We start from the raw sequence: 55,208 nt of genomic DNA, 5'->3' as shown, positions 1-55,208 counted from the left end.
CGAGACCTCCACGTTCTCCACTCGCAGGTTGACCAACTCGTCGGATCGGAACCCCCGCCAAAATCCCAGCAGCAGCAGACTGCGGTTGCGGGTGTGGCGAAGCAGCGCCGATCGGTCATCGCAGCGTTCTGCATTGCCGATGGCCAACTCCAGCCATTGATCGATCTGCTGGACGACATCGATCTCAAGGGGTCGTGCGCGCTTTTCTGCAACGGAGTGGACGGAGCGGATGCCTTTGAGAACCTGACGAACCAAGATTGCCTTGGTCGGGTCTGCAAAACCATGATCGACGTGCCAGCGGGACAGGGCTGCGAGTCGCTGCCGAAGGGTGCTGATGGCCAGTGTGGACGCATGATCGGCCAAGTAACGAGAGGTCGCATCTGCGGTTGTTGGCAGCAGGCCTTTCCATTCCACTTCGAAATGGCGAATGGCGGCGGCGTAGCTGCGGCGGGTGTTGTCGCGTTCAGCGGCCTCAATGTAGTGGTCAACCCGGCTCATGACTCCATTGTGCAGGGATCACCGTGGCAGCCGAACCGGGTCAACTCCAACTACACGGCGGAGAATCGCAAGCGCTCGGTTCGGTTTTGGTTTCGGTCGCGGCCTTGCCCCGCGCCAGGAATCGCTGATAACACTCCAGTCCGCAGAAGTGCTCCACATACTCTGCCCCTTCAGGCGTGAAGGCGGCATCGAGAGGGATGTCCTTGCAGCACGCGCAGCAAGAGACAAGATCGTTGGATGGCTCGCTCATGACGGTACTCCTTGTAAAGGTGGTGATGCAGGGTGCATACAGTTCGAACGCAGGTTGCTGAATGTGGCAAGAGTTTCCCTGTATCCCACTTCGATCAGCGCGTCGGCATGATCGAAGTCGAGCAAGCCGACCGATTGTGAAAAATTCGGGCGTACAAGCTGTATCCGGATGTCGCGCGACCTGTGCTGTTGCAAGCTGCACTGGTACTTGGTATCCAGGGCAATCATGAAGCTTCGCAGCAGTATCTTCAGCGGTGAGGCCAGTGCAGTTGAACGCCATGGACAACAAGTGCAAGAGATCATCAGTAGCTCTCGCGCACCGCAATCCAGTGCCTTGTCGAACGGCACGTTGTCGGCGACACCACCGTCCACATGCTGGTGCCCGGCAATCCAGACGGGTGGGAAAGCGCCGGGCAGGCTCATGCTGGCAATCACTGGGTCGATCAGATCGCCTTGCCGCTCGTGATAACAAGACTGGCCAGTCTGCAAATTGGTGGTCGTGATGATCAGCGAATGCTTGAGTTCCTCGAAGCATCTGATGGGGAGTACCTCATGGAGAAGACGTCGCAGCGGGGTGAATGTATATAGCCCCCCTGTTTCGCCTCGCAAGGCTCGCCAGTTCCACGCGAGCACATCGGGTTTTTTCAGGCCTCGCCATAGTTTCGCCAGCTCAGTTGGTGGCATCTCGGCTGAGATCAGGGCGCCGTTCAAGGCTCCCACGGAACTTCCAATTACCAGATCGAACGACACCCCCAGTTCGACGATTGCTTGATAGAAGCCGACTTGCATCGCGCCTCGCGCGCCGCCTCCACACAAGACAAGTGCCGTGTGTGCCGCAGCCTCGGTTTTCACGATCGTTCCCTGAAGGCTCGTAGCAGCCGCATGACGGAAAGGACGAACAAGCCAGTCAGCGCAAGGGCTGCGATGCCCCAGTGCTCCCCGATGAACGCACCAGCCGTTGTGCCGGCCAGCACAATGGCAAGAATCGGTAAATGGCAGGGACAAGTGAGCACGGCCAGCGCGCCCCACAGATAGCCGGTGAACGGCTTGGGTGTTTCGGTGGGCAAGTGCTCGGGGTTGTTCATGACAGACTCTCCACGTGTTGTGCTGGCTCGGTCGGCAGGGAGGCCAACTGCACATCCAGATCGGCCAGCGCCTCGCGCCGGCGTTCAACGAACTGGCGCAGCACGGCAAGCTGCGCTGCGGCCTGGTCGCCGTGCGCCGTATCGAGTGCCCGGCACAACCGAACCAGCGCATCGAGGCCGATGCCCGCCTCGAACGCCGCCCGCACGAAGCACAGACGCTGCAAGGCTGCCTCGTCGAACAGGCCGTAGCCGCCTGGGGTGCAGGCCACCGGCCGCAGCAGTCCGCGCAGCAGGTAGTCGCGCACGATATGCACGCTCACCCCGGCATCAAGGGCCAGCCGGGACACCGTGTAGGCGTTCATCGAACACCTCCTTTTTCTCACCCGGCGCAGCAGGAAAGCTGCTTCACATCCTTGTTGAAGGTCTGCGCCGTGAGTTTCAGTCCTTCGACCATCGTAAGGTAGGGGAACAACTGGTCGGCCAGTTCCTGCACCGTCATGCGGTTGCGAATGGCCAGCGCCGCCGTCTGGATCAGTTCGCCCGCTTCCGGCGCAACCGCCTGCACGCCGATCAAGCGCCCGCTGCCCACTTCGGCTACCAGCTTGATGAAGCCGCGCGTATCGAAGTTGGCCAGCGCGCGCGGCACGTTGTCCAGCGTCAGCGTGCGGCTGTCGGTTTCGATGCCGTCGTGGTGCGCTTCCGCCTCGCAGTAGCCCACGGTGGCCACTTGCGGGTCGGTGAACACCACCGCCGGCATCGCCGTCAGGTTCAGGGCCGCGTCGCCGCCGGTCATGTTGATGGCCGCACGAGTGCCGGCCGCTGCCGCGACATAGACGAACTGCGGCTGGTCGGTGCAGTCGCCAGCGGCGTAGATGTGTTCCACGCTGGACCGCATGCCGGAGTCGATGACGATAGCGCCTTGCGGATTGAGCGTGATGCCCGCCGCTTCCAGATTCAGGCTGCGCGTGTTGGGCGCGCGACCGGTGGCGACCAGAAGCCGGTCGGCGCGCAACTCGCCGTGTGCCGTCGTGAGCACGAATTCGCCGCCTTCATGAGTGACCTGGCTGGCCTGCGTGTGATCCAGTACCTCGATGCCCTCCATGCGAAACGCGGCCGTGACGGCTTCGCCGATGGCCGGGTCTTCGCGGAAGAACAGCGTGCTGCGCGCCAGGATCGTCACTTTGCTGCCGAGTCGGGCGAAGGCTTGCGCCAGTTCCAGCGCCACCACCGATGAGCCGATCACGGCCAGGCGCTCGGGGAGCGTTTCGCTGACCAGGGCTTCGGTGGAAGTCCAGTAGGGCGTGTCTTTCAAGCCGGGAATTGGCGGCACGGCCGGACTCGCACCGGTGGCGATCAGGCAGCGGTCGAACGCCACCACGCGCTCGCCGCCGTCGTTGAGCTGCACGACCAGGCTGTGGCCGTCCTTGAAGCGGGCGGTGCCGTGCAGCACGGTGATGGCCGGGTTGCCCTCCAGGATGCCTTCGTATTTGGCGTGACGCAGTTCATCGACGCGGGCCTGCTGCTGGGCCAGCAGCCGATCGCGCAAGATCGTCGGCGGTGTGGGCGGCATGCCGCCATCGAACGGGCTTTCGCGGCGCAAGTGGGCGACGTGGGCGGCACGGATCATGATCTTGGACGGCACGCAGCCGACATTCACGCAGGTGCCGCCGATGGTGCCGCGCTCAATCAGTGTGACCTGCGCCCCTTGCTCGACGGCCTTCAGCGCTGCCGCCATGGCGGCTCCGCCGCTGCCAATGATGGCGATATGCAAACCGGCGCCTGCCAGTACGTCACGGATTTTTTCTTCATCTTTGAAGTCACCAACCCGGATCAAGCCTTGATAGCCCAATGCGGCGATGGTGGCCAGAATTTGGTCGTGACTCACGGCGGTGTCCGCCATCACCTGTGCTCGGCTTTCGGGATAAGACACCACGGCGGATTTCACGCCAGGTATCTTTTCCAAAGCATCTTGGACATGGGTAGCGCAGGTTGTGCAGGTCATGCCATTCACGGTGACTTCGGTCATTTTTTTACTCCGTTGAATTTCGGGGTGCAGCAGGCATCAGCTTGGCGTTTTCGCTGGATGGCGTAGATGGTCAAGCCGATGAAAATCGCCAACGCAGGCAGCAGCACATAGTCCAGATAGCCGGTCAGCGCGGACAAACCGACCACGCCGAGGAGAATGAAAAGCACCGGTGTGAAACAACACAGTGCCACGAGAGCCGTGCCAATGACGCCGACGCGCAGAAGTGTCTTGGGATCTTTCATGATCAGTTCTTCACCGAAGATGGGTAGCCCGCGTCCTCGGTAGCCTTGGTCAACTTCTGCACGCTGGTCTTGATGTCATCGAAGGTGACGACGGCCTCTCGTTTCTCAAAGGTCACGTCAACCTTGCTGACGCCTTCGACCTTGGAAATCGCTTTCTTGACGGTGATCGGGCATGCGGCGCAGGTCATACCCGGCACAGACAGCGTGACGGTCTGGGTAGCGGCCCACACGGGGGCAATGACGGCGGCGAGCGCGAGGGAGGCAAACAGCTTTTTCATGGTGAACTCCTGTGATCAATAGAAAAATGGCATGACGTAGGGAAATCCGAGTGCGACCAGAACCAGCGCGGCCACGACCCAGAAAATGAGCTTGTAAGTCGCTCGCACTTGGGGAATCGCGCAGACCTCACCCGGTTTGCAGGCTTGCGCCGGGCGGTAGATGCGCCGCCAAGCAAAGTACAGCGCGACCAGCGCTGCACCGATAAAGAAGGGGCGATAGGGTTCCAGCACCGCCAGGTTGCCGATCCATGCGCCGCTAAAACCCAGGCTGATCAACACCAGCGGGCCGAGGCAGCAGGTGGATGCGAGCAGAGCGGCCAGACCGCCGGCGAAGAGCGCGCCGCGCCCGTTTTGTGCTTCAGACATACGCTTGTTCTTTCAAATTTGGTTGGTATGGCTTAAGCTTACTTCCGTAGTTGTGTACGGAGTCAAGCGATATGCAAAACAATTTTGAGAATCTGACCATCGGCGTTTTTGCCAAGGCGGCCGGGGTCAATGTGGAGACCATCCGGTTCTATCAGCGCAAGGGCCTGCTACCGGAACCGGAGAAGCCCTACGGCAGCATTCGCCGCTATGGCGAGGCGGATGTAACGCGGGTGCGCTTCGTGAAATCGGCCCAGCGGTTGGGCTTCAGTCTGGATGAAATCGCCGAACTGCTGCGGCTCGACGATGGCACCCACTGTGAGGAAGCCAGCAGTCTGGCCGAACACAAGCTCCAAGACGTGCGCGAGAAGATGGCCGATTTGGCGCGCATGGAGGCCGTTTTATCTGACCTGGTGTGCGCCTGCCATTCGCGGCAGGGGAACGTTTCGTGCCCGCTGATTGCATCGTTGCAGGACGGAGCAGGTCTAGCAGAGACGGCCATGCCTTAGCGTGCTTTTTTTTCCGTTATCTGTGACGGCTCCATGAGGCCATCCCCCGCAGCACAGCCAACCCCTCGGGCGCATTTTTTCAGCGCCTGGGTTCTGGGGCATGAGCCTGTTGAATGCCCATGACCTGCCTAAAACCAGCCTCACATTGAATAATCCACCATTACCCAATGTGAGATATTGGAAAATTCTGAATTTATTGACCGCCATAATAGTATGTAATATCATGGTACATACTACAGTACGAAATAAAGAGGTGAGCCATGGCCAGGGCCGGGATCTACAAGTCGGAAGTGCTACGCGCCCGCGATAAATTGCTGGCCACGGGGCGCAATCCATCCATTGATGCGGTGCGTGAAGAGCTGGGCACCGGCTCCAAGAGCACGATCCATCGCTACCTGAAGGAGATTGAGGAAGAGGAAGGCGGGGCCACCGGCACCCGGGTGGCCGTCAGCGAGGCGATCCAGGATCTGGTGGGCCGCCTGGCCGCCCGGGTCAACGAGGAAGCGGAAGAGCGGGTCACCGCGATGCAATCCAGGCACGCCGAGCAGCTCGCCGCACATCAACAAGCCGCGTCGACCCTGAAAACCGAGGCGCAGGCCACGCGCCAGCAACTGGAACAAACCCAGCGGGCATTGGCTGATGAAAAATCCGCGCATGCAAAAACCAGCGAGACACTGCGCGGCAAGACCTTGGAGGGCACGCAGCTCTCGCAACAGGTGGTTGATCTGCAGGAGCGCATCGCGGCCGAAGAAGGCCATCGCCAGTCGCTGGAAGAAAAACACCAGCATGCCCGCCAGGCGCTGGAGCATTTCCGAGAATCGACGAAAGAGCAACGCGATCAGGATCAGCGCAAGCATGAGCAACAGGTGCAGTACCTGCAGGCTGAGTTGCGCACCGTGAACGAAGCCTTGGCAACCAAGCAGCAGCAAACCGTCCAGACCCTTCAAGAAAACGCGCGCTTGTTGGGCGATTTGTCGCGTGCCCAAGGCGATCTGCACCAGATCCAAGAAGAGGTGCGGAGCCTGCGGCCGCTCAAGGATGAACTTGGGTTTGCGCAACGGCGCACCGAGGAGTTGGGTCGGCGCTTGGTTGAGCAGGAGGCGGCCATCCACCAGCTCAACGCCTCGAATGATCAGTTGCAGGCCAGGCTCAACGAGCTGACTACAGCAAAGCAACAGCTGGAACTGGCGCTGGTAGCAGCCAAGTCATCCGTCACGGCGCAAGAGCAGGTCGTGGCCAGCATGCTGGAGCGTTTCAGCGCTACGGTGCCCAGTCCTGATGCGGCCGCAAAGGACCCATTGAAGGGGTCGAAAAATCGGTGAAGAGGAATGAGAAAAAACCAACTGTGACAGGGACTTAAGCCTGTTTCTGCGGTTTTTTACATGAATCCCTGCCGACCCTCATCATGCGCGGCACGCTCTCGGAAGCATTTGGCCCCGCCACGCTGGACACCGACCGACTCATGCGCAGCCTGGGCATCCACGCGGCCGCCCGCGCGCAGCTGGCCGGTCTGACCGACGAGGCCCGCCAGGCCCTGCAGGCCTACAGCGACGGGGTGAACGCGTTTTACGCGCAAGGCAAGCAGGCGCTTTCGCCGGAGTTCCAGATCCTGGGGGTCAACCCGCGCGACGAGGCGGCCGCCGGTCGCTACTGGGAGCCGGTGGACAGCGTGGCCTGGTCGATCATGATGGCGCTGGACCTGGGGGGCAACTGGGGCAACGAAATCGCTCGCCTGACTGCCTTGCAGGTGCTGGACACGCCCCAGCTGTGGGAACTGTTTCCACCCTATCCGGGCGAACCGCCGGCGGCGAGCGCCGACCTGGCCCGGCTCTACCGCGAACTCGGGGTCTACCGGCCCCAGCCACTGGCGACCTCCGGGGCACAACCCGACGTGACCACGTTCGCCGCCCGCATCGGGCAGGACCTGCGCGACTGGGCCCACGAACTCGGCAACATCGAAGGCAAGGGCTCCAACAACTGGGTGGTGGCTGGAACGCGCAGCGTCAGCGGGCAACCTCTGCTGGCCAACGATCCCCATCTCGGCCTGAGCGCACCGGCCATCTGGTATTTCGCGCGGCTGCAGGCGCCCGATGCGAACGGGCTCAAGGGCATGGACGTCATGGGCGCCACGCTGCCCGGCACACCCTTCGTGGTGCTGGGCCGCACGCGCGAGGTGGCCTGGGGTTTCACCAACACGGGGCCCGACGTGCAGGACCTGTACCTGGAACAGATCAACCCCGGAAACCCGGCGCAATACCGCGTGCCGGCGGAGCAGGGCAGTGCCTGGGCCGATTTTGAGACCCGTGTGGAGACCATCCGTGTCAAGGGTCAGGCCGACGTGTTGCACACCGTGCGCCGCACGCGCCACGGCCCAGTGATCAGCGATGTGCCCGGTCGTACCCAGGCGCTGATCGACACCGGGCGCTACGCCCTGGCGCTGCGCTGGACCGCGCTCGATGCCGACAACCTCAACGTGCAGGCCACACTGGCTTCGAACCGCGCGGGTTCCGTGGCCGACCTGCTGGAGGCCTACCGCGACTTTCACGCACCGATGCAGAACGTCGTGGTGGCCGATCGCAGCGGACGCATCGCCTTCAAGGCGGTGGGCAAGATTCCCCTGCGTCAGCCAGGCAACGATATCCGAGGCGTCGCACCCGCGCCGGGCTGGGAGGCTCGCTACGACTGGGCGGGCTGGCTGCCCTATGAGCAGACGCCACAGGACGATGGCGGCAAGGGCTGGATCGCGACCGCCAACCAGCGCATCCACGGCCCGGACTACCCGCACTTTCTCACCCAGGACTGGGCCGCGCCCTACCGCCAGGAACGCATCGAGACCTTGCTGGCGCAGACACCGAAGCACGACATGGCCAGTTTCCAGGCCATGCACGCCGACCAGCAATCGGCCGCCACCTTGCGGCTGCTGCCGTTCCTGCAGAAAACCGCTTCCACCCACCCGCTGGCCGCTGCGGCGCAGGATGCCCTGAAAGGTTTTGACGGAGGCATGCGCGCCGACAGGGCGGCGCCGCTGGTCTACACCGCGTGGATCGATGAATTCACGCGCGGGGTCATTGGTGGCCGGCTGGGCAAGGAGCGCTTCGAGGCGATTTACGGCAAACGGCTGTTTCGCAACGCGGTCGAAGATCTGCTGGAGCGCGACGATGCCGGCTGGTGCGGGGCGGCTGGCTGTGCAGCGGCCAGCAGCGCCGCCCTCGGTCGTGCGCTGGACCGGCTGTCGGCAATGCAGGGGCCGGATGTGGCGGCCTGGCGCTGGGGAGCCGCACACCCGGCGATCTCGATCCACCGGCCGTTCAGCAACGTGGGCGCCCTGGCGCCGCTGTTTGAGGTCCGCACGCCCACCGGGGGCGATCCGTTCACCCTCAACGTGGGCCAATACCACCTGGACAAGGCCGACGCACCCTTTGCCAACCGCCATGCGGCCAGCCTGCGCGCGGTCTACGACCTGGCCGATCTGGACAAGTCGGTGTTCGTCTACCAGACAGGGCAGAGCGGCAACGTGTTTTCAGGCCGTTACCGTGACATGAGTGAAACCTGGGGAGCGGTGCAATACCGCCCCTTGCAGATGGAGCCTGAGCGCTGGGTCAGCAGCCTGCAACTCGTGCCCTGACGGCTGTTGCAGGATCGGGCTGGGCCTGTGTTCCAACAAAAGGAGGTGGCTGGCCGGTAGCCGGTCAACAGCGGGGAAAGCCCCCCGCTGTTTTGTCGCTTGCCTGGCTTATTTGAGGTTGCCGGAGAGGAACTGCGCCAGCCGCTCGCTCTTGGGCCGGGCCAGCACTTCGGCCGGCACGCCCTGTTCCTCGATGCAGCCTTTGTGCAGAAAGATCAGGTGGTTCGACACCTCACGGGCAAAGCCCATCTCGTGTGTCACCACCAGCATGGTGCGGCCTTCTTCGGCCAGCAGCTTCATCACACGCAGCACTTCGCCGACCAGTTCGGGGTCGAGTGCGCTGGTGGGTTCGTCGAACAGCATCACCTCGGGCTCCACCGCCAGCGCCCGGGCAATCGCCACCCGCTGCTGCTGGCCGCCGGACATGTGCGCCGGGTACTTGTCTTCCACGCCGCGCAGCCCCACCTTTTCCAGGTACTTGCGGGCCGCGGTCACGGCTTCGTCCTTGCTCTGGCCGAGCACATGCATCGGCGCCTCAATGATGTTTTCGAGCACCGTCAGGTGCGACCAGAGGTTGAAATGCTGGAACACCATGGCGAGCCGGGACCTTGCGCGCTGCAGCTGTTTTTCGTCCGCTGCCTTGAGCATGCCGTCTTTGGCCGTCACCAGCTTGAGCTCTTCCCCGGCCACGATGATCCGGCCGTGCTGGGGGCGCTCCAGCAGGTTCATGCAGCGCAAGAAGGTCGATTTGCCCGACCCCGAGGAACCGATGATGCTGATCACGTCGCCCGCGTGGGCGGTGACCGAAACACCCTTGAGCACTTCGTTGCTGCCGTAGCTCTTGCGGATGTCGATGGCTTCGAGTTTGGTGGTCATGGGTTCACAGGAAAGATTCAAGGGCTGAGCAGGTTGCCGGAACGGATCGGGGTGGCTCCGGCGACACGGCAGATTTCCATGCCGCTGGTGGCCCAGCGCAGGTTGTGGCGGGCGTACACCACGCCGTCGATCGAACTCTGGATGGGTGTGGTGCGCGGCGTGAGCGGGTCGATCACATGGGCCAACGTCTGCCCGGCCTGGACCACGTCACCCACCTGGGCAACAAACGCGATCACACCCGGATGAGGCGCATGCAGCGACTCCGTGCCGGCCAGCGGCGTGGCGTCGCACAGGGCTGGTGGGAGCTCGGGTACGGTGCCACCCAGCACGCCGACATGTTGCAGGTAGTGAAAAATCGCCTGCGCGTCCTGGTGCGCCAGCAGCTCGGACACATCGGTCTGGCCGCGAAGCTCCACCGTGGTGCTGGCGCAGGCCAGAGGCACTGGAAACCGGTCGGCAAAGTGCTCGCGCAGACGCCACCAGGGCCCCGAAAGCGCCTCATCAAACGAGATCGATGGCCCGGAACCCCTGGCCCACAGAAGCGCCCGCGCCCCCAGGAAACGCGCCAGCGGTTCGATCTGGTCGAGCATGGGCTGCTCCGCGTAGAGGTGCAGCACCGCTTCGTAATCGCAGTGCAGGTCGAGCACGATGTCGGCGTCGTGGGACAACTGCATCAATGTCTGGCGCAGGCTTTGCAATTCCGTTTGTGGCTTCTGGGCGTCCAGGGCGCGGCGCATGGCATCGCGGATCAGGCGCTTGTTCTGCTCGTCGTTCGAACCCAGTTGGTCGCCCAGTTCGTCCCTCACCAGGGCGAAAAAGTCCGGGTAGTTGCGGTTGAAGTTCTCCATACTGGCCAGCTCGAAGCGCCCGAGCTGGTGGTGCATGGTGGTCTGGTCCAGGCCGATCGGGTTGGCGAACGGCACCAGCACGACTTCGCCCAGCAGCTGTCCGTCGCACTCAGCGGTCTCCAGCAGTCCGCGCAAATGGTGGGCGACCAGCATGCCTGGCAGTTCATCCGCGTGCAGGCTCGCCTGCACATAAACCTTGGGACCCAGGCCCGGCTGCCCGAAATGCCAGCTGCTCAGGTGGCGCTGGGTGCCCAGTGCGGGCGAGAGGAGGGGGTGGTTGATCTGTTGCATAGCGACGTTCCTGGAGCACCAACACGCGGGGGGCGGGCCTTGACCAGGCTATGCCCGACGACAGGTATGAGGCTACCCCAGGAACGGTGGTCGTGTCAGTGGGCAATGGGGCGCAGATAGGCAAGAAAGCGGCGCTCCAGCAGCCGGAACACATACACCAGCGCGAAGGTCAGCATGAAATACAGGACAGCGACGAAGATGAACGGCTGGAACGCCAGGTAATAGGTCTTGTAGATGGCGTAAGCCGCATTGGTCAGGTCGTACAACGCGGGCACCACGCTGGCCAGCGAAGTCGCGTGCAGCATCATGACCACTTCGTTGGAATAGCCGGGCAGGGTGCGGCGCATGGCGCTGGGCAGGATCAGGCGGAACATCATGTTCCATTTGCCGAAGCCCGCCGCCTGGGCCGCCTCGATTTCGCCCGCCGGGGTTTCCTTGATGGCTCCGGCCAGCATTTCTACGGTGTAGGCACAGGTGTTGAGCGTGAACGCCAGCACCGCGCAGAAGAAGGGGTCCTTGAACCAGGTGAAAGGCCAGTGGGTGTCCCACAGGCCTTGCACCCACTCCAGCTGCGCGATGCCGTAGTAGATGAAATAGACCTGGATCAGAAGCGGCGTGCCGCGCACCACGTAGGTGAACAGCCAGACCGGCCAAGACACCCAGCGGTTGCGCGACACGCGCATCAGCGTGAGCGGCAGCGTCAGCAGGGCGCCCGCGATCAGGCTGACCCCGAGCAACTCCATGGTGGCAATCAGGCCGGTCCAGTAGAGCTGCAGGTTTTGCGGCTGGAAGATGATGGCAAACTTGTCCATCAGAAATTTCCCCGCTTGACGCCGACCGAATAGCGTTTTTCTGCCCGGCGCAGCAGCAGCAGGCTGATGCTGGAAATCAACAGGTAGAGCAGGCCGGCAAAGGCCATGAAGATGATGGCGGCGCCCGGGATCTGGCCACGCGCCGCGGCGCCCGCCTGTTTGGCCAGGTTGGTGATGTCGGCCAGTCCAATCACCGAGACCAGCGCGGTGGCTTTCAACAGCACCAGCCAGTTGTTGGTGAAGCTGGGCAGGGCAAAGCGCACCATTTGCGGGAGCACCATGCGCCGAAACGTGTAGAACCGGCTCATGCCAAAAGCCCAACCGGCTTCCGACTGGCCCTTGGGCACACTCATGATCGCGCCACGGAAGGTTTCCGTCATGTAGGCGCCATACACAAAACCGATGGTCAGCACACCCGCCACAAACGGGTTGATCTGCGGACCGCTGCGAAAGCCCAGCGCTTCCGCGATGTCGTTGACCAGAATCTGTCCGCCGTAGTACAGCAAGAGCATCCACACCAGATCCGGGACACCCCGGATCACGGTGGAATAGATGTCGCCCACCCAGTTGAGCCCTTTGTGGTGCGACAGCTTGGCTGCCGCACCGGCCAGACCCAGCAGGGCGGCCACGATGAGCGCGCCCAAGGACACACCGAGGGTGACCAACAGTCCTTGAAGGATGTTGAGAAAGTAGGTCGTCATCGGATCAGGCCCTTCGGGCGCTCAGGTTCAGGAACCCCAGAGATCCACGCCAGGGACGTGCTTCTCGGCGATTTCTTTCCACTTGCCGTTGTCGCGAATGGCCTTGATGCCGGCGTCCAGCGCATCCCGCAGAGCCGTGTCTTCCTTGCGGAGTGCCACGCCGACACCCGCGCCGAAGTACTTCTCAAACTCGACCGGGACGCGCTCACCGGCACAGGCATAGTCCTTGCCGTCGGGTGTGGACAGGAAACCGCCGTTGACTTCAACCACATCGGCCACGGTGCCGTCCAGGCGACCCGACTTGATGTCCAGGTAGACTTGGTCCTGCGCGTCGTAAGGCACGATCGTGGCGCCCGCGGGCTGCAGCTCACCCATGGCGTATTTCTCTTGCGTGGACGCCTTGAGCACGCCGATCTTCTTGCCCTTGAAGTTGGCCGCTTCGGCGCCCAGGTTCAGCGCCGACTTCACCACCACGCACGAAGGCGTGTTGTAGTACTTGCCCGTGAAGTCCACCGCCTGCTTGCGCTCTTCGGTGATCGACATCGAGGAAATGATGGCGTCGTACTTCTTGGCCTGCAGGCCGGGGATCATGCCGTCCCAGGCCTGTTCGACGAAGACGCACTTGCTCTTGAGCTCGTCGCACAAGGCCTTGGCGATGTCCACGTCAAAACCGGCAGGTTCGCCGGCTTCGGTCTTGTAGGTGAATGGCTTGTAGGTCGCGTCGATGGCGACGCGCAACTCGGGCCATTGACTGGTGGGGGCGGGAGCCGCGGCCGCTGGATCGGCCGGTGCCGGCGCAGCAGGCGCTGGCGCTTCGGTCTTACCGCAGCCAACCAACGTGGCTGCGCCAATCAGGCTCAGGGAAAGAAGCAGGTTTTTCATGAAGGTCCTTGGTCATCAAGTGTGTGGATCGACAGGATTGGCCTCCTGACGGGCGCACCAATTGTAGGTCTGGGCAGTCCAATTTCGGGGCATCGCCGGCAGGTGTTTCCCCGCATTGGCGACACCGGAAGCTTGGTATGCAATATCTGGGCCGAAAAGATGGGGTCTTCTTCTGTGTATTTAATTTTACATAATACACATCGTGGAATGTCACACAGTTCTAAAAAAGCAGGCCCGAAGCCTGCAAGAACTTTTCCACGAATCTACCCAAAAGCCGTCAACCGATGCCGATCCCGCCTGATGCACGGTTTCAATGTAACCATACTGCCGCTAGCTGTCAAACTTTGTGCCGCTTTCCCTGTCAAGTCATGCAATCTGGAGAACCGGGTTGCTGGGGGGCACCGGCATCACCCAGCGCTCCGGCCGGATCAGGACGACGGCGCTGAGCTTTCCGACCGGCACGCCACCACGTCCGAGCACCTGGTACCTGAGGATGTTGGTCTTGCCTGGGCCCATGAGGTGCCAGCCCGCCTTGATGACTTCGCGTTGTACCTGAAGGGCTTGTCCTTCAGCCTCGGCGTCGTTCACCGACTCCTCATCAGCCACATAGGCCTTGAACACCAGCGGTGACACCAGAGCCATACCTTCGGCCGTGAAGTGGATCATGGCGCCAGTCTCGTTGTACTTCAGGGCACGGCTGGCCAGACCCTGCTGCAGCCAGGTCAAGAACGCCATGGCCATGGAAGTGGGTTCAACCTGTTTGCTCGCCGTTTCATGAGGGAGTTCGGGCAGAAACGGTGTGAGAACCACTGGTGCATGTTGCATGCGCGGTGTGTGTGCCGGTTCGCTCCTAGGCGCCATGGATGGATGTCTTGCTCGTACCAGCAGCGGCCGGCGTTCGGGTGTCTCGGGAATGGCGGGCAGTTCGACTCGCGCGCGATCCGCAGGCGCACTCGGTGCCGGAGATGGTTTTGTCGCAGTTTTGGGTGCCTTTGCCGCAACTGGCGCAGGTGTTTGAGCGGATGCATGGGTCTTGCTCGCGGGCTGGGCCACGGATCGTTGAACCGCCTTGGGAGGCGCCTCGAACAGCGCAGCGTCATCCTCGAAGTCCAGCCACTTGCCGAAGCCATCGGGTCCACCCACCTGCAAAGGTTCCACATCTGAGGCCGCAGGTTTTGATGAATGGGTTGGTGCAACCGTGGGCTTGTCCGGCGGATTCTTGTCACCGGTCACCTTGGCGGCCTTTACCGGCGTGGATGGTGCAGACCTGGGTCGACTGAAGTTGGGAGCCCGAAGTGCTGGGGCAGCTTTTTCCCGAAAGCTCTTGCTTGTGCCCGCGGTTGATGTGGGCGCTGCGGCAGCGCTGGGATCGCTGGGGAGAGGCTCCGCTGTGGGTTTGCTGTCATCGCTGTCGCGCGTGGACGGGGTGGCCGCAGCGGCGCCATCGTTCGTCTGCGCATGCTGATTTGCGCCAGCAGTCGGTTCGGCTGAGGTTGCGACACGCTTTTGCTGGACCTCGATCCGTCCGATCATGGAGGGTGGATACTGCGCCGGGTCGCCAAAGAGCTTGTCCAACGGAAACCGCAGCATGGTGAGCGTGTGGGAGTAGGTTGCCCCACCCTCTTCCAGCCTCTCCGGATCAGGCTGGTCGTGTTCCTGCAGAGGAACAGAAGCTGCGCCAGATGTGGACTCGCCTCCGTGCACCTGCACGTACCACACCGCCTGGCCGGTTTGCGGGTTGAGCTGGATACAGCCGTTTTCCTGCCAGGTGTCAAACAGGCGGTCGTTCTTGTTCTCACCGGGAATGGCCTCTTCAGGATGGTGTTGCTTGATGTGTTGCCGCACGCCATCGGCCAGTCGCTTGGCCACGAACCAGATGGCGCTGTCGAATACCCAGCCCGCTGCGCCGCTGCGGTTCAAAGGAAGCGCCGTGCCGCTTCTGAGCATGTCCTTGATGGACTGCATCAGCAAGTCGATCAATGGCACGCTGGTGGATGTGGCGAATCGTGCACGGCTTCCATTGGTCAGGGCCTGCTGGGTCGAGGTCTGATCCGCCTTGCGGATGATGGTGGCCAGGAGGCTGGACTTGTCCCCGCCGGACAGGTACTGCGCCAGCGATTCAAAAGCCTGAGGACGGCGTGCCAGGAAACTCAGGGCAGAAGGCGGTGCAATCTGCTGCAGCAGGATCATGGACAGCTTGGAGTGCGCCTGATAATCGCGCGCTGAATTTGGGGTGAACTCCACCAGATACTCACCGCCAGGCCGTTGCTGAGCCATCTCGGTCAGTGGACCCGACATGGGCACCCACCGCAGCGGTGTATCCATGTCAAAGCAGGACCAGGACACCCGCAGATCGGTCATGATCTTGCCAACGTCGTGCAGCAGGGCCGCGAAGAAGACCACATAGGTCCATTCGTCGCGCTGCGCGTCCATCTCCTCCACTGCAGCACCCTCGGGAAAGAAGTGACCGTTGCGCCACGTCATGGCCGCGAGCGTCATCTCCATTGTGTGGGCCAGCAGTCCGCCCACGTGGGCGTGGTGATGGCTTTCTGAGGCAGGCATGAGTTGTACGTATTCAGCGTAGCGATGCAATGCCGGCAGCAGATCTCGCCGCCAGACCAGTGAGGACAGGCGCGACTGACGCCACATCGCTTCCGTCGCCCTGGCGCTCTGCACCAGCTCCAACAGCTCTCCTGCGCGCAAGATGCGCAACCAGCCGTCGGCATGCCCACGAAAGTCGACAGGCTTCCTGCTGACTCCTTCCAGCGAGCCGATCGCATTCGCCACAGCCGCAGGACTTGTCGGCGCCGCTTGCGGGGCAGGCCGGGGCGATCTGGGATCCCATCGTTTGATCCATCGAATGCACTGGCGGAACATGGGTGTCTCAGCGCTCCATCAGGTATTCGATCAAGCTCTGCGCGGGGGCGCGGTATTCGCATGGCCCGGAGAGGTACAGGCGCGTGTAGTCCGGCAGTGACTCGCGCTGTGCAAGAAAGGCCAGCCAGGACTGCTCCAGCGGGTTCCACCAGATCGACTTCATCGGGTCTTCCAGATTGCGCTGGATTTTGAAGGCCGCGCCATAGCTGGCGACCGGTGCATTGGCCATGGACACCGCCAGTCGAAAGCGCAGAGCGCTGACGTCATCCTTGGGATTGCGCTGGACCTCTTTGAACAGCAGTTGCCGAACGAAATCAACGGCCTCGATGTCGCCAGGTTCGAGCCATGAGTCGATACCGTCATACATGCGCAGGTAGCCCATCACACGACAAGTCCAGTCGGCCAGCCCAAGCTGCTCCAAATAGGTGGCCACCAGGTACGGCCCGTGCTGCTGGTCCAGGATGTGCCTGCCATACGCCAGCTCCAGGCTTGATGGCAGGAGATCCCGTGGTGGATACGGATGTGACATGGGTCTCCCTGGTGTGTTGAGCCTCGCGACTCTAGGCAGGCGCACCCTTTCACACAACCGAAAACCGGTTTTCGATCAGGCAGGTTTCTGCTTGACGCCACTTTGCTCATTTGCTAGCGCCTTGCGGGCGCCTCAATGCCCCGACATTGAGGCGCCCGCCTCCTACCCGTATCTCCCGAATGGCCCGTTCCAGTAGGCCCTTTGCCCCCGGAACCTTGGAGGGGGCGCCCTTTGGATAAGGCCATTACCCAGTAGAAAGCCGTTTCCCCGTCGTTGCCCGGCCCCCCGGGCTACCCCTCCTCCGCCGCAGCAAGGAACTGAGTAGGAATGTTTCGGGCGGACCGTGCTTTTTTCTGCCGAGTACACCATTTCAGTTACACCGTCAAGCCGAAACCTGCCTGAGAAATGGCAGGTTTCGGGTGGAGTTCTGCAAGCCCGAATCTGACACTGCATGCACTGGCGGCGCATCGCTGGAGGCGTCACTTTTGCCCGAAACCTCGTCGGCCAAGACGAAGCCCAGGGCGTCTTTTATGCAAGGTGTCTCGATGAAACAGGGCTTCTTCTTCGGCTTGATCGCCGTGGTGCTGATGGTGCCGACAGCCTGGGCGCAGACACGCCTGGTGGCGGGAGGGGATCAGGTGCAGGTCGGTCGATACACCACCCAGTCGGCAAAGCCCGCCGCCGAACTGGCCGAGCCATTGTCCGTCTACGCGCAGCTCAATTTCCCACGGCAGACCGTTGCCACCGTCGGCCAGGCGCTGGACTACACGCTGATTCGCACGGGGTACCGAATGGTGGACCCCGAGGCCCTGAGCGACCAGGCGCGCAGCTTCCTCAACCTGCCGCTGCCGGAGTCCCAGCGACGCATGGGACCGTATTCGGTCAGGACCCTCCTGCAGGTGTTGTTGGGCAATGCATGGGCACTCAGGTTGGACCCGATCAGCCGACAGGTGTGGTTTGAGCTGGAAGGCAGGCAAACCGCGCCTGCAACGCCAGTGGCCGCCGTTCCCGAGCAGTCGGCCCAGCCTGCGCAGCCAGTGGCCCCTCAGCAATCCGCGGCGAACCGCGATGCGCAAGCCATGCCTGCGAACTGAGCCGGAGCACCGCGATGGATGACCTGCTGGAACACCAACGTCGCCAGGAAGAAGACGAGTTCTGGGACGAAAAGCAACGAGATGCCGCACGTCCGAAGAACGGACGTTCGCGCGACCTTTCCACCTTCTTCGACGAAGCATCCCCCGCCATGAAATCAACGCCAGTGCAAGAAGACCTCCGTGAGGAAACACGTGATCGCGTGGATGGTGCACCCGTTTTCCGGGACCCTGCGCTGCAACGGCCAGCGGACAAGAAGCGCAGCATGGGCCTACTGTGGGTCGTTGCATTGCTGGTGCTCGGTGCGCTGGGCTACCAGGGCTACCGGATGTGGCAGAAGCGCGAAGCGGCTGCGCAGACCACGGGCGCGATGGAGGTGGCATCGCAAGCCGCGCCTGCTCTGCCTGCGGTGCTCGGCTCGTCCCCGCTGCCGTTGCCTGCGGTGGCGCCCATCCAGTCCTTGGTGCCTGAGCCGCCTGCAGGACCCATCCCCGAGCAGATCGAGCTCAATGCTCGGCTGGATCACATGGAAACCCGGTTGAACCAGGTGATAGAAGGACTGCGCGCGCAGGGCTACATCATCGGGGAAGCCGGAGCGAATGGGGAGCCGTTGCTTCCCACGGCATTTGCACCGCACCAGGTCACGCCACCAGCACCCGCGCGACCTGCGCCCGTGCGCAGATCCGCGCCGAAGGCACCGGTGGTCAAGGCGCCCGCGGTCACGCGGCAACAACTGTTGTCGGTGGACATGTGGGATGGCCGCCCTTCGGTGGTGGTGGGCAATGGTGACCAGGAGAACCCGCAGGTCAAGGTTCTCCAGCAGGGCGACAGCTGCAACGGCATCACCCTGAACTCGGTGGATGTGGCTGGGCAGCGCGCGACCTTCACCGATGGTGCGCGTTCCATTTCTTTGGATGTTTCCAACTGAGCTGGCCATGTTCATCCAGAACCTTCGCATGTCCAGGGCCGTGGCGATCAGCCTGCTCAGCGTAGCGCTGAGCAGTGGCGTGCTCGCGCAGTCGCGCGTGATAAATCAGACGCGGGAGCAACAGACGCAGACGGGGGAATCGACACAGCAAGGTGTGGCCCGCATCCACTCCCAACTGGATGCCAACGATCTGTTGGTGGCGCAAATCTGGGGGCTGAGCAACGAGGAAATGGTTCGGGCCAAGGTGCTGCTCAAAGGGCCGCGGGCATCGTTTTCCGTCGAGAACCTTTCCCCTGTCGAGGCGCTGGGCATCCATGCGCGCGACGAGAAGGAGCGTGTGAAGTACGCGGAGATGTTCGCGCGCGCCCTGCAGGCCGATGTGGAACGCAGCCTGGCATGGAGCCGAACGTTTCAAGAGGTTCAGGCACGCCTGTTCCCGAACCAGGTGGTGGTGGACTACTCGGGGCAGCCACCCGTAGCAGTGCCGACCGCCACGGCCGACATGCTGGGGGTGCCGCGCACGCTGGTGCAGGACCCCGCATCGTCCGCCCGCCGCGCAGCGAACGCCAAAAAGCGCTGATCGAGCCATGACGCGCCAGCCGCACGCTCAAGAAAACCGCCGGTCACAGCGCCTGCGGCTGTTGGCCTGCACGTTGGTCACGCTGTTCGCTGGCGCGGTTCATGCCCAGGAGGGTGGTTCTGCCTGGATCGATCCGGGCCAGCTCACCAAGACCATCCACCCCGCTGCGGCCGGCACGGCGCGTCACACCCCCACACCAGTGATAGCAGCGGTTTCCGAAGCGGATGCCGACACCAAGGTCATCTGGCCCAAGGTTCTAAGCGAGAGCGAAAAAGCGACGGTTGCCCGCAGCTTGCTGCCTCAGGCTTTCGAGGCATCGCCCGTGGCGAGGCGGGGGGCCGACTCCGGTCCGGCCAGGGCCACCCCATTGATGCTCAAGACCCTGGTTCAGGCGGCTGAGCGGTTCCAGGTCGATGCCTATCTGATCAAGGCGGTGATTCACGCTGAGTCAGCTTTCAACCCACGTGCCCGCAGTCCCAAGAACGCCATCGGCCTGATGCAGGTGTTGCCGGGTACGGCGCGCGATCTGGGCCTGTCAGCGCAACCCACGGCGTCCATCGAGCAGCTGCTGACCGATCCGCGCGTCAGCATCGTGGTGGGCACCAAATACCTGGCCGAGCAGCTGGTGCGTTTCGGCGGCAACGTCGAGCTGGCCATCGCCGCCTACAACGCGGGCCCGGGCGCCGTGATCAAGGCGGGCAACAAGGTGCCGCCGTACGCCGAGACGAGGGCCTACGTCCAGCGCGTGATGGCGCTGGCCCGCAGCTACCGGCATCGCCAGACCTTGCAGGAGTTGCGTTCATGAACCCCCTGCACTTGCTGTCGGCCATCACGCTGGCCGCCCTGCCCTTGGCCGCGCGGTGCGCCGATCTGGTCGTGATCCATGACGGCGTGGGCAGCGTGCCGCTGGGCACCTACTACGGCCACCTGGTCGCCGGGGTGGACCAGCCCGGCGTGTTGCCCGGCACGACATTTCCTCTTGTCTCCCGGCTAAAGCCAGGCCGTCTGATGGATTCCCACCTGGGTCAGGGTCTGTTTGACGCCCACTGGCTGGCGCATCCGATCTTTGTGCTGGGCACCGATCCTGGGAGCTTTCAGTGGCTGCAGTTGCACCGCCAGACGCTGACCGAGCTGGGAGCCTCCGGTCTGGTGATCGCGGCCAGCACAGAGTACGTCTTCAAGGACCTGCAGGCGTTTGCCGGTGGCTTGTCGCTGGCACCGGTGCGTGGGAACTGGCTGGAGCAAAAGCTCCTGTCCGCAGGCATCGTGAACTACCCGCTGGTCGTCATGCCCGACGGCCGCATCACCGAGTCCCCTGAGAGCCCTATCACGAAGGGGGAACGATGAAGAACGACAACGCCCTCGAAGCGCTCCTGCGCCCCCCGGTCGAGCTGTGGAGCACGGCCATGGCATGGGGTGTGGCTTTGGTGGCCATCGCCGCGCCCTGGGCCTTGATGATGCCGCCGATGCTCGGCTGGGCCATTGCTATCCTGGCTGGCTACTTCGGTTGGGTCCGTTGTCGGCAGGCCATCGAGATCCTGCGCTACCAGCACGGGATGAAGTATTACAAGGTCACCAAGGTGGCCCCCCACAAGATTCCCGTGGGTGCGGGCGAGTACTACCTGGGTCAGGGCTTCGAGTGGACCCAGCAGCACACGCAGCGCAAGCGCGATGCGACCCGCACGGATGCGGAACCTTATGTGAAGCCACAGCCGCGCGAGTTGGCCTTGCGCAAGATGGGGGTGAAGCTTCGAGAGTGGTCCAGCTCAGAACCTGGGCTTCCTTCGAAGCTGCGGTCGGTGAAGCAGGTTGCGGGCGTGATCGCGAACTACGACAGCTGGATCAATCCGTTCCAGGCCCACGCCGACCTGGGCGGCTCGCCCATCCTGCATGGCGTGGGCGCACTGGCCGAGAAACCCATCACCATGCGTCAGTCCTCGCGCAACGGACACATGATCGTGCTGGGCACCACGCGGGTGGGCAAGACGCGCATGCTGGAGATGCTGGCCACGCAGGACATCCACGCCGGGCATGTGACCATCGTCATCGACCCCAAGGGGGACGCCGACCTGATGCTGCGTCTGTACGCCGAGGCGCAGCGCGCCGGTCGAGGTGATCAGTTCTACCTGTTCCACCTGGGCTACCCGGACATCTCTGCGCGCTACAACGGCATCGGCAACTTCAGCCGGATCACCGAGGTGGCCGGCCGCGCCACCAACGCCCTGCCCTCGTCGGGCAACAGCGCCGCTTTCAAGGAGTTCTCCTGGCGCTTCACGAACATCGTGGCGCAGGCCCAGGTCGCGCTCGGCCGGGTGCCCACCTATGAGACGCTGCTGGCAGACGTGACGGGCATCGACCCCCTGTTCATGGACTACGCCATGATGGTTTTCAGGGCCAAGGCCGCGGAGGGCCAGTTCACCGACTTCCAGGACCGGCTGGAGCACCTCGCCGGCCTGATTGAGAAGAAAAAAGCGCCCGTCCCGCGCAGCCTGGCCGACCGCCCCGTCGAGCCGGTCGCCATGTTCCTGCTCATCAAGGAATCCCGGATCGTCGACAAGGTGTTGACGGGCCTGGCCGCAGCATTCAGCTATGAGCGCAGCTTCTACGAGAAGATCATCGCCAGCCTGGGCCCGTTCCTGGAGAAGCTGACCTCTGGCGCTGCGGGCAAGCTAATTTCGCCCGACTACTTCGATCCCAACGACAAGCGACCGATCTTCGACTGGATGACGGTTATCCGGCAAGGCGGCATTGTGCTCGCCGGACTCGATGCCCTGTCCGATGCGGTGGTGTCCTCTGCGGTGGGCAACAGCATGCTGGCCGACCTGGTGTCCGTGGGCGGCAAGCTCTACAAGTCCGGGCTCGATCCGCACCACCCAGAGGGCAAGGTCATCTTGCCGACGGTGTGCTGCCATTTCGACGAGGTGAACGAAATCTGCGGCCCCGAGTTCGTGCCCATGGTCAACAAGCTGGGCGGCTCCGGGTTTCGGATCACGGCCTACACCCAGTCGATGTTCGACATCGAGGCCAAAGTCGGCGACAAGGCCAAGGCTGGCCAGATTCTGGACAACTTCAACCACCTGGTGATGCTGCGGGTGCGCTCGGTTACCACCGCCAACCTGCTGGCCGAGCAGGTGCCCCAGGTGGACGTGGTGCACCTGACTCCCATGAGCGGCGTGAGCGACACCGCGGCAGAGGGGACTGGTGTGGACTTCACCAGCCGCAACAACGACATCGTGACCAGCAACGAGGCCCTGCGCAAGCAGGTTCAGGAGGTTCTCAAGCGCAACGAAGAGCTGGAGAAGGGGCGTACCGGTACCGGGCAGCAGCCCGCCCAGGTCGTTGCAGAACCCGGCACGGGAGGCTCCACGCTCGATGCCGCAGGGCGTGCCGCCGATACCTTGCTCAACGGCCTGCCGACCATCTCATCCCCCACCTCAAGGAACCTGCCGGGCTCCCAGGTCGGCAGGGTGGTCAACGCCGCGCCCATCGTGGGCGACATGGCACTTGATCCCAGCGAGGGCCTACCCGGCGCTGTCGCCTACCAGAAGAAGATCCCGTTGGGCTTCGCGGCCTTCGAGGACACCCGAAACCGCAGTCAGGGACCGGTTCAGACCCAATACGTTCGCACGACGGCCTCCGCGGTTGGCTCAGCGGGTGGCTCGGCTCAGACCGGGCCAGGCCGCTCGGCTGCGCAGAAGAGCGCCAGCGGCCCGGTGGACGAGGCGTACTTCACCATCCCCGAGAACGCCACCCTGGTGGGCGTCAAGGCCATGACCAGCATCATCGGACGGGTGCCCATTGATGGGCGCGTCACCGATCCGATGCAGTTCAAGGCCGTGATTGGCCGCGAGAACCTCGCCGCCAACGGCTGGGAACTGCCCGACGACCTGGCCGGCATGATCGTTACCGGCGTGGCCATCGGCGACATGGCGTTGTCCTGCTCGGAGGGCAAGGTCCGCTCGGCCACCTTTGTCTTCAACGACGGCACGATCCGCACCGTGTCCTCGCGTGCCAGAGCCGGCGCGGGTGGTGGTGCCGGTATCTCAGGGGACCTGGGCTTCATCAGCGACCCGCACGGCAACCCCTGCATCGCCGGCAAGTTCGTGACCAACGCCCCGGCCTACCTCTCCGACATCGTTGGCGCCAAGACCCTGGGCGTGGCCGCCTCCGCCTTTGCCGACGCGGCCAAGCTGGTCACGCAGAACAGCACCACGGGCTCCACCACCACCCAGATCACCGACACCAACAAATACGTCCTGGGCCAGGCCGTATCGGGCGCCAGCGACGAGTTCACGACCTGGCTGCTCAGCCGCCTGAAGAACAGCTTCGACGCCGTGGTCACGCCATCGGGCCACGAGCTGGTCGTGCACCTGGATCAGGAGCTGCGCCTTGACAAGCTGGCCAACGCCCGCAAATTGACCCACCGTCAGCAAGCCTCTCAAACGTCTACCCGTGGAGCACTCTATGGCCTTGAATAACCCGCACAACCGTCCCCGGCACCCGACCGTCCTGACCCGCAGTGCGCTGCTGGTCGCCTCGCTGGCGTTGCTCTCGGCGTGTTCGGTGAGCGGTCCGCGCGAGTCCCCGCTCAACGAGGTCACGGCAGGCAGTCCCACGGTGTCGGATGTCTTTCGCGGCACCGACGCCGCACGGACCGACAACAACCCGGCCAAGGAGCGGTTCAACACCAGCGGCCGCGCGCGTCCAGTGGGGCAACTCGATGCGCAGCAAAGCCCGTATTGGACCCCGCTGCAACCCATGCAGCAGCGCTTTGCCCGTGTCCCCAACCCGGACCTGGTGATGGTGGTCTACCCCCACCTTGCAAAGGGTAAGTACCCGGTGCCGGGCTATGCGACGGTGTTTCCCATGTACGAGCAAACCCAGTACGCCCTGCCCGGAGAGGTGGAGCAGGAAGACGGCGAAGCGCGCGAGCGCTACATGTCCGCACCGGCGGACAAGACGACCACACGCTGACCGTCCGCCCCCTCAACACCTCCAACGACGCAGAGCAAGAGATCACACCATGTGGATGAACAAACTGGGCTTGGGCTTTCTGAGCGAAAAGCTGGGTCTGGCGCCCGATGGCGCTGGCGGCCCGGCCAAATCGGGCAAGAAGGGTGGCCAGACCGTGGGCGAGCGCCAGCGCATGGCGCAGCGCCCGCCCTCGTTCACGGACATGCTGCCTTATGTGGCCTACGCGCCGGAGGACAAGGTGTTCGTGCTCAAGGACGGGAGCATGCTGGGCGCCCTGTTTGAACTCGGTCCCGTGCCCACCGAGGCACAGACGCCCGCCTACCTGGTCGAGCGGGCCAGCAAGGTGCAGGAGGCCCTGCAGGCGATCCCCGAATCCGAAGGTTCCCCTTGGATCGTGCAGTTCTTTCTGTCCGACGACCGGGACATCAGCAGCCTCAACGGCTACCTGGCGGACTACATCGCCAAACAACACGCGAAATACCCTGAGCGCCGGGACGCCATCCTGAATTCGCCCTACACCCAGGCGGTGCTCAAGCAGTTCGAGGAACACCTGGCCCTCGTGTCCCGCCCGGAAGGACTGTTCGTGGACACGCTGGTCAGCGGTCAGGAGTGGCGCGGCCAGCAGCGCCGCGTGCGCTGCGCCATCTACAAGCGATTCGCAGGACTGGCCGACAACTCGGCGCCCGCGCGCGACCAGATCGAGGCCGTGGCCATCACCCTCATGGCCACCTTCAACGAGGCAGGGGTCAGCGCCAAGCGCTGCACGTCGGTCGAGTTCTACGAGTGGATGCTGCCCTTCTTCAATCGCGCCGTGCCCTGGGCCAGCAAGCACTCGGGCGATCTGCTGGACCAGATGCCCTACCAGGGGGACACATCACCCCTGCGGGATGCCGATGGGCGCGACTGCGCGCCGCTGTTCGGCTGGGACATGTCGGACATGCTCAACGTGACGCCGCCCGTCTCCGACGTCGAGGCCGGCCTGTTCGAGTTCGACGGTGTGCCGGTCAAGGCGCTGACCCTGCAGAGCCTGCGCACCCAGCCCAACATCGGCCACTTCTCGGCCGAGCGCACCAGCGGCAAGGAATCGTTCGCCCGGTTCGACCGCCTGCCCGCGGGCTGCATGCTGTCCATCACCATGACGGTGGAGTCCCAGTACAAGCTGGAGAACCACATCACGCGCATCCGTGATGCTTCGCGGGCGCGCACGCCGGCAGCCCGCGAAACGTTCAACGAGTGCGACATGGTGCTCAAGCGCATGTTGAACAACGACAAGCTCTACCCGATGCTGATGACCTTGTATGTCACAGCGCCGAACCGGGAAGAGCTGAATGCGTCGATTTCCCAGGTCAATGCCCTGCTGGTCCCCTCGGGCCTGCGCTTCATCGATCCCCGTCAGGATCTGGTGCCCCTGGACGCGTTCATGCGTGGTCTGCCGTTCAACTTCGATCCGGCCTTTGACGCCAAGAGCCTGCGGCGCAGCCGCCTGACCTTCGCCTCCCAGATTGCCGCGCTGCTGCCCACTTACGGGCGCTCGCGTGGCACCCCCAACCCGGGCATGTGGTTCTGGAACCGAGGCGGCGAACCGATGTGGCTTGATCCGCTGAACAAGGACGACCGCAAGAAGAACGCCCACATGCTGGTGCTCGGCCCCACGGGAGCGGGCAAGAGCGCCACCCTGAACTATATCGCCCTCCTCTCGATGGCGGTGCACAAGCCGCGCCTGGTGATCGCCGATGCGGGGCGCTCGTTTGCGCTGTTGCTGGACTTCTTCAAGACCATGGGACTGAGCACGTACAGCGTGACGCTGACCGCCGAAGCCGACGTGTCGCTGCCTCCATTTTTTCATGCCCACCGGCTGCTGCAGGACGAGGACGTGATGTCCTCCTACCGTGCGGCGGAACGGCAGGCACGGCTGAATGCAGGCTTGCCCGAGGACAGCAGTCTAGACGCCTTGCTCGGTGGCGAGGCCGCCACTGACCGTGCCCGCCAGCCAGGAGCCGACGGCGCGCCGACAGATAGCGCGGAGTTGGACGATGAGGACAGCACCGACAAGCGCGATCTGCTGGGTGAAATGTTGATTGCGGCCGTCATGATGATCACGGGCGGTGAGGATCAGGAAGTGCAGCGCATGTCGCGCGCCGACCGCTACCTGGTCACCAACGCCATCATCCGCGCGGCCACCAAGTCCATGGCCGAGGGCCGCAAGCACCCGCTGACCCACGACGTGGCCATCGAGCTGATGGGCATGCACAGCGAAGGCACGCTCTCCCCTGCCCGCCAGGCACGGGCCGAAGAGATGGGGCAGTCGATGATGACTTTCTGCCAGGGCCTGCGCGGCAAGCTGTTCAACCGCGAGGGCGTGGACTGGCCCGATGCCGACGTGACCCTGGTGGAGATGGGCACGCTGACGCAGGATGGCTACGGCGATGCGCTGGCCGTCGCCTACACCAGCCTGATCGACTCGGTGCAGTCGCGCGGCGAACGCTTCCAGGCAGAGGACCGCCCGCTGATCATGCTGACCGATGAAGGCCACTTGATCACCACCAACGAACTGCTGGGCCCCAAGATTGCCAAGGGCACCAAGATGTGGCGCAAGCTCAACATCTGGTTCTGGCTGGCCACCCAGAACCTGAAGGACTTCCCGGACTCCATGAGCCGCGTGCTGTCCATGTGCGAATACTGGATGCTGCTGACCATGGACCGATCCGAGATCGAGGAGGTGGCGCGTTTTCGGAGTCTCACGCCCGAGCAGCGCGCCATGATGGAGTCGGCCCGCAAGTCCCCCGGCCAGTACACCGAGGGCGTGCTGATTTCCGCGTCCGACCAGATGCTGTTTCGCAACGTTCCGCCGGCGCTGCCCATTGCCCTGGCCATGACCGAGGGCCACGAGAAGGCCCACCGCCGTCGCTTGATGGACCAGCACGGCTGCACCGAAATGCAGGCCGCGCAGTTGGTGGCCAACGAGCTCAACGCCAGCCGCTCCAGGAAGAACGAGAAAAAGGAGTCGGCGCGATGAACGTCGAGCATGAGGGATTCCAGGAAAGCCGCTGGGGGGACATGTGCGTCTCCATGGCCGCTGAGGCGACCCGCCGCTGCGGCCAGTCATACGACTTTTACGTCCAGCTGTTCAGCGAACTCGTCGACTTGAAAGTCGGCGGGTTGCCGGCAGACATCCGTGCCCGGGCCATCGCACGGGCAGAACGGTGGGACTACCTCAGCGCCGAGGGGCGCGCCAAGGTGCAGCAGGAACTGGCCGACGGTGGGTATTGCTCGCATGGCCTGGACCGGGCTTGTTGCCCGGTGGGCTGCGGTGACCAGTAACAAGCGAATGGTGCTTCCCATGATCAATTCGTCATTTCACAGGCGTTGCCTGCTGCTGGGCCTGATCACCGTTGCGCTGCCGGCCCTGGCCCAGGATCTGTACCACGGCATCACCAAGGTGGAGGTGTTTGCGAACTCTGCCATGGTGATCACGCCGATCCAGGCCGACCGCTACCAGCTTGTGATCTACCGCCTGGACGCCCTCAAGAACGTCGAGACGGCCATCAACCAGAACATCCCCAAGACCGAGGCCGCGGCGCGCGCCTATTTCCTGAAGAACCAGGCCGACATCAAGAAGCAGATCACGCCGGCTGTGATCAATGGCGCCAACGGCATCGCGCTGGCGCGGCACTACAAGCTCGACCGCATTCCGGCCATCGTGGTCGACGGCGCCGCTGTGATCTACGGGGTGACCAACGTCGATCAGGCCATAGCAATGGTGCAGACGCACAGGGGCGCGCGGAAATGACCAGGGGAGCCCGCCGCCTGGCCAGGTTCTGTGCCGCTTTCGTGCTGACGGGGACCATGGGCCTGGCCAGCGCCCAGACCAACACCATGGGCGTGGTCTCGGCAACACTGGCCTCCGCGCCGAGCTGCATCTCCTACAAGGTGACCGGCGTGTGTTTCTTCCTGCGCTGCACGCCGTTTGGCTGCAGCGTGGAGACCAGCATTCGCGTGAGCCACTACATGCCCGATGTAGTGCTCAGCAGCTTCAACGACCAGTACATCCATCCGTGGAAGGACGTGGGAGGCGCCGTCTCGAACATCGGTGACAAGGTGGGCAGTTCGCTGCTCAGCACGCCGCTCGATGCCTCGGGCAACACGGGTGAGGCCAAGCAGTCCACGGCCGAGCCCACCACCAACAAGAGCGCCGACGCCATCGGCAATCCGGTGGTGCTGGTGAACAACGTCGGCACAAACCTGGTGGTGCCAGGTGTCACCGAGTTGATGAACTTCCCCTCGACACTGCCGCAGATCATGGCCGAGTGGGCCACCGCACCCGCGTCCCTGATCACCAATGTGCCCAGCGACGTGGTGGGGTGGATGACCAATCCGAGCAATTTGCTCAACACCGTCACGGGCGCGAGCAACCTGGTCGGCGGCATGATGCCCGACATCGGCTCGATGGCGCCCACGGCGAGCAGCACTGGCAATCAGTCCTCGTTCCAGGGGCAGCTGCAGGACTTCAAGACCATGCTGTCCGGCGCGGCCAGCGCCGCCGGCGGCAATGACATGCTGTGCCCGAGTTCGGCGGATGCCTTCGGGGTGTACTTCCAGAGTGATGCCGACAGCTATTTCTGGCGCAGCATGATCCCGCTGGATCTGCTGTACGTGGGCTCCTGGCTGCCTGGCTACAAAGAGGTGTCCCAGACGCCCATTCTCAGCACCTGGGGGAGCATCTATCCCCGCCAGGGTCAGCTGGTCCAGCAGCACCCGGTGAAGGCCTCGGCGGTGTTTGCCAAGCGCGTCTCCACCATCATCCTCAACGCGGCCCAGCCACACATTTACTCGCGCCTGAAGGGCAAGAGCCCGCACTCCTATGTGTGGTTCGCCCAGGTGGCCGACCCGAAGTTTTCCATGGTCTACCCGCTGCCTTCGGGGTGCACGACTTTCGGTGAAAACGACAGTGTGAGCCTGATCTCCTACGGCGATGGCCGAACGACCACCACCAACGGGCACGTCTGGAACCTCTGGACCCGCTACGAATGCTGCAAGCGCAAAACCGAAATCTTCCTGTTCGCCGTTCCCTGAACGTGAAGCCACCCATGAAGCACCCTCATCGCGCCCCCTCCCCTCCTGCCCTGAAAGCCACCGCCATCGCGGTTGTGCTGGTCCTGGCCAGCTTGCTGGCCACATCCCAGACGGTGCAGGCGCAAACCCGCAGCTCCGCCCTGTACTACCAGATGGGTGGCAGCTCGCCAGGCGGGCTGGGCAACTACAAGTCCACGATCCCTATCCAGATCGGCCTGGCGGCCGACCTGCGCCTGAACTACTCCTGCGGCAAGTTCGACCTCGGTCTGTCCTGGACCACGCTGATGAACAACATCAGCAACCTGGGTCAGACGATGTCCAACGCCCTCAAGGCGGGCATTGCCGCGCTGCCAATGTACATCTTCCAGCGCGCCCAGCCCGGTCTGTACCAGCTCTTTCAGACCTACTCGGCCAAGGCCGACGCCATGATCGCAGCCTCCCTGAAGACCTGCGAAGAAATGGAGGCGCAGATCAAGGCCGGTGGCAATCCCTATGAGGATTGGGTGAATACCGCCAAGGGGGAGACCTGGCGCGTCCGGGCTTCGCTCCAGGGGGATGTGATCGAGGCCAAAACCGCCATCAACAAGGACGAGGAAGCCCAGAGGAACGGGGTCTCGTGGATTTTTGGCGGGCTCAAGGCCGGCGGCGTGGGCACCCAGCCGCTGCGCCCGATCCGCGACTTGTCGGTGGCGGGCTACAACGTCACGCTGAACCGGCCCACGACATCGGGCGCTGGAGCCGGTGGCCCTGCCGGCGCGCGCCTGACCAACGCCTTTGCCACGCCCGAGGCCCTGGCCGAGTGGACCACCAAGGTGCTGGGTGACCAGCAGATCTACCTGTGCGAGGGCATCGTCAATTGCCCAGCCGCGACGTCCACGTCGACCGCCTCCGGCCTCGGCCCTCGCCTGGACGCCGAGCTGGAAATCATCCGGCCCAAACTCGCCACCCTGATCGCCGGCAGCGGCACCAACAACGCCGTGGCCCTGAACGAGATCGCGGCACCTGGCCTTGCGATCACGCCGCAGCTCCTGCAGGTGCTGCGCTCCATGCCACCGGATAGCCAGGCGCTGGCCGCAGGGCGCCTCGCCCACGAGCTGGCCATGCAACGGGTGATCGACAAGGCCCTGGTGGCGCGCAACGTGCTACTCACCGGCTTGAGCCTGCCCGAGGTATCCGCAGCGGGCAACGTCTCCAAGGACATGCAGGTCAAGGTCGAGCGTTTGACCCAGTACATCGAAGACCTGATGTTCGAGCACCGCATCCGCAAGGACATGACCTCCAACACCGCCCTCAACATCATGGAGGACGCCACCATGCGCGACAGCCAGGCCGCGCGCCTGAGCCGGACGCAGCGTGGCGAGACAGCGCCCGTGGAAGACGGACGGGTCAAACCATGACGGGTCACCCGGATGAACCATCGGTGTCCCCGTCGCCGCACGCCGCCACAGCCGTGGCCACCCAGTCGCGTCGTTCATGGCATCGCGCGCTGATGACCGGGCTGGTGGGGGTCGTCACCCTGGCGCTGATGGTCCTGGGTGTGGTCGTTCTGGTCACCAGTGGGGTGGACATCTTCAAGCTGCAATCGGCCGTCTCCAGGCTGCGGCTGTTCGGTGTCGTGCTGCAGATGCTGATCGTGGCCCTGATCGGCCTGCGCTGGCGCGCGCTGGTGAGCTGGGGACAACGGCGCGGCATCGTGCAAGCCCATGAGTTTGAGCGCGTGATCGCCCTGCGCCCCAAGGCCCTGGCCTTCCTGTGCGCTTACCTGGTGCTCATCCCGATTGGTCCACAGACGCTGTTCAGGCTCCTGGGCCTGGGCTGAGCACCGACCCCACGTACCCCACCTCTCGCGCTCCCGGAGCCACATATGCAGCTCGACAGCTACCTGGAAATTTTCACGACGATGTACGGCTGGGCCTTCGCCAACATCTTTGGCGAGATCATCACTGGCACCGGCCTGGTGGTGATCCCCTTCATGCTGATCGTCTTCAATGCCTGGCGCGAGGCCAAAGAGCAAGGAGCGGAAACCGTTGGGGTCTTTGGTGTCATTGACCGCATCGGCACCCAGCTTATCGTGGCGCTGTTTGTGTTCTCGGTCTGTTTTGCCACCCTGCCGGTCACGTCGCTGCACTCGATCAACCTGTCGTACCAGCCGCGGCCGACGGCCACCGATCCGAACCCGGCACCGGTGACCCGGGACTCCGGCACCGGGTCCACCTTCGACACCGCCATGGTAGACGCCATCGACGGCAGCATGAGTGGTGCGGGAGGGTCGTTGTCCAACGTGCCCGCCTGGTGGTTCACAGTCATGTCAATTTCGGCCGGCGCGAACACCGCCTTGCGCGCCGGCATCAGCAGCAGCGAGAGCGAGATCCGCGCCATCGAGGAGCTGGCCAGGATCGCCACCATCGAAGACCCGGCCCTGCTGCACTCGGTGCAGCGCTTCTACAGCGAGTGCTTCAAGCCCGCCCAGAGCAAGTACATCAACACCGTCAAGAGCGACATCACTGCGTCGGGTCAGGCCATCATCGCGTCGACCAACAAGGACTACGGGCCGAACGACGTGGGGTGGATGGGCAGTCAGTTGTTCCGCACGGAACCCGGGTTCTACGCTGACATGCGCGCGGCCAACCCCGTGCCGGGTTTCCCGGTCAACTTCGCGCGCGACGGGGACTACTACAACCCGTCCGCCGGCGCACCACCACCCTATGAGGGCTACGTGAACCCCGACTGGGGTCGCCCGACCTGCAAGGAGTGGTGGGAAGATGCCGCTGGCGTGCGCGAGGCCATGATCAAGCAAAGCGACCGCTGGAAGAACCTGTCGGACAAGCTCGCCCTGGTTTTCACCGACTCAGACAAGGCCAAGGACCAGCTCGCCATGCTGGCCGAGAGCTTGGCCCACCCGGCTTTCGTAGACACGACCCGAGCGCTGGGTGTTGACAACTCCCTGGCCCAGAATGTGGGCGGCGCCGTCTCCACCATCGGGGTGTTTCTGACGCAGTTGTTTTCCTACGTGACCATCAATCCGTTGATGAACGGCTTGCTCATGATGCAGGCCATCATCCTGATGGGCATGTACATGTTCCTGCCGCTGATCACTTTCCTCTCGGGCTACAACCTGAAGGTGATGCTGTACGGCGCGGTGGGGGTTTTCACGGTGAAGTTCTGGGCCATCCTGTGGAGCATCACCCTGTGGATGGACGCTCACCTGGTCGACGCGATGTACCCCGAGGGCACCTTCAAGCTCACCGAGCTGGTGCGCTCCACCGGCAACGACTACAAGCTGACCCTGATGGCCATGCTCATGATGACGATGTTCATCGGTCTGCCGCTGTTGTGGACGGGCATGATGAGCTGGATTGGCATATCGATGGGAAACCAGCTTTCCCATGTTCTGGACAACGCAAGCTCCACTGCAAGCAAGGCTCAAAAGAGTAGCACTGGCGGTCGCTGAGATTACTCATCCAAATATTTGAGGCTTCGGGCATCCGAGTAACAAGAGCTTCCATCGGGAAAGTTCCCATTTACAGCTGCCATTGCGCAATCGTGTTCGCTGTGTTCGGGATCAGTGTTGTGCCCGCCTCGGCTCACGGATGCAGCAATTGCACCACCCGCCACCGGCACCAAAACGCCAAGCACCCGCAGCAGGAAGATGCCGCCGTGCTTGAGCAGCTTGAAAGTGAAATTCGGGATGTCCATCGTTATTCCTTCCCTATCGCAGTTCATTCCATGCCGACGACTTTACTCTTCTCGTCGTCGCGCGTGACACTCTTGAAATACTGCCATGCCTCTGCCGGTACTGCAGTCGTCGCGGCAAAACACCAATATCGCCGATCTGCCTCCGTCAGTCCATTCCACCATGCCATGCCAGCTTCTTCCCATGGCGTGGGTGCCAAGTCCGTGCACGACTCGTCCTGGCTGCTCGTATGTGCCATGTTGCCGCCTTTTCTACTTCGTCCAGTCCACGACCGTCAGCGCGTGTATCCGTTCGAACGCCGCATCGTTCGTCACCAGCGTTGCCCCAACGCATTGCGCGTGCGCGGCGATCATCATGTCCAGCGGCGCCAGACTCAACCCTGTTTTTTCAATGTCCGCACGCAGAACGCCGTAGGCTTGTGCCACGTCGCTGTCCCATGCGCAGATCTCGATTCTCCGAAGAAACTCCCCTACCGTATTGGCCAGCCTGGTTGCATCAGGACGCCTAGCCAACCCATAGGCCAACTCACCCTCGGTAACCGCCGAAATGCACAGCGACTCCATCGGTGCACTGGTCACCTGCTGCAGGACCTTCGAGTGACCGCGGAGCAATTGGCTCACCATGTTGGTGTCGAGCATGAACTTGAGGGTCATTCAGTCAAGCCCTGCAGCGGGTCACGCGTCTGTTCCCCCTGCTGGCGTTCCTCATGGCCGAGGAAGTCTGCCGGCACCTCGGTCGCCGATAAGGCCTGCAAGAACCCGTCCCAGGTATCTGGACGCTTGGAGAGAATGACGTCGCCCGTGCGTTGGTCCTTGCGGATAAACACTGTCGACGTGTCAAAGCGGTAAGCCAGAGGCAGGCGAACGGCCTGACTGCGGCCGGTCTTGAAGATTTTGGCGGTTTGTCCCATGGGCGGCTCCGGTGGTATGTACCGAAGTATATCTTTTTCTCGTGATTTCCGTTTGTATTGCGCAATACAATATTTGATCATGACCGCGTTCACCAACCCAACCGCCCAGAACTACGCCGAACTGCAGACAGCCTACGACCACTTCAACCAGGCACTGTTCGCGGGCACGCTGCCGACGTGCCTGATCACCCTGCAGCGGGAAAAGCGCACCTGTGGCTACTTCTCCCACCAGCGCTTCGCGGATCTAGATGGCCGCACCACCGATGAAATCGCGCTCAACCCGGCCTACTTCGCGGTGGTACCTCAGGTGGAGACCATGCAGACCCTGGTCCACGAGATGACCCACCTCTGGCAGTCCCACTTCGGCACGCCCGGCCGGGGCCGGTATCACAACGGTGAGTGGGCCGACAAGATGGAGGCCATCGGCCTTATGCCCTCCTCCACCGGCAAGCCGGGTGGGAAACGGACCGGTGACTGTATGGCGGACTTCGCCATAGAGGGTGGACAGTTCCTGATCGCCTGTGCAGATCTGATCACCCGGGCTTTCCGACTGAGCTGGTACGACAGGTTTCCTGCGCCCGAGCTGGTCGCTGCTGGCCAGCTCACCGAAGGCATGCATTTGAGTGCGGCTGTTGGCGGTGGCTCGACACCGGCTCAGGCCCTGCACGTCCAGGCCAGCCTGGTGGTTCGACCGGCCGTGGCCACACCGGCGGTCGTGAACAAGTCCAATCGGATGAAGTTCTCTTGTGACTGTGCTCAAAACGTCTGGGGAAAGCCATCCTTGCGAGTGATGTGCATGGAATGCAATACAACCTTTAGACCACTGGGTATCGAGCTCTAAATCGATGCCGATCTGACAGGTTACGACGGCAAACCCGCACTTGGAACTTCCAAGGTCGCTTCAAGGCTGAACTGAGTCACTCTCGGTTGACCTCTTGCACGACAGTGGCGGCCGTCAACGGTCATTCGACGGTCGACCTTACGTATGACCGCTTCACGCTGGAGACCGGGTACTCGCCCATCAATGCCCGCGGACCGGCAGCGAACGACCGGATGGGCTCAAGGCGACCAGGCACTTCCGCCACCCTTTGCTATCTTTCGTGAGGCTTGGCTGCATTGCCGCTCGGAACCGAACCAGGCACTAAGTCCGAGCCGTTGAATGCGATCATTCAAGGCCAGCGTCGAGAGTTGCGTTACTCTTCGCTCACGCCGACTCTAGTACGAGTGGCCAGGAGACTGCTGATGGAAGCCCAGGTCGCGAACAATTCGCCCCTGTATCTGTTTGAGAGATTTGAAGTCGGCGTGATCCACCTCAACGCCGAACGCAACGTGGTGGCAATGAACGATTTCGCCCGCAAGGTGCTGCCAGTGGGGGAGAAGCAGCCGTTCGACAAGCTGGTGACCTCGTTCCACCCCGAACGATCCAAACCCAAGGTCGACTTCCTGCTCGACCAGGCCTCGGGCTGCCCGGTCGCCAGTTCCACGCCCATGACCATGATCATCAACATCCCCGAACAGGTGTTGCTGATCAAGGTGACGCGGCTGGGCGACCACCTGGGCGCGACCACCGGCTTTGTGCTGGTGTTCTACGACGTGACCCAGGTCGTGAGTCAAGAGGCGCCGGTCACGGCCGAGCTGCCGGCGCCCGTGAACCTACGGCTCAACCGCATCCCCATGGTCGCGAACCACAAGGTGGCGTTTGTGGACACCGCCGACGTGCTCTGCCTCGAATCGCAGGCGCACTACACCCGCGTGCACGCGCGCGACGGTTTTCACTTCTGCAACCTCAGCATCGGCGACCTGCAAGCGCGCCTGGACCCGGCGCAGTTCATGCGCGTGCACCGTTGCTTCATCGTCAACCTGCAGGCAGTGGCCGAGCTGGGACGTGAGGGCAGCAAGACGCAGGTCGTGCTCAAAGGCAAACACCGCGAGCCGATCCCCGTGGCGCGCGGCGAGGTAGCTCGGCTGCGAGAAGCCCTGGGTCTACTGACCAGGTACTGAATCAAGCTGGTTTCAGCACCCTGGGACTTACCCGGATTGCCAGGCCAGACGCGCTTGATCTGAGCGTTTCGTGCAACGCAGCGTGCGGTTCGAGCGGAAAACAAGTCATTTTGTGAACCGATGAGTTAGTAACCCGACTTTGTTGTCGGGATACGGTTCTCCCCCAGACTGGGTTGTCGTTGACAAATGTCAATCGCGCCACCCCATCAAGAGGAGACAAGCATGATTCCACCGCGTTTCGAGTACCACGCGCCCAAGTCGGTCGGCGAGGCCGTGGCCCTGCTGGGCCAGCTCGGCTCCGAGGCCAAGTTGCTGGCCGGCGGCCACAGCCTGCTGCCCATGATGAAGCTGCGCTTTGCCGAACCGGCGCACCTGATCGACATCAACCGCATCCCCGAACTGCGCGGCATCCGCGAAGCCGGCGGCACCGTGGTGATCGGCGCCATGACCACGGAGAACGAGCTGATCAATTCCCCAGTGATCCAGGCCAAGCTGCCGCTGCTGGCCGAGGCCGCCAAGCTGATCGCCGACCCGCAGGTGCGCAACCGCGGCACCATCGGCGGCGACATCGCCCACGGCGATCCGGGCAACGACCACCCCGCCCTCTCCATCGCCATCGAAGCGTCCTTCGTGCTCGAAGGCCCGAGCGGCCGCCGCACCGTGCCCGCCGACGGCTTTTTCCTCGGCACCTACATGACGCTGCTGGAAGAGAACGAGGTCATGTGCGAGATCCACGCCCCGGCCTTCGCGCAGGGCACGGGATACGCTTACGAAAAACTCAAGCGCAAGACCGGCGACTGGGCCACGGCCGGCTGTGCGGTGGTCATGCGCAAGAGCGGCAACACCGTGAGCCACGTGCGCATCGCGCTGACCAACGTGGCTCCCACCGCGCTGCGCGCCGAGGCCGCCGAAGCCGTCTTGCTCGGCCAGCCGGTCAACGCCGCCACGCTGCAGGCCGCCGCAGACGAGGCCACCGCCATCTGCGACCCCGCCGAAGACCTGCGCGGCGACATCGAATACAAGACCGCCATGGCCGGCGAAATGGTCAAGCGCGCCCTGGCCAAGGCCTGGGCCCGTTGCGCATAAACACAGGAGACAACCCCATGGCCAAAAAACTCATCACCGTCCACGTCAACGGCAAGGCGCAGGAAAAAGCGGTCGAGCCGCGCACCCTGCTGATCCACTTCCTGCGCGAAGAACTCAACCTCACCGGCGCCCACATCGGCTGCGAAACCAGTCACTGCGGCGCCTGCACGGTCGACATCGACGGCCAGTCCGTCAAGAGCTGCACCCACCTGGCGGTGCAGTGCAACGGCTCCGAAGTGCTGACGGTGGAAGGCCTGGCCAACAAGGGCGTGCTGCACGCCGTGCAGGAAGGCTTTTACAAAGAGCACGGTCTGCAGTGCGGCTTCTGCACTCCCGGCATGCTGATGCGCGCCTACCGCTTCCTGCAGGAAAACCCCAACCCCAACGAAGAAGAGATCCGCCACGGCATGGCCGGCAACCTGTGCCGCTGCACGGGTTACCAGAACATCGTCAAGGCGGTGCAATACGCCGCCAAGAAGCTGCAAGAACCCGTCACGGCCTGATCAGGAGAACCCCACATGAATGCACCGGTACAAACCGCCGAAGCCCGTGAACTCGCCCTGGCTGGCATGGGCGTCTCGCGCCTGCGCAAGGAAGACGCCCGATTCATCCAGGGCAAGGGCAACTACGTCGACGACATCAAGATGGCGGGCATGCTGCACATGGACATCGTGCGCTCACCGATCGCCCACGGACGCATCGTCAGGATCAACAAAGAGAAAGCCCTGGCGATCCCCGGTGTGCACGCCGTGCTCACCGCCGACGACCTGAAGCCACTCAAGCTGCACTGGATGCCCACACTCGCGGGCGACGTGGCCGCCGTGCTGGCCGACGAAAAGGTGCACTTCCAGATGCAGGAAGTGGCCATCGTGATCGCCGACGACCGCTACATCGCCGCCGACGCGGTGGAGGCCGTGGAGGTCGAATACGACGAGCTGCCTGTGGTGCTCGACCCCTACGCCGCGCTGTTGCCCGACGCCCCGGTGCTGCGCGAAGACTTGGCCGGCAAGACCAGCGGCGCGCACGGCCCGCGCGAGCACCACAACCACATCTTCACCTGGGACGCGGGCGACAAGGCCGCGGCCGACGCGGCGTTCGACAACGCGGCGGTCAAGGTGAGCCAGCACATGTACTACCCGCGCGTGCACCCCTGCCCGCTGGAAACCTGCGGCTGCGTGGCCAGCTTCGACCCGATCAAGGGTGAGCTCACCACCTACATCACCTCGCAGGCGCCGCACGTGGTGCGCACGGTGGTGTCCATGCTCTCGGGCATTCCGGAGAGCAAGGTGCGCATCGTCAGCCCCGACATCGGCGGCGGCTTCGGCAACAAGGTCGGCATCTACCCCGGCTATGTGTGCGCGATCGTCTCCAGCATCGTGCTCGGCCGTCCGGTGAAATGGGTCGAGGACCGCATCGAAAACATCTCGTCCACCGCCTTTGCCCGCGACTACCACATGGACGGCGAGATCGCCGCCACCGCCGACGGCAAGATCACCGGCCTGCGCGTGAACGTGGTGGCCGACCACGGCGCGTTCGACGCCTGCGCCGATCCGACCAAGTTCCCGGCCGGCATGTTCCACATCGTCTCCGGCAGCTACGACATCCCGGCCGCGCACTGTTCGGTCAAGGGTGTCTACACCAACAAGGCGCCCGGTGGCGTGGCCTACCGCTGCAGCTTCCGCGTGACGGAAGCGGTCTACCTGGTCGAGCGCATGGTCGATGTGCTGGCGCAGAAGCTGAACATGGACAAGGCCGAGATCCGCGCCAAGAACTTCATCAAGAAAGAGCAGTTCCCCTACACCAGCGCCTTCGGATTTGAGTTCGACAGCGGCGACTACCAGACCGCGCTCGACAAGGTGCTGGCGGCCGTGGACTACAAGGGCCTGCGCGCAGAGCAGGCCGCCAAGCGCGCCGACCCGAACAGCCCCACGCTGATGGGCATCGGCCTCGTCACCTTCACCGAGGTGGTGGGCGCGGGCCCGAGCAAGATGTGCGACATCCTGGGCGTGGGCATGTTCGACTCCTGCGAGATCCGCATCCACCCGACCGGCTCGGCCATCGCCCGCATGGGCACGATCACGCAGGGCCAGGGTCACCAGACCACCTACGCGCAGATCATCGCCACCGAGCTTGGCATTCCCAGCGAGGTGATCCAGGTCGAAGAAGGCGACACCAGTACCGCGCCCTACGGCCTGGGCACCTACGGCTCACGCTCCACGCCGGTGGCCGGCGCCGCCATCGCACTGGCCGCGCGCAAGATCCACGCGAAGGCGCGCAAGATCGCGGCCCACATGCTGGAGGTGAACGAGAACGACCTCGACTGGGAAGTGGACCGCTTCAAGGTCAAGGGCGACGACAGCAAGTTCAAGACCATGGCCGACGTGGCCTGGCAGGCCTACCACCAGCCGCCCGCCGGGCTGGAGCCTGGCCTGGAAGCAGTGCACTACTACGACCCGCCGAACTTCACCTTCCCGTTCGGCATCTACCTCTGCGTGGTCGACATCGACCGAGCCACCGGCGAGACCAAGGTCCGCCGCTTCTACGCGCTCGACGACTGCGGCACCCGCATCAACCCGATGATCATCGAGGGCCAGATCCACGGCGGCCTGACCGAAGGTTTCGCGGTGGCCATGGGCCAGCAGATGCCGTTCGACGCGCAGGGCAACCTGCTCGGCAACACGCTGATGGACTACTTCCTGCCCACCTTCGTGGAAACGCCGCACTGGGAAACCGACCACACGGTGACGCCCTCGCCACACCATCCGCTGGGTGCCAAGGGCGTGGCCGAGTCGCCGCACGTGGGGAGCATTCCGACCTTCACCTCGGCCATCGTGGATGCGTTTTCGCACCAGGGCATGACGCACATGGACATGCCGCACAACGCGTTCCGGGTGTGGAAAGAACTCAAGGCAAGAGGTTTGAATCTGTGAACCACCCCCGCCGCGCTGCGCGCGACCCCCTCAAGGGGGCGGCGCTGGCGGCCGGGCAAAGCCCGATCCACGGCGCCCTGGGCTGGCGCGTGCTCAGGCGCTGCGTCTCGAGCTCCGGTGTGGCGATCCACTGATTCCTGATTCAACATAGGTACTCCGACATGGAAGTCAAACTCGACAAACGCTACCCCCTCGACGTGGACCCGGCCCGCGCCTGGGCCATCCTCGCCGACCTCAAGGCGGTGGCCGGCTGCATGCCCGGTGCAGAGCTCACCGAGCAGCTGTCCGACACCTCGTACAAGGGCGGCGTGAAGGTGAAGGTGGGCCCGGCGGTGGCCCAGTTCGGCGGCACGGTGGACGTGCTGGAACAAAGCGAGGCCGACCGCAAGATGGTGCTGCGCGGCAAGGGCGCCGACAAGGGCGGTTCGTCCGCCTCGATGGACCTGATCGCGGTGATCGAAGCCGACCCGGCCAACCCGGCGCACAGCGTGCTGCACGGCGACGCCTCGGTCATCGTCAACGGCAAGTTCGCTCAGTTCGGCGGCCGCATGATGGTGCAGGTGTCCGAGATGATCCTGGTGCAGTTCGTCGAGAACTTCCGCCAGGCGGCGCTGGCGCTGCCCGCGCCGGCCTCGGTGGAGATCGCCGAGGACGCTGCGGTGGCGTTCGGTGGCGCTCCCGAACAAGCCACGCCCCTCACGGTGGCCGCGGCGCCACCCCGTCCCGCCCCGCCGGTGGCGCAGGAGATCAACGGACTGGCCATCGTTTGGGCGCTCATCAAAAACTGGTGGCAGGGTCTCTTTGGCAAGAAGGCTTGAGCATGCAAACGCCGGCTGCACCGGGTGACCGCCAGCTGCGCGAGCAGCTGCAGCAGGTGGGTTACCTCGCTGACGCCGACCTCGCCACCACGGTGTGGTTAGCGGGCGAGTTGCAGCGGCCCTTGCTGCTGGAAGGCGACGCGGGCGTGGGCAAGACAGCGCTGGCCACGGCACTCGCCGAGGCCCAGGGCGCGGTGCTCGTGCGCCTGCAGTGTTTCGAGGGCCTGGATCTGGCGCAGGCGGCCTACGAGTGGAACTATGGTCGACAGCTGATGGCGATCCGCCTGCACGACGGCCAGCCCGGCACGGTGAAAGAGGCCGACGTGTTCAGCCGCGAGTTCCTGCTGGAGCGCCCGCTGCTCAAGGCCATCAGCCAGGACGGCCCCTGCGTGCTGCTGATCGACGAGATCGACCGCGCCGACGAGGCCTTCGAGGCCTTCCTGCTCGAAGTGCTGGCCGACTACCAGATCACCGTGCCCGAGATCGGTACGCTGCGCGCGCTTCACATCCCGCGCGTCATCCTCACCAGCAACGGCACGCGCGAACTCTCGGACGCGCTGCGTCGCCGCTGCCTGTACCACCACCTCGACTACCCCACGCTGGCGCGCGAGATCGCCATCGTGAAAACCGCCCTGCCCGAGGCCGACACCCGGCTGGTCGAAGAAGCGGTGCAGTTCGTGCAGCGGCTGCGCAATGAAGATTTGTCCAAGATCCCCGGTATCGCCGAGACGCTGGACTGGGTCAACGCGCTGCACCGCATGCACCACCACACGCTGCCCGAGGACATGGCGGTGCTGCTGACCACGCTGGGCTGCCTGCTCAAGACGCGGGAAGACCGCTTCGGCCTCGGCGCCGATCGCGCGCGCCAACTGATCGAGGGCCGGCGCACGGTGGGCGTGGCCGAAAAAGCCCCGGCCAACGCGGCCGCCTCATGAACACCACGCCCGCGCTTGCCCCCAGCGAAACCCTCGCCGGTTTCGCGGCACTGCTGCGCGACCACGGGCTGAGCGTGGGCGTGGCCGAGCAGCAGGCCATGCTGCAGGCGGCAATGGTGCTGGGTGGACCGAACGGCCCGCGCCTGAACGCGGCCTGGCGCGCCATCGCCTGCCACAGCGCACGCGAATGGCGGCTCTGGCCCGACCTCTTTGCCCGCTACTGGCACCCCGAGCGCCTGCGAGGCCAGGTGCGCGTGAGTGGGCAGACGCGACCACAGCGCGACCTGCGCCAGGCCGTGCAGCAGATGCACGAGCAGATGGACCACGCCGCGCAGCCACCGCCCACCGCCGCCAAAGCCGCACCCCAGACCGCCGCCGATGCGCCACACGCGGGCGCGGGCGACAGCGAGGCCGGCACGCCGCGTGCCATGGGCGGCGCCAGCCGCAGCGAGCCCCAGCTGGAAGCCCTGCACCAGCGCGACGGCCAGATGTGGCTGCCGCAAGAGCTGGGCGCCCTGCAGCGCCTGGCGCGCCAGATCACTGCGCAGCTGCGACCACTGCCGACACGCCGCTGGCGCAACGCCCACCCCGGCCAGCGGCTGGACCTGCGCCAGACCCTGCGCCGCAGCGTGGCCTGGGGCGGCGAGCCGCTGGCGCCGGCCTGGCAGGTCAAGCGCGTGGAGCCACCGCGCCTGTTCATATTGGCCGACGTGAGCCGCTCGATGGAGAGCCATGCCGCGCTGTTCCTGCGCATCGCACGCGCCTTCGCGCTGGAGGCCCAGGCCCGCGTGTTCGTGTTCCACACCCGGCTGGCCGAGGTCACGCCGCTGATGCAGCGCGACTCGGCCACGGTGCAAGAAAAGATCAACGCCGTGACCGCCGGTTTCGGCGCCGGCACCCGCATCGCCGCCAGCCTGCAGGACTTCGCCCGTGTGCACGCCCGCGCCCAGCTGCGGCGCGGCGCGCGCGTGTGGGTGATGTCCGACGGCTTCGACACCGACGCACCCGAACACCTGGCCGACGCGCTGCGCGCCCTGCGTGGCCACGGCGCGCGCATCACCTGGTTCCACCCCACGCGCCAGGCGCCCGCCGCGGCCGCGGTTCGGAACGCCCGCGAACACATCCACCGCTTCGTGCCGCTGGCCAGCCTCGCCGACCTGGTTGCGGCGCGGCCGGTGCTGCACTAGAAACACACCCACAGGAGACACGCCATGAACCGCAACCAATGGATCGCCGACGCCGCCCGGCTGCAGGCCGAAGACCGCGCGTTTGCACTCGTGACCGTGCTGCGCGCGCAGGCGCCCACCTCAGCCAAGGCGGGCGACAAGGCACTGGTCACCGCCGACGGCCAGATCCACGGCTGGATCGGCGGCGGCTGCGCGCAACCGGCGGTGGTCAAGACCGTGCGCCAGGCCCTGGCCAGCGGCCAGCCGCAGAGCATCCGCATTGCGCCCACCGACGAGACCGCCGAGCGCACGCTGGGTGACGTGCTGGAGTTCGGTATGGCCTGCCACTCGGGTGGCACGCTGGAGCTGTTCATCGACCCGGTGCTGCCGGCCCCTCAGCTGGTGGTGTTCGGCGACTCGCCGGTGGCGCGCGCGCTGACCGGGCTGGCGCCGCGCATCGGCCTGCAGACGGTGCTGGTGGCCGAGGGCGCGCAGGCTGGCGACTTCCCCGACGCGGCGCGTGTGATCGGCAGCGACAGCGCCGACGCGGTCGTGCAGGCCCTGCCGGACGGCGGCTTGGTGGTGGTGGCCACCCAGGGACGGCGCGACCTGCAGGCCCTCAGGGCCGCGCTGGCGCTGAAGCCGCCGACGCTGTGGTTCGTGGCCAGCGAACGCAAGGCCAACGTGCTGCGCCAGAGCCTGATCAGCGCGGGCGAAGACCCGGCGCAGGTGGCCGCCATCGTGGCCCCCGCGGGCGAGCCCATCGGCGCGCAGACGCCGGAAGAGATCGCGCTGGCGGTGCTGGCGACCGTGGTCGCGGCGCGGCGCGGTCGGCCTGCGCGTGCCGCCGCCACCCCAGAGGCAGCGAAGCCGGCGCCGAAGTTCAAGCTCGATCTGCCACCCATGGAAATGGGCAGCTGCTGCGGCGGCGGTGCGGCCAAGCCTGCGGAAGCAGAATCGGTCAGCGAAGCGGCCCCGCCGGTGGTGGCCACGAAGTCTTGTTGTGGAGGTAGCTGACGTGGGATGCATCCTGAAGGGCGGCGGCGGTCTGTACAGCCGCGTGGTGGTGGGCGCGGTGCTGCTCGCGGCCGGTTCGGCCTCGCGCATGGGTAACAAACCCAAGTGCCTGCTGGAGCTGGGCGGCGTTCCGCTGATCCGGCGCCAGCTGATCGCGCTCTCGGGCGCGGGCGTGGACGAGCTGGTGGTGGTGCTGGGGCACCACGCCGAGCGCATCGAACCCGAGGTGCGCGACTTCCCGGTCACGCTGGTGCGCAACCTGGACCCGGACGCGGGCCAGGTATCGTCGCTGCGGCTGGGCCTGCAGGCGCTGACCGGCAAGATCGACAGTGTGCTGGTCGCGCTGGCCGACCAGCCGCTGATCAACTCGCAAGACATCAACGACCTGATCGGTGCGTACAAGAAGCGGCCCGAAGGCACCGAAGTGGTCCAGCCCACGGTGGACGGCCTGCCGGGCAACCCGGTGATGTTGAGCCAGAGCGTGCGAGAGCAGATCCTTGCGGGCCTAGCCAGCGTCGGCTGCAGGCAGTGGCAGTCGGCGAACCCGCAGGCCGTGCACCGCTGGGCCAGCAGCAACCAGCGCTACCGCACCGACGTGGACATCCCGGAGGACATCGAGGCCCTGGCCGCCCGCACCGGTCACCGGCTCCTGTGGCCCAAAGACCTGCTGACCGAAGCCTGAGCCACCTGAGTCCATGACCCCGGATCCGCTGCTCCCGCTCTGGTCCACGCCGCTGGGCGTGCATCGCTTCGCGCAGGCACACGACATCAACCCGCTGCTGGTGCGCGTGTTCCGCGCCCTGCGCGCGAGCGACGAGCGCGCCGATCCGGCGGCGGCCTTCTACGCCAGCCGCGACGACCTGCTGCAGCGCATCCGGCTCCCCGAATGGGAAGCGTTGGTGAAATTCACCGTGGATGGCCTGCGCCAGACCGTCGCGCTCGCCAATCAGGGCGCCTGGCCCGAGGCCGCGCCAGGCCTGCAGATCGCCTTGCGCGGCCTCTGGTTCCAGATCGCCAACCGGGGTAGCCACCACGACGTGCACACGCACGGCAACTGTTCGTGGTCGGGCGTGTACTGTGTGCAGATTGACGAAGTGACACAGCGCCAAGCCCATCCGCTGCTGGGCGCCACCAACGGCGTGACGCGCTTCTACGGCCCACACTTCAACCACCTGGGCGGCGCCCACATGGACTTCGGCAACGCCTACCTGCAGTCAGCCCACATCGACATCGAGCCGGTGCCCGGCCAGCTGGTGGTGTTCCCGTCGTGGCTGCCCCACCAGGCCATGCCGTACGACGGCGAAGCCGACCGTATCATCGTCTCGTTCAATGCCAGCGTGCACGCGGTGGCGGGCTCCGACCAGCTGCACGGCTACAGCCATGTCTAGGATTCACTTGCCCCCCGAGGCCCTCGCGCTGGCCCGCTGGACCGCGCTGCTCATGGGCTGGGTGTGGCTGGGCGCACAGGGTCAGCGACTGGGCTGGTCGGTGGCCAGCGGCGTGCTGCCTGTGGCGCTGTGGTGGGCGCTGCGGCTGCTGTTCGCCCAGGCCGGCCTGCCCGCGCGGCTCGCGCCAACGGTTGCCCCCCTGCTGGGCGCCACCACGGCGCTGGGTGCGCTGCTCGTGGGCCAATGGCAACCCGCCGCCACCGGCCACGTGGCTCTGCTGGTGCTCGCCACCGTGTGGGCCGCGTGGTCGGCCTCGCTGGACGTGCCGGTGGCGCGCGGCGCGTGCCGCCGCAGCTGGTCGGGCGGGCCGCCGCTGCTGGCCGCGGCGCTCACCGCGCTGTGCACCACCGGCGCACTGCCAGCGATGCACAGCCTGTGGGCCGCGTCGGTGGTGCTGCTGCTCGCGGCGGCGCTGGGCCGCCCGCCCACGGTGCCCAACGCGCCAGACGCCGCTCCCTCCGCTGCCAGCGCCCTGCCGGCCACGGCGATGGGCCTGATGATGGGCACGCTGTGGCTGAACAATGCCTGGTGCAGCGCCGCAGGCTGGTCGCCGGCCACCGCGGTCATGGTGCATCTGGGCGCCATGGCGGCGCTGCCAGTTCTCACCCGCCTCGACCTGGTGCCGCGCCACCTGAGCGCACCGTGGGCCGAGCGCCTGCCGCTCGCGCTGCTGGCATTGGGTGCGGGCGTGTTGCTCGCCGGCACGGGTGCCACCCATGGGCTGGTGGGCATGGGCCTGCTGGCGCTGGCCTGGTCGGTGCACGCGGGGCGGCATCGGTCCGAAGCGTTCCCTCCCTCGCCTCTCGCTGTCGCTGGTTGGTCCTTGTGTGGACCGGCGCTGCTGCTCGCCGTGGGCTGGCTCAGCCCCACGACCGGCCCATGGGCCCAGCAACTGGCTTACAGCCTCATCGGCGGCGCTGCCCTTCTCGCGCTGCTCGCGACCGGTTGGCGCCCGACGCCACCCCACCCCCTTCCCCTTGCACGGAGCGATTCCCCATGAACAGCATCGACATCGACGTGATCCGCACCGCCCTCGACTGGCAAGGCCGTGGCCACCGCGTGGTGCTCGGCACCGTGGTGCGCACCTGGGGCTCGGCGCCGCGCCCGCCGGGTTCGCTGATGGTGATCCGCGACGACGGCCAGGTGGCTGGATCGGTCTCGGGCGGCTGCATCGAAGACGACCTGATCGGCCGCGTGGCGCGCGGCGATCTGGCACTGCGCCGGCCCGAAACCACCACCTACGGCGAGACGGCCGAGGAGGCGCGCCGCTTCGGCCTGCCCTGCGGTGGCACGGTGCAGATCGTGCTGGAGCCGCTCTCGCCGCAATCGCAATTGCGCGAACTGCTGAGCAGCATCCAGAACCACAAGCGTGTGCAGCGCAGGCTCGACATGGCCACCGGCCTGGTGCGCCACGAGCCCGCCCTAGAGGGTGACCGCGTCGGCTTCGACGGCGCCACGCTCACCACCGTGCACGGTCCGCGCCTACGCCTGCTCATCATCGGCGGCGGCCAGCTGTCGCGTTACCTGGCAAGCATGGCCGTCATGCTCGACTACCAGGTCACCGTCTGCGAGCCGCGCACGGAATACCACGAAGGCTGGGAGTCCGTGGTTGGCGTGACGCTGTCCACCACGATGCCCGACGACCTGGTGCTGGCCATGCACCTGGACCACAACAGCGCCGTGGTCGCAGTCACCCACGACCCCAAGCTCGATGACCTTGCGCTCATGGAGGCGCTGCGCACCCCCGCGTTTTACGTTGGCGCACTTGGCTCGCTGCAAAACAACGCCAAGCGCCGCGAACGCCTACTGGAGTTCGACGTTAGCCCAGAAGAAGCCGATCGCCTGCACGGTCCTGTGGGGCTGAACCTCGGGGCCCTCACGCCTCCCGAAATCGCCATGAGCATCGTGGCCGAGATGACTGCATTGCGGCGTGGCATGGACTTGAGCGGCCCGCTGAGCAACTGGGTGGGGTCCCAGACGATTTGCAAATCCTGTTAGGTGGAGCTGGCATATGGTGGCCCCTGTTGTTTGAACAGCATTCCCCGTTCTTTGGACTTCCCTGATCAGATAGACAACCTGTCCCTATCCTTTGAGCGTAGGAAGCAGAGATCACGCTCTACGGATTGGTAGCCTGCCCGAAAAAGAACCTGGAGCGCAGACAGTGAGGCGGCGCCGACCGGGTCGCGCAAACCTGTGGCCGCAGTCCCTCCTATAGAAGCCGTTCGAGTCAGTGTACGTCGCCACGCCGAAAAGCCGCTTCGAGGCAGAAGGCGTGAACTCACCTAGGCGCACCCACCAGCAGCACTCGCTGCAATGACGCAAGTGGAAAATCGAAGGTCGCTTCAAGGCTGATCTCCGACACTCGAACCTAACGCCTGAAAGTTCGCGTGTTGCGCAACTGGTCATTGGCCGAGCAGGGTCTCAAGCGACCGCTTTGTTGCTCAGACCGGTCACTCTATTGATGCGAGCCGGGCAAGGTAGCAGGAGCAACTGATCACACCAAGGATGAATTGGTTCTCCCGACCCGCTGCGGTCGGTGTTGATGTAGGCAACGATCCCAGAAAACCGTCCGAGAAACCGGGGGAATCCCACCCCGGATACTTGGCGGCACGGCTTATCGGAACCATTGCGAAGAGCATCCGCAGTTGGCCCGCGGGTCCGAAACACGTAGCCAAGGTCTTCTCAAAGAATTAGATCGGCCAGAACCATAGAACGTCCAAAAGCATTCTCTGGTGTGGTGACCTCATGGCTGCACCGAGCAGTGCGAAGCTGCCACATGAGCCGCTCGGTGCGATGCCTCGTAGTGTGCAAGCGGCTCATTACCATTTAACGCAACGAGCAAATTTTCAGCAGCCTGCAACTCGATGGCTCGGCGAACCTTCTTCACCGCCGAACCAATGTGGGGTGTGAAAACCGTGGAGGGGTGTTGCAAGAGTTCCGGATGAATCTGGCGTGGACGGTCTGCCAGCAGCCAGTCTTCCATCTCGTACACATCGGCGGCGTAGGCACCCAGGCGCTCGTCCTTGAGCGCCCGTGCCACGGCAGCCTCGTCCACAACCGAGCCTCGCCCAATGTTGACCAGGATCTGCCCCCGCCGAACACCTTCAAGCATGGTGTCATTGACGAGGTGACGCGTTACGTCCAGCAGCGGAACGGCCAGAATGACATAGTCGGATTGCGACAGGGCCTCACCCAGGCTCACCATGGTCAGGCGTTCGTCATCACCATGCGGGTCCACGCCCAGCAGTTGAGCGCACCCGAAGCCACAGAGACGGTCCACAATGGCCCGCCCAACGGCGCCAAGTCCGACGACCGCCACTATCGAGCCGTGCAACCCCATTCCGTACAGCTGGGGACGCCATCCTGCGTAGCTCTTGCGAACACTGACGTCACCTGCCAGCACATGGCGCGCGGCGGCGATGGCCAGCCCAATGGCGAGTTCTGCCGTGGGTTCTGTGAGCAGGTCAGGAACGAAGCTCACGCTGACACCGGCTTGCGCACATGCCTTGAGGTCAAAGTTGTCATACCCCTTCAGGGCGCAAGCGATGGTCTTGAGCCTGGGAGCGTGCAACAGGGTTCGCTGATCTACCCGGTCAGGCATGAAAGCCATCATTGCGTCGGCATCCTTCAGATGACGGTGGAGCTCGGCCTCGCTCCACGGCTCAGGACCGGGATTCATCACCACTTCACCAACCTGCATAAGACGCGCCAGTACCTCTTCATGGATGGGCTGCGTCACCACAATTTTCGGCATCATTACCTTCCTCTCTCTTTCTATTTCAGATGTTTGCGAAGCGCCGACCCAATGCCGTCGACCACGAGCACGCATATGAGGATGGACAGCAAAATGGCGGAGACCTCGTCGTACTTGATCAGGCGCAGAGCTGCCATGAGTTCGAAGCCAATGCCGCCCGCACCCACGATGCCCATCACTGCCGATGCGCGAAAGTGATATTCCCATCGGTAGATGGTGATGTCCGCCAACTGGGGCAAAACCTGCGGTAACACAGCATGGGTGATGACCTGAAACCGGCTTGCGCCCGCGGCCTTAGCGGCCTCCAGAGGTTTCGGGTCCACGTGCTCTATGGCTTCGGCGTAGAACTTGGCCACCATGTCTGCCCGTGCTAGGGCTTTCTCAAGCAGGCCTACGCGGTCAATGGCCGCCAGCGCCTCCAGCTTGTCAGCCTTGCTCCAAGGCCACAACGACGCCAGAGATCCGCGGGTGGCGAGCTTGCCCATCAACACATTGGCCAGCACGCTTTGCCGCCCGATCAGGTGGTGCTGCTGGAACACCATGCCGCAGTGGCGCCGATGCTCAAGAAGGTTGCGTTTTGAGACGGTGCCGCCCGGCAGATCGGCCACCGACACCTCTCCGTCTGTGGGGCTAACCAAGCCATTGATGCTGCGCAGCAGCGTTGACTTTCCCGCGCCCGACGCGCCCAGCAGCACAAGGAACCCGCCATGCTGTACCTCCAGCGAGGTGGGCGCAAGCGCTGTGTGACCCGACCTTCCATCTGAAGACGTACTCGCAAGGCCCAGATGTCTTTCACCTTGAAGGGAGCCTTTTGCCCGACGATCTTGCCTTTGTTCCACGGCTCGTGATGAACGGTATTGCCTGAGGTTTCCATGATGGTCTGCCTCCAGGTACAACCAGGCTTGTTCACTGGAACTCGCCTTTTTGGCCTCTTGCATCAATCGGGTATGCGTTGTCTCGTCGAACCAGCGAGCGGACGGTGGGTCAGTGAACGTGGCCATGGTGGTCCTTTGCGCTGTCATCACCGAGTTCACCCCGCGCCTGCCGCATCACCGTCCACCCGCCGTGCAGCGCCAGCGCCGCCATCAGGCTGGCCACCACCAGATCGGGCCAGCCCGAGCCGGTGCCGAACACGCCGAGCGCGGCCATGAATACTGCCACGTTGCCGATGGCGTCGTTGCGCGAGCACAGCCACACGCTTCGCATGTTGGCGTCGCCCTCGCGAAACGCGTAGAGCATCCACGCCACGGCCACGTTGGCCAGCAGCGCCAGCAACGCCACCGCGCCCATGGTCACGGCCTGCGGCACTCCGCCGTGCCACACCGACCACACAGCCGCCCCCAGCACATAGAGGCCAAAGCCCATCATGCTCACCGCCTTGAGCATGGCCGCACGCGCCCGCCAGGCCAGCGCCGAGGCCAGCACGGCGAGCGACACAGCGTAGTTGAGCGCGTCGCCCGCGAAGTCGACCGCGTCGGCCAGCAGCGAGAGCGACCCGGCCTGCACACCCGCGCCGATCTCGATGAGGAACATGGCGGCGTTGACGATTAGGGCGATCCAGAGAATCTTGCGGTAGCGCGGCAGGTTGACGAGGGTCTCGGCTTTGGGGGTGTCGTGGTCACAGCAATGGGCGGACATGGTTTTTCCTTTCAATGCATTGGAAACCCTGGAGCCGCTACAGTGTCAACCACTGGTTTGAACAAAGGGCTGTGCCATGCAGATCAAGGAACTGGCCCGGGCCACGGGCGTCGATGTGGAAACCATCCGCTACTACGAAAAGCAGGGCCTGCTGCCCGAGCCGGCGCGGCGCGACAACGGCTACCGCGACTACGCGGCCGAGCACCTGGAGCGGCTGTCCTTCATCCGCCACTGCCGCGCGCTGGACATGCCGCTGGCAGATGTGAACCGGCTGCTGGGTTTTGTGGACGAGCCCGGCGCCGATTGCAACGACGTGGACCTGCTGGTGGACGAACAGTTGGCCCGCGTGCGAGCCAGGCTAAAGAGCATGCGGGCGCTGGAGAGGCAGTTGCTGCAGCTGCGGGCGCGCTGCTCAGGCACGCACGAAGGGCACTGCGGCATTCTGAACGAGCTGGTGTCGGCGGCGCACGGCGAGGCATGCGCTTGTCATTCAGGAATGAGTCACGTCAACGTTCGCTAACTGCTGATGACCAGTCATTTGGACTCGATAATTGAACGGCATCAATGGGCCCGTTGCAGTCCTCTGGCGAGGCTCGGCCGGTGGTCAGTTTGCATCAGGAGCTACCGGTGGCGAGCGAAACAATATCGTATGTCTTCGCCCACCTTTGTCATCTGTGGCTGATGGGGCTATGCGAGACGAATGTCCAGTGCAGAGAGTGATGCTGTCCTTCGGAGTGATCCTGGACATGGAGGCGCACAGGTGCAATGACGCAGAATCTCCCGCATGAAAACGTCCCCCGAAACCAGCGAAGTCCTGCGTGCCCAGCACGAACTCTCAGGCGCTACCTGGCGTGGTGACCTCGGCGGCGCGCTCGGTGACATGGGCACGTTGCTGCCCTTTTTGGTCGGCTTCATCGTCGTCGCAGGTGTGCACCCCACCTCGATCCTGCTGGCATTTGGGTTGAGCATGATCGTCGTTGGATGGCGCTTTGGCGTTCCATTCCCGGTCCAACCCATGAAGGCAGTGGGCGCAGCGGCCTTGGCCGGCGCCGTGGTGGGTGGGCAAAACATGCCTGCCGTGCTCGCTCTGGCCTCGCTGATCACGGGCGTATTCTGGTTGGTAGCCGCCTGGAGTGGCTTGGCGCGCTGGTTGGCCCGCTTTGTGTCGCGCGACGTGATTCACGGCGTGGTGCTTGGACTGGGCATCGCGCTCATCGTCGCCGGGCTGCGCCGCATCGAAGGAGACGCGGTGCTGGGCGCGGCTTCAGTGGTACTGGCGCTGGTGTTGCTGGGCCGCGGTGGCTGGCTCACCATGCCGGTGCTCATGGCAGCTGGTTGGGCGGTGGGCGCTTGGCGTCAGCCCGAACTTGCGCAAGCGCTGGCCGACACACCATGGGCGCTGCACTTGCCCGAAATCCAGTGGCCAGCGTTCGACCAACCCGGCGTGTGGCTCGCTGCCATCGGCCTGGCTGCGGCACAGATACCGCTGACCTTCGGCAACGCCATTCTTGGCATCGTGGCCGAAACCCGTCGTCTGTTTCCCGCCGTGGCGCTGGACGAAATCCGAGCAGCACGGGGCACGGGCCTCATGAACCTGTTGGCCGGTAGTCTGGGCGCACCGCCCATGTGCTTTGGCGCAGGGGGCATGGCCGCACAGGTGGCTTGCGGCGCCCGCAGCGGCCGCGCGCCCCTCTTTCTGGGCAGCGTGCTGCTGCTCTCAGGCTTGTTCGCCAGCGGTCAGCTCACCGCCCTGCTGAGCCTGCTGCCCGCCGGCACCCTGGGCGCCATGCTGTTCGTGGCCGGCTTCTCGCTCACCATCGGCACCGCGGGCAGTGCCCGAGACAAGCAAGCTCGCGCCGTGCTGCTCACCACGGCCGCCGTGTCGGTGTGGAACGCAGGCGTGGGTGTGATCGTGGGCGTTGTTCTGGAAGCAGGCTTGAGAGCGAATGTGATGCGAATTTGAGGTTACGTCAGGGCTTCCTCATCTCGCCATGACCCGAGTGGCCCGCATGTCCCATATGTCCCGCCATCGCGTCCTTGCCGTGGTCTGAAAGCTGTGCGTTGAACCACCGGTGAAGCGCTGCAACCAGTGCCGCGTTCGCCGTCGTGTAGCTCAGCTCAGCGCCACCTTCGATGTCCTTGTAGGTGATGGCGACCTGCCCGGGGGCTGCTGCCTTCAGCTCGGCCAGACCGGGCATGTTCTGTCCGTGAATGCGCGTCGGGCCTGAGAAGTCGCCCTTGAGAAACTGCTCGCGAATCTCTTGCAGATGCAGCCGGGTCAGGCTCACTTGCTCTGTGTCATCACGCTTCCTGACCACAACCTGTTGAACGCCGCCTTGCGCCGTCTTGGTGAAGACGTGGGTGGTCGCGGCCAAGCTGAAAGGCATGACCTCCTTCCCCCGCTGCGCCACGTCCGCTTGCCGCTGTCCGGAGTGCATGGTTCCCATGTGAGCGCCGTGGTCCATCCGCGAGTGATCCATGGTTTGTGCACTCGCACTTCCCGCTGCCATCAACAGCGCAAGCGAGGCAAAGGTGGTCTTGAGCATGTCGTAATCCCGATTCAGCGTGTGTGGATGAATGAAGTGATTGTCGGTATCCGACGAACGAAGGCATATGATTTGAATCATACGAATCTCCATTCAAATGAGCCTGCCGATCACCTTACCTGACACGCTGCGCAAGCTCCTCACGCCCGTACTCATGGCGGCGTCGTCAGGCTTGGAACTGCGCAAGGGTGATTCGCTGTTCCGCCAGCGCCAGCGGCCCAAGTACATGCACTTCGTGGTCGGGGGCGAGATTGTTCTGGAGCGCACCGGTGAAGGCGGTGATCCTGTCGTGCTGCAGCGGGTTCGCCAAGGCTTCGTGGCCGAGGCGAGTCTGCAGTCTGGGAGCTACCACTGCGACGCGGTGGTGACATCGGCAGGTTGGGCGGTCGCCGTTCCCATTGAACCCCTCAAGGCAGAACTGGCAACAGACCGCGCCTTTGCACTTCGCTGGATCGGCATGCTCAATGCAGAGGTGCGTCGCCTGCGCGCACAGTGCGAACGCATGTCACTCAAGGGGGTGGGTGAACGGTTGCTGCACATGTTTGAGACCGAGGGTGTAAATGGATGCCTGTCAATCGAATCGGGACTGAAGTCTCTGGCCACTGAACTGGCTGTAAGCCATGAGGCGCTTTACCGGGCGGTAGCAGCGCTTGAGAAAAGTGGTGTGATCGTTCGCGCATCCGGCTGCCTTGAGTTGGTGCGTATCTCTGGACATGCCTCACGGTTGTAAAAAGGGGGGCCAGCCGTCTTCCGACGCACACAAGCTCCTGGAGTGGCTGGATTCGCTGTCTTCGAGTACCTGGTCTTGACGACACAGCGGTTATGCGATTGCTGAATTTGGAGCGGCCAGTGTTGAGCGCCGCTGCCATTCGTGACACGGGCCTCGAATGGCTCAGTTCAGTCTTCAGATGGCATGCGACAACGGAGAACCGTTCTCACTGTTTTATCGGTAATGGCATCGTCTTCAGTTCGCAAGCATTGCTACTCCGCAGCTTAGTGGGATGGACCAGGTAGTCCACCCGACCGGGCCGCTTGGTTCACTTGTCTACCCACTCAATTTTGCAAACACTCTAAAGTTCGTTAGAATGTTTACATGAGAGAACTCAAGAACCACCTTTACGAGCAGGTCGCTCGTATCGGCAAAGCCGTCGCCAGCCCGAAACGCCTGGAGCTCATTGAGCTGCTGTGCCAGGGCGAGAAAACGGTCGAAATGTTGGCTGCCCAGTCAGAAATCAGCGTGAAGCTCGCCAGCGCCCATCTCAAGGAGCTGCGCGTGGCGCGCCTGGTGGATACGCGCAAGGAAGGCAAGTACGTGGTTTACCGACTGGCAAGCACCAGCGTAGCCGACCTCTGGGTCAACTTGCGCTCGGAGGCCGAGGAGCGCCTGGTGGAACTGCAGATGGCGCTTGCCTCCATCGTCGAGCACGGGGAAGACTTGCAGGGCGTCAGCCGTGCGGACATCTTGCGTCGCGCCGCTGCGGGAGAAGTGCTCGTGCTGGATGTGCGGCCTGAAGACGAGTATGCCGTGGCTCACCTGCCTCACGCGCGCTCGCTCCCCGTGGATGAATTGAAAAAACGCATCGCCGAGCTACCCAAGGACGTCCCGGTGGTGGCCTATTGCCGCGGTCCGTTCTGCTTGATGGCCAAGGATGCGGTCGAGTTGCTGCGCAAGAAGGGCTATCAGGCCTTTCACCTCACCGACGGGGTGGCCGAATGGCGCGCGCGTGGCCTCCCGGTGACCGACTGAGCAGAGAACCCCCATGAAGACATTGCTGATCCTGAACGATGCGCCCTACGGCAGTGAGCGCACCTACAACGGAGCCCGACTGGCGGGTGCATTGGCCATGCAGGACGACCACGAGGTCAAGGTCTTTCTCATCGGTGACGCCGCAGCAGCTGCCCACAACAAGCAGAAAGTGCCTTCTGG

59 protein-coding genes (2 of these 59 cut by a window edge) are annotated in these 55,208 nt (G+C 64.1%); 36 read left to right on the top strand and 23 right to left on the bottom strand.

Features of this window, described 5'->3' with window-relative positions:
• The 9 genes in view from AC0GNO_RS03595 to merT are tightly spaced (at most 40 nt apart) and all read right to left on the bottom strand, a layout consistent with a single transcriptional unit that may run on beyond the window.
• On the bottom strand, positions 1-498 hold the beginning of the coding sequence (locus AC0GNO_RS03595) for a site-specific integrase (protein ID WP_472902970.1). It extends 828 nt beyond the left edge of the window; the window shows 498 of its 1,326 coding nt (coding positions 1-498); it begins with the start codon at positions 496-498; its stop codon lies beyond the left edge, outside the window.
• Positions 499-538: 40 nt separating this feature from the next.
• On the bottom strand, positions 539-748 hold the full coding sequence (locus AC0GNO_RS03590; RefSeq protein ID WP_472902969.1) for a DUF3330 domain-containing protein: 210 nt from the start codon (positions 746-748) through the stop codon (positions 539-541).
• Positions 745-1,599 carry a patatin-like phospholipase family protein gene (locus tag AC0GNO_RS03585; RefSeq protein ID WP_472902968.1) on the bottom strand — a complete coding sequence of 285 codons (855 nt, stop codon included), beginning with the start codon at positions 1,597-1,599 and terminating at the stop codon, positions 745-747. Before AC0GNO_RS03585 ends, AC0GNO_RS03590 begins: the two co-directional genes overlap by 4 nt.
• Positions 1,596-1,832, bottom strand: a complete 237-nt coding sequence (gene merE / locus AC0GNO_RS03580; protein WP_472902967.1) for a broad-spectrum mercury transporter MerE — start codon at positions 1,830-1,832, stop codon at positions 1,596-1,598. The genes AC0GNO_RS03585 and merE overlap by 4 nt, the downstream gene beginning before the upstream one ends.
• Positions 1,829-2,194 carry a mercury resistance co-regulator MerD gene (gene merD, locus AC0GNO_RS03575; RefSeq protein WP_472902966.1) on the bottom strand — a complete coding sequence of 122 codons (366 nt, stop codon included), beginning with the start codon at positions 2,192-2,194 and terminating at the stop codon, positions 1,829-1,831. Before merD ends, merE begins: the two co-directional genes overlap by 4 nt.
• Positions 2,195-2,211: 17 nt before the next feature.
• On the bottom strand, positions 2,212-3,858 hold the full coding sequence (gene merA, locus AC0GNO_RS03570; protein WP_472902965.1) for a mercury(II) reductase: 1,647 nt from the start codon (positions 3,856-3,858) through the stop codon (positions 2,212-2,214).
• Positions 3,855-4,100 (bottom strand): mercury resistance system transport protein MerF, encoded by a 246-nt coding sequence (gene merF, locus AC0GNO_RS03565; RefSeq protein ID WP_472902964.1) that lies wholly within the window; start codon positions 4,098-4,100, stop codon positions 3,855-3,857. The genes merA and merF overlap by 4 nt, the downstream gene beginning before the upstream one ends.
• Positions 4,101-4,102: 2 nt before the next feature.
• Positions 4,103-4,378: a mercury resistance system periplasmic binding protein MerP gene (gene merP / locus AC0GNO_RS03560; RefSeq protein ID WP_472902963.1), complete on the bottom strand. Its 276-nt coding sequence runs from the start codon at positions 4,376-4,378 to the stop codon at positions 4,103-4,105.
• A gap of 15 nt (positions 4,379-4,393) precedes the next feature.
• Positions 4,394-4,744 (bottom strand): mercuric ion transporter MerT, encoded by a 351-nt coding sequence (gene merT / locus AC0GNO_RS03555; RefSeq protein WP_472902962.1) that lies wholly within the window; start codon positions 4,742-4,744, stop codon positions 4,394-4,396.
• A 71-nt stretch (positions 4,745-4,815) separates the two neighbouring features.
• Between merT and merR the strand changes: the two genes are divergently transcribed.
• From merR to AC0GNO_RS03540, 3 genes are all read left to right on the top strand, one after another.
• Positions 4,816-5,250, top strand: coding sequence for an Hg(II)-responsive transcriptional regulator (gene merR / locus AC0GNO_RS03550; protein ID WP_472902961.1), 435 nt, complete (start codon positions 4,816-4,818; stop codon positions 5,248-5,250).
• A gap of 260 nt (positions 5,251-5,510) precedes the next feature.
• Positions 5,511-6,572, top strand: a complete 1,062-nt coding sequence (locus AC0GNO_RS03545; RefSeq protein ID WP_472902960.1) for a DNA-binding protein — start codon at positions 5,511-5,513, stop codon at positions 6,570-6,572.
• A gap of 83 nt (positions 6,573-6,655) precedes the next feature.
• Positions 6,656-8,875 carry a penicillin acylase family protein gene (locus tag AC0GNO_RS03540; protein WP_472902959.1) on the top strand — a complete coding sequence of 740 codons (2,220 nt, stop codon included), beginning with the start codon at positions 6,656-6,658 and terminating at the stop codon, positions 8,873-8,875.
• A 108-nt stretch (positions 8,876-8,983) separates the two neighbouring features.
• On the opposite strand, the gene AC0GNO_RS03535 is transcribed toward AC0GNO_RS03540, so the two are convergent.
• The 7 genes from AC0GNO_RS03535 to AC0GNO_RS03505 form a co-directional block, all read right to left on the bottom strand.
• Positions 8,984-9,751, bottom strand: coding sequence for an ABC transporter ATP-binding protein (locus AC0GNO_RS03535; protein ID WP_472902958.1), 768 nt, complete (start codon positions 9,749-9,751; stop codon positions 8,984-8,986).
• Between the two features lie 17 nt (positions 9,752-9,768).
• Positions 9,769-10,890: a succinylglutamate desuccinylase/aspartoacylase family protein gene (locus tag AC0GNO_RS03530; RefSeq protein WP_472902957.1), complete on the bottom strand. Its 1,122-nt coding sequence runs from the start codon at positions 10,888-10,890 to the stop codon at positions 9,769-9,771.
• Positions 10,891-10,985: 95 nt separating this feature from the next.
• Positions 10,986-11,702, bottom strand: a complete 717-nt coding sequence (locus AC0GNO_RS03525; RefSeq protein ID WP_472889252.1) for an ABC transporter permease — start codon at positions 11,700-11,702, stop codon at positions 10,986-10,988.
• A complete protein-coding gene (locus tag AC0GNO_RS03520; RefSeq protein WP_472902956.1) occupies positions 11,702-12,403 on the bottom strand; it encodes an ABC transporter permease in 702 nt (233 codons plus the stop codon). Before AC0GNO_RS03520 ends, AC0GNO_RS03525 begins: the two co-directional genes overlap by 1 nt.
• Positions 12,404-12,430: 27 nt before the next feature.
• A complete protein-coding gene (locus tag AC0GNO_RS03515) occupies positions 12,431-13,285 on the bottom strand; it encodes a transporter substrate-binding domain-containing protein (RefSeq protein ID WP_472902955.1) in 855 nt (284 codons plus the stop codon).
• A 366-nt stretch (positions 13,286-13,651) separates the two neighbouring features.
• Entirely contained in the window at positions 13,652-16,072 is a 2,421-nt protein-coding gene (mobH, locus tag AC0GNO_RS03510) for a MobH family relaxase (RefSeq protein ID WP_472902954.1), read from the bottom strand.
• A gap of 97 nt (positions 16,073-16,169) precedes the next feature.
• Positions 16,170-16,691, bottom strand: coding sequence for a hypothetical protein (locus AC0GNO_RS03505; RefSeq protein WP_472902953.1), 522 nt, complete (start codon positions 16,689-16,691; stop codon positions 16,170-16,172).
• Between the two features lie 545 nt (positions 16,692-17,236).
• On the opposite strand from AC0GNO_RS03505, the gene pilL2 reads away from it, so the two are divergent.
• From pilL2 to AC0GNO_RS03435, 14 genes are read left to right on the top strand one after another with little or no spacing between them, the layout of a single operon-like run.
• Positions 17,237-17,785 (top strand): PFGI-1 class ICE element type IV pilus protein PilL2, encoded by a 549-nt coding sequence (gene pilL2 / locus AC0GNO_RS03500; protein ID WP_472902952.1) that lies wholly within the window; start codon positions 17,237-17,239, stop codon positions 17,783-17,785.
• Between the two features lie 14 nt (positions 17,786-17,799).
• Positions 17,800-18,711: a hypothetical protein gene (locus AC0GNO_RS03495; protein ID WP_472902951.1), complete on the top strand. Its 912-nt coding sequence runs from the start codon at positions 17,800-17,802 to the stop codon at positions 18,709-18,711.
• 7 nt (positions 18,712-18,718) lie between these two features.
• The gene (locus AC0GNO_RS03490; protein WP_472902950.1) at positions 18,719-19,291 is read left to right on the top strand and encodes a hypothetical protein; all 573 of its coding nucleotides are present in this window, start codon (positions 18,719-18,721) and stop codon (positions 19,289-19,291) included.
• Between the two features lie 7 nt (positions 19,292-19,298).
• Positions 19,299-20,096, top strand: a complete 798-nt coding sequence (locus tag AC0GNO_RS03485; RefSeq protein ID WP_472902949.1) for a lytic transglycosylase domain-containing protein — start codon at positions 19,299-19,301, stop codon at positions 20,094-20,096.
• Positions 20,093-20,638: a PFL_4695 family integrating conjugative element protein gene (locus AC0GNO_RS03480; RefSeq protein ID WP_472902948.1), complete on the top strand. Its 546-nt coding sequence runs from the start codon at positions 20,093-20,095 to the stop codon at positions 20,636-20,638. The genes AC0GNO_RS03485 and AC0GNO_RS03480 overlap by 4 nt, the downstream gene beginning before the upstream one ends.
• Entirely contained in the window at positions 20,635-23,769 is a 3,135-nt protein-coding gene (traD, locus tag AC0GNO_RS03475; RefSeq protein ID WP_472902947.1) for a type IV conjugative transfer system coupling protein TraD, read from the top strand. The genes AC0GNO_RS03480 and traD overlap by 4 nt, the downstream gene beginning before the upstream one ends.
• Complete coding sequence (locus AC0GNO_RS03470) at positions 23,756-24,265, top strand: TIGR03751 family conjugal transfer lipoprotein (protein WP_472902946.1); 510 nt, start codon at positions 23,756-23,758, stop codon at positions 24,263-24,265. The genes traD and AC0GNO_RS03470 overlap by 14 nt, the downstream gene beginning before the upstream one ends.
• 49 nt (positions 24,266-24,314) lie before the next feature.
• Positions 24,315-27,281 carry a conjugative transfer ATPase gene (locus AC0GNO_RS03465; RefSeq protein ID WP_472902945.1) on the top strand — a complete coding sequence of 989 codons (2,967 nt, stop codon included), beginning with the start codon at positions 24,315-24,317 and terminating at the stop codon, positions 27,279-27,281.
• Positions 27,278-27,586 (top strand): hypothetical protein, encoded by a 309-nt coding sequence (locus AC0GNO_RS03460; protein WP_472902944.1) that lies wholly within the window; start codon positions 27,278-27,280, stop codon positions 27,584-27,586. Before AC0GNO_RS03465 ends, AC0GNO_RS03460 begins: the two co-directional genes overlap by 4 nt.
• A gap of 19 nt (positions 27,587-27,605) precedes the next feature.
• Positions 27,606-28,055 (top strand): DUF1525 domain-containing protein, encoded by a 450-nt coding sequence (locus AC0GNO_RS03455; protein WP_472902943.1) that lies wholly within the window; start codon positions 27,606-27,608, stop codon positions 28,053-28,055.
• On the top strand, positions 28,052-29,338 hold the full coding sequence (locus AC0GNO_RS03450) for a TraU family protein (RefSeq protein ID WP_472902942.1): 1,287 nt from the start codon (positions 28,052-28,054) through the stop codon (positions 29,336-29,338). The genes AC0GNO_RS03455 and AC0GNO_RS03450 overlap by 4 nt, the downstream gene beginning before the upstream one ends.
• A gap of 14 nt (positions 29,339-29,352) precedes the next feature.
• Positions 29,353-30,735 carry an integrating conjugative element protein gene (locus tag AC0GNO_RS03445; RefSeq protein ID WP_472902941.1) on the top strand — a complete coding sequence of 461 codons (1,383 nt, stop codon included), beginning with the start codon at positions 29,353-29,355 and terminating at the stop codon, positions 30,733-30,735.
• Positions 30,732-31,157, top strand: coding sequence for a hypothetical protein (locus AC0GNO_RS03440; protein WP_472902940.1), 426 nt, complete (start codon positions 30,732-30,734; stop codon positions 31,155-31,157). Before AC0GNO_RS03445 ends, AC0GNO_RS03440 begins: the two co-directional genes overlap by 4 nt.
• A gap of 45 nt (positions 31,158-31,202) precedes the next feature.
• Complete coding sequence (locus AC0GNO_RS03435) at positions 31,203-32,789, top strand: conjugal transfer protein TraG N-terminal domain-containing protein (RefSeq protein WP_472902939.1); 1,587 nt, start codon at positions 31,203-31,205, stop codon at positions 32,787-32,789.
• Positions 32,790-32,791: 2 nt separating this feature from the next.
• Here AC0GNO_RS03435 and AC0GNO_RS03430 read toward each other — a convergent pair whose 3' ends face one another.
• The 3 genes from AC0GNO_RS03430 to AC0GNO_RS03420 all read right to left on the bottom strand — a co-directional run bounded on the left by AC0GNO_RS03430 (position 32,792) and on the right by AC0GNO_RS03420 (position 33,942).
• The gene (locus AC0GNO_RS03430; protein WP_472902938.1) at positions 32,792-33,034 is read right to left on the bottom strand and encodes a hypothetical protein; all 243 of its coding nucleotides are present in this window, start codon (positions 33,032-33,034) and stop codon (positions 32,792-32,794) included.
• A 249-nt stretch (positions 33,035-33,283) separates the two neighbouring features.
• Positions 33,284-33,685: a type II toxin-antitoxin system VapC family toxin gene (locus tag AC0GNO_RS03425; RefSeq protein WP_322317796.1), complete on the bottom strand. Its 402-nt coding sequence runs from the start codon at positions 33,683-33,685 to the stop codon at positions 33,284-33,286.
• A complete protein-coding gene (locus AC0GNO_RS03420) occupies positions 33,682-33,942 on the bottom strand; it encodes an antitoxin (protein WP_322317797.1) in 261 nt (86 codons plus the stop codon). Before AC0GNO_RS03420 ends, AC0GNO_RS03425 begins: the two co-directional genes overlap by 4 nt.
• Before the next feature lie 79 nt (positions 33,943-34,021).
• Between AC0GNO_RS03420 and AC0GNO_RS03415 the strand changes: the two genes are divergently transcribed.
• The 14 genes from AC0GNO_RS03415 (at position 34,022) to AC0GNO_RS03350 (ending at position 47,341) form a co-directional block, all read left to right on the top strand.
• Positions 34,022-34,783, top strand: coding sequence for a SprT-like domain-containing protein (locus AC0GNO_RS03415; protein WP_322317798.1), 762 nt, complete (start codon positions 34,022-34,024; stop codon positions 34,781-34,783).
• A 401-nt stretch (positions 34,784-35,184) separates the two neighbouring features.
• Entirely contained in the window at positions 35,185-35,943 is a 759-nt protein-coding gene (locus tag AC0GNO_RS03410; protein WP_291216866.1) for a LytTR family transcriptional regulator, read from the top strand.
• Between the two features lie 222 nt (positions 35,944-36,165).
• Positions 36,166-37,029, top strand: a complete 864-nt coding sequence (locus AC0GNO_RS03405) for an FAD binding domain-containing protein (RefSeq protein ID WP_291216868.1) — start codon at positions 36,166-36,168, stop codon at positions 37,027-37,029.
• Positions 37,030-37,046: 17 nt separating this feature from the next.
• The gene (locus AC0GNO_RS03400) at positions 37,047-37,532 is read left to right on the top strand and encodes a (2Fe-2S)-binding protein (RefSeq protein WP_291216871.1); all 486 of its coding nucleotides are present in this window, start codon (positions 37,047-37,049) and stop codon (positions 37,530-37,532) included.
• Between the two features lie 15 nt (positions 37,533-37,547).
• Positions 37,548-39,959, top strand: coding sequence for an aerobic carbon-monoxide dehydrogenase large subunit (locus tag AC0GNO_RS03395; RefSeq protein ID WP_291216874.1), 2,412 nt, complete (start codon positions 37,548-37,550; stop codon positions 39,957-39,959).
• Positions 39,956-40,093, top strand: a complete 138-nt coding sequence (locus AC0GNO_RS03390; RefSeq protein WP_297655411.1) for a hypothetical protein — start codon at positions 39,956-39,958, stop codon at positions 40,091-40,093. Before AC0GNO_RS03395 ends, AC0GNO_RS03390 begins: the two co-directional genes overlap by 4 nt.
• Positions 40,094-40,120: 27 nt before the next feature.
• Positions 40,121-40,777 carry an SRPBCC family protein gene (locus AC0GNO_RS03385; protein ID WP_291216877.1) on the top strand — a complete coding sequence of 219 codons (657 nt, stop codon included), beginning with the start codon at positions 40,121-40,123 and terminating at the stop codon, positions 40,775-40,777.
• A 2-nt stretch (positions 40,778-40,779) separates the two neighbouring features.
• Positions 40,780-41,712, top strand: coding sequence for an AAA family ATPase (locus AC0GNO_RS03380; RefSeq protein WP_297655408.1), 933 nt, complete (start codon positions 40,780-40,782; stop codon positions 41,710-41,712).
• Positions 41,709-42,899 carry a VWA domain-containing protein gene (locus AC0GNO_RS03375; protein ID WP_291216881.1) on the top strand — a complete coding sequence of 397 codons (1,191 nt, stop codon included), beginning with the start codon at positions 41,709-41,711 and terminating at the stop codon, positions 42,897-42,899. The genes AC0GNO_RS03380 and AC0GNO_RS03375 overlap by 4 nt, the downstream gene beginning before the upstream one ends.
• A gap of 24 nt (positions 42,900-42,923) precedes the next feature.
• Positions 42,924-43,895, top strand: a complete 972-nt coding sequence (locus tag AC0GNO_RS03370; protein WP_472902937.1) for an XdhC family protein — start codon at positions 42,924-42,926, stop codon at positions 43,893-43,895.
• 1 nt (position 43,896) lies between these two features.
• Positions 43,897-44,577, top strand: coding sequence for a nucleotidyltransferase family protein (locus AC0GNO_RS03365; protein WP_291216886.1), 681 nt, complete (start codon positions 43,897-43,899; stop codon positions 44,575-44,577).
• Positions 44,578-44,590: 13 nt separating this feature from the next.
• Positions 44,591-45,283 carry a TIGR02466 family protein gene (locus tag AC0GNO_RS03360; RefSeq protein ID WP_291216889.1) on the top strand — a complete coding sequence of 231 codons (693 nt, stop codon included), beginning with the start codon at positions 44,591-44,593 and terminating at the stop codon, positions 45,281-45,283.
• Positions 45,276-46,343 carry a hypothetical protein gene (locus AC0GNO_RS03355; protein WP_291216892.1) on the top strand — a complete coding sequence of 356 codons (1,068 nt, stop codon included), beginning with the start codon at positions 45,276-45,278 and terminating at the stop codon, positions 46,341-46,343. The genes AC0GNO_RS03360 and AC0GNO_RS03355 overlap by 8 nt, the downstream gene beginning before the upstream one ends.
• A complete protein-coding gene (locus AC0GNO_RS03350) occupies positions 46,340-47,341 on the top strand; it encodes an XdhC family protein (protein WP_291216895.1) in 1,002 nt (333 codons plus the stop codon). Before AC0GNO_RS03355 ends, AC0GNO_RS03350 begins: the two co-directional genes overlap by 4 nt.
• Before the next feature lie 745 nt (positions 47,342-48,086).
• On the opposite strand, the gene AC0GNO_RS03345 is transcribed toward AC0GNO_RS03350, so the two are convergent.
• The 3 genes from AC0GNO_RS03345 to AC0GNO_RS03335 are packed head-to-tail and all read right to left on the bottom strand — an operon-like array spanning position 48,087 to position 50,735.
• Positions 48,087-49,097 (bottom strand): phosphonate dehydrogenase, encoded by a 1,011-nt coding sequence (locus AC0GNO_RS03345; protein WP_291468171.1) that lies wholly within the window; start codon positions 49,095-49,097, stop codon positions 48,087-48,089.
• Positions 49,098-49,117: 20 nt separating this feature from the next.
• Complete coding sequence (locus AC0GNO_RS03340; protein ID WP_472902936.1) at positions 49,118-50,098, bottom strand: ATP-binding cassette domain-containing protein; 981 nt, start codon at positions 50,096-50,098, stop codon at positions 49,118-49,120.
• A complete protein-coding gene (locus tag AC0GNO_RS03335) occupies positions 50,082-50,735 on the bottom strand; it encodes a cation efflux transmembrane domain-containing protein (protein WP_472902935.1) in 654 nt (217 codons plus the stop codon). Before AC0GNO_RS03335 ends, AC0GNO_RS03340 begins: the two co-directional genes overlap by 17 nt.
• Positions 50,736-50,811: 76 nt before the next feature.
• On the opposite strand from AC0GNO_RS03335, the gene AC0GNO_RS03330 reads away from it, so the two are divergent.
• Positions 50,812-51,255: a Cd(II)/Pb(II)-responsive transcriptional regulator gene (locus AC0GNO_RS03330; RefSeq protein ID WP_472902934.1), complete on the top strand. Its 444-nt coding sequence runs from the start codon at positions 50,812-50,814 to the stop codon at positions 51,253-51,255.
• A gap of 264 nt (positions 51,256-51,519) precedes the next feature.
• Positions 51,520-52,698, top strand: a complete 1,179-nt coding sequence (locus tag AC0GNO_RS03325; RefSeq protein ID WP_472902933.1) for a molybdate transporter family protein — start codon at positions 51,520-51,522, stop codon at positions 52,696-52,698.
• Between the two features lie 7 nt (positions 52,699-52,705).
• Here the strand turns inward: AC0GNO_RS03325 and AC0GNO_RS03320 are convergent, their stop codons facing one another.
• A complete protein-coding gene (locus AC0GNO_RS03320; RefSeq protein ID WP_472902932.1) occupies positions 52,706-53,362 on the bottom strand; it encodes an aspartate carbamoyltransferase in 657 nt (218 codons plus the stop codon).
• Positions 53,363-53,378: 16 nt separating this feature from the next.
• Here AC0GNO_RS03320 and AC0GNO_RS03315 point away from each other — a divergent pair, with 16 nt between their 5' ends.
• The 3 genes from AC0GNO_RS03315 to AC0GNO_RS03305 all read left to right on the top strand — a co-directional run.
• A complete protein-coding gene (locus AC0GNO_RS03315; protein ID WP_472902931.1) occupies positions 53,379-54,011 on the top strand; it encodes a Crp/Fnr family transcriptional regulator in 633 nt (210 codons plus the stop codon).
• 363 nt (positions 54,012-54,374) lie between these two features.
• Complete coding sequence (locus AC0GNO_RS03310) at positions 54,375-55,028, top strand: ArsR/SmtB family transcription factor (protein ID WP_472902930.1); 654 nt, start codon at positions 54,375-54,377, stop codon at positions 55,026-55,028.
• 13 nt (positions 55,029-55,041) lie between these two features.
• Positions 55,042-55,208 carry the 5' end (the start) of a DsrE/DsrF/TusD sulfur relay family protein gene (locus AC0GNO_RS03305; protein ID WP_472902929.1) on the top strand. 184 nt of this gene lie beyond the right edge of the window, so 167 of the gene's 351 nt are visible here — the first part of the coding sequence; its start codon is at positions 55,042-55,044; its stop codon lies beyond the right edge, outside the window.

This window comes from Hydrogenophaga sp. L310 (assembly GCF_055703065.1).
Note: the sequence above shows the minus strand (reverse complement) of the source record. Positions and strands in the feature narration are given on the sequence as shown.

Coding starts and splice junctions, on each gene's coding strand:
- pilL2 (WP_472902952.1), top strand. CDS start 17,237: ATGAAACAGGGCTTCTTCTTCGGCTTGATCGCCGTGGTGCTGATGGTG.
- AC0GNO_RS03430 (WP_472902938.1), bottom strand. CDS start 33,034: ATGGACATCCCGAATTTCACTTTCAAGCTGCTCAAGCACGGCGGCATC.
- merT (WP_472902962.1), bottom strand. CDS start 4,744: ATGTCTGAAGCACAAAACGGGCGCGGCGCGCTCTTCGCCGGCGGTCTG.
- AC0GNO_RS03385 (WP_291216877.1), top strand. CDS start 40,121: ATGGAAGTCAAACTCGACAAACGCTACCCCCTCGACGTGGACCCGGCC.
- AC0GNO_RS03320 (WP_472902932.1), bottom strand. CDS start 53,362: ATGATTCAAATCATATGCCTTCGTTCGTCGGATACCGACAATCACTTC.
- AC0GNO_RS03530 (WP_472902957.1), bottom strand. CDS start 10,890: ATGCAACAGATCAACCACCCCCTCCTCTCGCCCGCACTGGGCACCCAG.
- merD (WP_472902966.1), bottom strand. CDS start 2,194: ATGAACGCCTACACGGTGTCCCGGCTGGCCCTTGATGCCGGGGTGAGC.
- AC0GNO_RS03350 (WP_291216895.1), top strand. CDS start 46,340: ATGAACAGCATCGACATCGACGTGATCCGCACCGCCCTCGACTGGCAA.
- AC0GNO_RS03415 (WP_322317798.1), top strand. CDS start 34,022: ATGACCGCGTTCACCAACCCAACCGCCCAGAACTACGCCGAACTGCAG.
- AC0GNO_RS03425 (WP_322317796.1), bottom strand. CDS start 33,685: ATGACCCTCAAGTTCATGCTCGACACCAACATGGTGAGCCAATTGCTC.
- AC0GNO_RS03360 (WP_291216889.1), top strand. CDS start 44,591: ATGACCCCGGATCCGCTGCTCCCGCTCTGGTCCACGCCGCTGGGCGTG.
- AC0GNO_RS03440 (WP_472902940.1), top strand. CDS start 30,732: ATGACGGGTCACCCGGATGAACCATCGGTGTCCCCGTCGCCGCACGCC.
- AC0GNO_RS03420 (WP_322317797.1), bottom strand. CDS start 33,942: ATGGGACAAACCGCCAAAATCTTCAAGACCGGCCGCAGTCAGGCCGTT.
- AC0GNO_RS03535 (WP_472902958.1), bottom strand. CDS start 9,751: ATGACCACCAAACTCGAAGCCATCGACATCCGCAAGAGCTACGGCAGC.
- AC0GNO_RS03590 (WP_472902969.1), bottom strand. CDS start 748: ATGAGCGAGCCATCCAACGATCTTGTCTCTTGCTGCGCGTGCTGCAAG.
- AC0GNO_RS03370 (WP_472902937.1), top strand. CDS start 42,924: ATGAACCGCAACCAATGGATCGCCGACGCCGCCCGGCTGCAGGCCGAA.
- AC0GNO_RS03335 (WP_472902935.1), bottom strand. CDS start 50,735: ATGTCCGCCCATTGCTGTGACCACGACACCCCCAAAGCCGAGACCCTC.
- AC0GNO_RS03395 (WP_291216874.1), top strand. CDS start 37,548: ATGAATGCACCGGTACAAACCGCCGAAGCCCGTGAACTCGCCCTGGCT.
- AC0GNO_RS03345 (WP_291468171.1), bottom strand. CDS start 49,097: ATGCCGAAAATTGTGGTGACGCAGCCCATCCATGAAGAGGTACTGGCG.
- traD (WP_472902947.1), top strand. CDS start 20,635: ATGAAGAACGACAACGCCCTCGAAGCGCTCCTGCGCCCCCCGGTCGAG.
- merA (WP_472902965.1), bottom strand. CDS start 3,858: ATGACCGAAGTCACCGTGAATGGCATGACCTGCACAACCTGCGCTACC.
- AC0GNO_RS03520 (WP_472902956.1), bottom strand. CDS start 12,403: ATGACGACCTACTTTCTCAACATCCTTCAAGGACTGTTGGTCACCCTC.
- AC0GNO_RS03515 (WP_472902955.1), bottom strand. CDS start 13,285: ATGAAAAACCTGCTTCTTTCCCTGAGCCTGATTGGCGCAGCCACGTTG.
- merP (WP_472902963.1), bottom strand. CDS start 4,378: ATGAAAAAGCTGTTTGCCTCCCTCGCGCTCGCCGCCGTCATTGCCCCC.
- AC0GNO_RS03375 (WP_291216881.1), top strand. CDS start 41,709: ATGAACACCACGCCCGCGCTTGCCCCCAGCGAAACCCTCGCCGGTTTC.
- merF (WP_472902964.1), bottom strand. CDS start 4,100: ATGAAAGATCCCAAGACACTTCTGCGCGTCGGCGTCATTGGCACGGCT.
- AC0GNO_RS03465 (WP_472902945.1), top strand. CDS start 24,315: ATGTGGATGAACAAACTGGGCTTGGGCTTTCTGAGCGAAAAGCTGGGT.
- AC0GNO_RS03445 (WP_472902941.1), top strand. CDS start 29,353: ATGAAGCACCCTCATCGCGCCCCCTCCCCTCCTGCCCTGAAAGCCACC.
- AC0GNO_RS03325 (WP_472902933.1), top strand. CDS start 51,520: ATGAAAACGTCCCCCGAAACCAGCGAAGTCCTGCGTGCCCAGCACGAA.
- merR (WP_472902961.1), top strand. CDS start 4,816: ATGCAAAACAATTTTGAGAATCTGACCATCGGCGTTTTTGCCAAGGCG.
- AC0GNO_RS03435 (WP_472902939.1), top strand. CDS start 31,203: ATGCAGCTCGACAGCTACCTGGAAATTTTCACGACGATGTACGGCTGG.
- AC0GNO_RS03525 (WP_472889252.1), bottom strand. CDS start 11,702: ATGGACAAGTTTGCCATCATCTTCCAGCCGCAAAACCTGCAGCTCTAC.
- AC0GNO_RS03480 (WP_472902948.1), top strand. CDS start 20,093: ATGAACCCCCTGCACTTGCTGTCGGCCATCACGCTGGCCGCCCTGCCC.
- AC0GNO_RS03400 (WP_291216871.1), top strand. CDS start 37,047: ATGGCCAAAAAACTCATCACCGTCCACGTCAACGGCAAGGCGCAGGAA.
- AC0GNO_RS03490 (WP_472902950.1), top strand. CDS start 18,719: ATGTTCATCCAGAACCTTCGCATGTCCAGGGCCGTGGCGATCAGCCTG.
- AC0GNO_RS03505 (WP_472902953.1), bottom strand. CDS start 16,691: ATGTCACATCCGTATCCACCACGGGATCTCCTGCCATCAAGCCTGGAG.
- AC0GNO_RS03340 (WP_472902936.1), bottom strand. CDS start 50,098: ATGGCCACGTTCACTGACCCACCGTCCGCTCGCTGGTTCGACGAGACA.
- AC0GNO_RS03455 (WP_472902943.1), top strand. CDS start 27,606: ATGATCAATTCGTCATTTCACAGGCGTTGCCTGCTGCTGGGCCTGATC.
- AC0GNO_RS03315 (WP_472902931.1), top strand. CDS start 53,379: ATGAGCCTGCCGATCACCTTACCTGACACGCTGCGCAAGCTCCTCACG.
- AC0GNO_RS03355 (WP_291216892.1), top strand. CDS start 45,276: ATGTCTAGGATTCACTTGCCCCCCGAGGCCCTCGCGCTGGCCCGCTGG.
- merE (WP_472902967.1), bottom strand. CDS start 1,832: ATGAACAACCCCGAGCACTTGCCCACCGAAACACCCAAGCCGTTCACC.
- AC0GNO_RS03545 (WP_472902960.1), top strand. CDS start 5,511: ATGGCCAGGGCCGGGATCTACAAGTCGGAAGTGCTACGCGCCCGCGAT.
- AC0GNO_RS03540 (WP_472902959.1), top strand. CDS start 6,656: ATGCGCGGCACGCTCTCGGAAGCATTTGGCCCCGCCACGCTGGACACC.
- AC0GNO_RS03485 (WP_472902949.1), top strand. CDS start 19,299: ATGACGCGCCAGCCGCACGCTCAAGAAAACCGCCGGTCACAGCGCCTG.
- AC0GNO_RS03330 (WP_472902934.1), top strand. CDS start 50,812: ATGCAGATCAAGGAACTGGCCCGGGCCACGGGCGTCGATGTGGAAACC.
- AC0GNO_RS03450 (WP_472902942.1), top strand. CDS start 28,052: ATGACCAGGGGAGCCCGCCGCCTGGCCAGGTTCTGTGCCGCTTTCGTG.
- AC0GNO_RS03470 (WP_472902946.1), top strand. CDS start 23,756: ATGGCCTTGAATAACCCGCACAACCGTCCCCGGCACCCGACCGTCCTG.
- AC0GNO_RS03380 (WP_297655408.1), top strand. CDS start 40,780: ATGCAAACGCCGGCTGCACCGGGTGACCGCCAGCTGCGCGAGCAGCTG.
- AC0GNO_RS03410 (WP_291216866.1), top strand. CDS start 35,185: ATGGAAGCCCAGGTCGCGAACAATTCGCCCCTGTATCTGTTTGAGAGA.
- AC0GNO_RS03310 (WP_472902930.1), top strand. CDS start 54,375: ATGAGAGAACTCAAGAACCACCTTTACGAGCAGGTCGCTCGTATCGGC.
- AC0GNO_RS03460 (WP_472902944.1), top strand. CDS start 27,278: ATGAACGTCGAGCATGAGGGATTCCAGGAAAGCCGCTGGGGGGACATG.
- AC0GNO_RS03405 (WP_291216868.1), top strand. CDS start 36,166: ATGATTCCACCGCGTTTCGAGTACCACGCGCCCAAGTCGGTCGGCGAG.
- AC0GNO_RS03495 (WP_472902951.1), top strand. CDS start 17,800: ATGGATGACCTGCTGGAACACCAACGTCGCCAGGAAGAAGACGAGTTC.